The sequence below is a fragment of the Pedobacter sp. MC2016-24 genome (assembly GCF_015223055.1).
Taxonomy (GTDB): Bacteria; Bacteroidota; Bacteroidia; order Sphingobacteriales; family Sphingobacteriaceae; genus Pedobacter.
In genome coordinates this window covers 1-57,671 of sequence record NZ_JADFBX010000017.1, presented here as the reverse complement: position 1 = coordinate 57,671, position 57,671 = coordinate 1, and the positions used below count along the sequence as shown (strand labels likewise).

Below are 57,671 nucleotides of genomic sequence, written 5' to 3'. Positions count from 1 at the left end.
CAATGGCGTCTCTCCTTTTTCATAAACCAAAGGAATGATGTCTTCTATTTTTTGGAAAGTGATGGCAGAAATAACTGCAATTACACCCTGATGATTTTTTTGGGTCATCCGGTTCAATTTCTCTACCGGAACATGATGAACCGGGGCATCCACATCTTTCAGTAAAGCTTTCAATTCCAGTATAATCTCACCGGTTAAGCCACGTTGAATGTAAATACTTTCAATATCCTTACCAGCTTTAATCGCCTCGATAACAGCACGTATACCAAATATAAACTCATTATTTTCTTTAGGTCTGGCAGACCTTCTGTGGTTTTCCATTTCAATAAATATATAAAACGCAAAAATAGCGCAAATAAAGCGATTAACCGCATCCTTTTTAGCAGCAAATTCAAAGTCTGCATCGGGCATTGTACCGGGTTTAGCGCCCTGGTTTTCAACATCCTCTTGTTAGCAATACGCGATGTGTTGCCAAAATGGCCGTGCTACGGTCACATTTTGAATTGGTAAATGTGTATAAAGAATTACACTAAGCACTTATTTTTTGTATATTTTTGTACTTATGAATAACGATCAGACGCAAGGACAAGATAAATCAAATTTCACGGCAAGGAAAAACAGACTCAGTAATTCAATGACTGCCCTGGGAAAAATACCTCCACAGGCTGTGGATCTTGAAGAAGCTGTTTTAGGCGCATTGATGCTTGAAAAAGACGCACTGTCTACTGTAATCGATATTTTAAAGCCTGATGTTTTTTATCATGAGGCCCATAAAAAGATTTTTGAGGCCATACAGGGCTTATTTGAAAAATCTAAACCTGTCGACATTTTAACTGTAACCTCAGAACTGCGTACATTAGGTCTGTTGGAAATGGTTGGTGGTGCTTATTACATTACCAACCTGACTAACCGTGTGGCTTCTGCCGCTAACATTGAATTTCATGCCAGGATTATCTCTCAAAAATACATCCAGCGTGAGTTGATCCGCATCTCTTCGGAGATCATACAAAACGCTTATGAAGATACCACAGATATCTTCGATTTGCTGGATCAAGCAGAAAAAGGCTTGTTTGACATTGCGCAAAACAACTTGAGAAGAGATACCCAGAAAATGGATGAGATTGTGAAGCAATCTCTTGCAACCCTGGAAGAACTGCGTAGTAAAAGTGATGGTTTAACTGGTGTACCTTCTGGATTTACGGATCTGGACCGGATTACCGGTGGATGGCAACCTTCAGATCTGGTGATTATTGCGGCACGTCCGGCGATGGGTAAAACAGCCTTTGTGTTAACCTGCGCGCGTAATGCATCTGTACAATTTAAACGACCAGTGGTGGTTTTCTCCCTGGAGATGTCCTCTGTTCAATTGGTAAATCGTCTCATCTCTGGTGAAACCGAAATCGAACAGGAGAAAATCCGTAAAGGAAACCTGGCCGAGTGGGAATGGCAACAGTTACATTCTAAAATCGGAACCCTGACCGAAGCCCCTTTGTTGATTGACGACACTCCTGCTTTGAATATATTTGAATTCCGTGCAAAATGCAGGAGGTTAAAGTCACAATACGACATTCAATTGATCATCATCGATTATTTGCAGTTGATGCATGGTAAAGGTGAGGGACAAAGTGGTGGCGGTAACCGTGAACAGGAAATCGGTAGTATTTCAAGGGCACTAAAATCGGTAGCTAAAGAACTGAATGTACCTGTTCTGGCGCTATCGCAGCTGAGTCGTGCGGTAGAGAGCAGACCGGGTGTAAACGGAAAAAGACCAATGCTCTCGGATTTGAGGGAATCGGGATCTATTGAGCAGGATGCGGATATGGTACTCTTTTTATACCGACCAGAATACTATGGGATCACAGAAGATGAGCAAGGGCGCTCACAAGCGGGAGTTGGTGAGGTTATCATTGCGAAACACAGGAATGGTGAAACCGGTATCGTACCACTTCGCTTTATCGGTAAATACGTGAAATTTGCGGATCTTGAAGAAAGCTTCTCTGCACCGACCTCATTCTCGATGGATAGTCCGAGTGCCGGTATGCAGCCTTCACAGGATTTTGACAGACCTGCAGGAAATGTGATCATTAAGCCATCGCGCATGGACGACATGCACGATGACGATGCTCCTTTTTAAGCTATAAAAAATAACCGATGAGGATGCCTGCAAGTACAATCAGGGGCGTACTGATTCTGGTATAATTTAAGACCAGAAAAGTAACGACCATGATGCACATGGAAAGTATATTTAAACCAACGGGAATCACCAGGAGTATAAATGCAGCAATGATAAAGCCAACACTAACAGCATTTATACCTGTTAAAGAATATTTAATGCGGGTGATTTTCTTGAGGTCTTCCCAAAAAGGAACGATGAACAAGACCAGGATTAAGCCAGGCAAATTGATGCCGATTACACCAACTACACCACCAAGGATCTGACCGGTAAGTCCATACCCAAAATTACGCATACTTAGTGCCCCAAGATAACTGGTAAACGAAAACGTTGGTCCGGGTAAGGCCTGTTGTAATGCGAAACCAGAAAGAAAGCCCGAGGAGCTCAGGTAATGTTTCATTTCAACAAACTCGGTAAACATGAGCGGAACCAATACCTGCCCCCCACCAAAAATGACAATCCCGTTCCTGTAGAAATTTTCAAACAACCTGATGGGCAAACTAAATGGCGATGTTCTATTGATAATTGCGCCGAGTAAAGCCAGGAAAAGCAAAACGCCAAAAAAATAAATCAGCTTTTTGGGATTGATGTTCGAGAACAACTTAACCCGGATGTCACTTTCTTCTTTAGGTGTACCAATAGCTGAAGAAATTATCCCGCCCAGCAAAATGGCCATCGGAAACACGTAAGCATTTCGAAGCACCAGGGTTACAATTACAGCAGCAACGGCCAAAAAAACGGTCAATTGCGTAACCAATACACGCCTGGCCAAATTGAAGGCGCCAAACGCCACGATCCCCAAAGCGATTGGCTGAACATATTTAAGGATCTCTACAAATTTTTCCTTCTGATCAACTTTGGCAAAGGTGACCGCTGCGAAGGTCATCAATGCTGCTGAAGGTAAAATCCAAATTAGAAAAGTGACGATGGCCAGCTTTAAGCCCCCTACCTTATAACCGATACCAACAAGGGTTTGGGTAGAAGCAGGCCCTGGGAGCACCTGTGCAAGCGCATTGAGCTCCAGTAATTCTTCTTCAGTGACAAATTTATTCTGCTTGACAAAATATTTAAGCAGCAGTGCCAAATGTGCCTGAGCGCCACCAAAAGCAGTGAATGTAAACAGGAACACATCCCTGATAAATAACAAATTCCTTTTGCTCACGCGACCTTCAGTTAATCGTCCTCATAATCTAATCCTGCTGCAGTATTATAAGCGCCCTGCAGCTCAGAAAACGCGTGCATATCCCGTTTGTTTCTTGCCACAGTCATACCTTTCTGGTAAATTTCCAATGCGGCTTCTTTCTGATCCGTCTTTTCGTACAATTTACCCAGATGGTAATAGGTACCCACATAATCCGGATGTTCATCAACAAGCTTCAAATAATAACCAAATGCCATTTTTGGGTCATTTGCATTGTTGTATTCTGTTGCCAATGCATACAATACGAACGGATCATTCGGATCGCTCTCTAAAAACTCTAATAACTTCGCTAATCGCGTACTTTGCATTTTAAATCCCTGCTTTTTTAATTAGATTTGCAAAAAGACTATTTGTAGCTAAACAGCTTCATCACCTTTAAAAACAAATTTATAAATATGAAAATATTAGTTTGTATCAGTAATGTGCCCGACACAACAACAAAAATAACCTTTACGAATGATAATACCCAATTCAATACATCAGGAGTTCAGTTTATTGTTAATCCTTATGATGAAATAGCCTTATCCAGAGCCATTGAACTTTGTGAAGGCGGTAAAGGAACAGTTACCGTAGTTAATGTTGGAGAGAGCAGCACAGAACCAACCATCAGAAAAGCGCTTGCTATAGGTGCTGATGATGCGGTCAGAATCAATGCTTTACCCAGAGATGCTTATTTTACAGCATATCAGATTGCAGAATATGCAAAAACTGCAGATTTTGACATCATCCTGTGTGGCCGTGAATCTATTGACTACAATGGGTCACAGGTTGCTGCGATGGTGGGCGAATTTTTAGATATCCCTTCTATCTCTATCATTAAGAAATTAGATTTTGATGGTACGACAGCAACGATCGATCGTGAAATTGAAGGAGGAAAAGAAATAATCACCGTAACCGGCAAATTTATAGCCAGTTGTGCTGAAGGAACTGCAGAGCCTAAAATCCCGAACATGCGTGGAATTATGTCTGCACGTACCAAGCCACTGCAGGTTGTTGAAGCCAAAGAAATAGCACAGTTAAGCAGTGTTCAGCAGTTTGAAACACCTGCACCCAGAGGCGCGGTTAAATTGATCCCGGCAGAAGATGCTGCCAAATTAATCGATCTGTTGCACCAGGAAGCGAAAGTGATCTAATCCTATTTCACAATTAAAATTCATTTAATAAAGATCTTATGTCAGTTTTAGTATATGTAGAGCAGGTAGATGGCAAGTTTAAGAAATCTGTTTTTGAAGCGGTTTCTTATGCAAAAGCCATTGCAGATAAACAAAATAGTAACCTAACTGCCATCTCCATTGGCAATGTTGATGAGCAATCCTTAAAAGAGCTTGGTCAGTACGGCGCTTCTAAAGTTTTAAATGTTGCTAACGAACAATTGAAAAACTTTGTAAACCAGGCTTATGCTGCAGTTATTGCAGCGGCAGCAGAAAAAGAAAGTGCTGATGTGATTGTATTATCTAACTCCTTCTCAGGAAAAGGTTTAGCGCCACGAATTGCAGTAAAACTTAAGGCTGGGCTAGTAGATGGTGCAGTAGAAATGCCACAGCTTGAGGGCGGAAAATTCCTGGTTAAGAAAACGGCTTTTTCAGGTAAAGCATTTGCCATTACGGAATTGACCTCGGCGATCAAGGTGATTGCTTTAAATCCAAATGCTTTTGGAGTAAAAGAAAATCCTGCTGAAGCTTCAGTTGAGACTTTTAGTCCGGAAATTAAACCCACAGATCTAACTGCTATTGTTAAGGAAATTGTAAGGGCAACCAATAAAATATCTTTACCTGACGCCGAATTGGTGGTTTCTGCAGGAAGAGGCTTGAAAGGGCCTGAAAACTGGGGAATGATTGAAGAGCTTGCTGGCCTTTTAGGTGCAGCTACAGCTTGTTCTAAACCCGTATCTGATGCCGATTGGAGACCACATTCTGAGCACGTTGGGCAGACTGGTATTGCAATCAGTCCGAATCTGTACATCGCTATCGGTATTTCTGGTGCGATCCAGCATTTGGCAGGTGTCAGTTCTTCGAAAGTAATCGTGGTGATTAACAAAGACCCGGAAGCTCCTTTCTTCAAAGTAGCTGATTACGGCATTGTTGGGGATGCATTTGAAGTTGTTCCAAAATTAATTGAAGCATTAAAAGCACATAAAGGTTAATTAAATAGCAGCCGGTATTTTAAAAGCATACCGGCTACTATTACTTCATATGAAAAAAGTAAAACTAGACATCGTTGGTTTATCATATAGCCAAACCCAATCTGGCGCTTACGCACTGGTACTTGGAGAAGTAAATGGTAGGAGACGTTTGCCAATCATCATTGGTGCGTTTGAAGCCCAGGCAATTGCCATCGAAATCGAGAAGATGACCCCAAGCAGGCCATTGACGCACGATTTATTTAAAACGTTTGCCCAAACGTATAACATTCAGATCCAGGAAATCCTGATCTACAATTTAGTAGAAGGTGTTTTCTTTGCTAAATTAATCTGCACCGACGGGGAGACCGTACAGGAGATTGATGCCAGAACATCTGATGCAATCGCACTTGCGGTCCGTTTCAACGCAAGCATTTACACTTACGAATTCATCTTGTCCTCTGCAGGCATTGTGATTGAAGGTAATGACTTTCTGTTCCTGGAAAATATTGACGGTATGCCGAAAGAGCAAGGAACGGAAGACCTTTCCATCTCTTCAGGTTACAAGTCGATGAGTACAGAAGAACTTAATCAAAAGCTGCAGGAAGCAATTGCCGAAGAAGCTTATGAAAAAGCTGCCAGAATACGCGACGAACTGAATAAAAGAAATTCATCATAACAGCACATCCACTATTGTTTTATAAAAATTCGATATTTTATACTTGTTAATGGTTGTTACAGACAAAATAGTTTTATATTCAATCATTAATTCAAAATCAAACTAAACTTATTATGAATGTTAAGTTTCGCTTAACCCTGATGAGCTTTATGCAGTTCTTTGTTTGGGGTGCCTGGCTTATTACAATAGCAAATTACTGGTTCGGTACAAAACAATGGGACGGAACGCAATTCGGGGCCATATTTGCTACAATGGGCTTTGCTTCACTGGTTATGCCAACCCTGAGCGGAATCATCGCGGACAAATGGGTGAATGCTGAAGTATTGTATGGTATCCTCCATATCCTGTATGCCATGGTACTATTTTATTTACCGCAGGTAGACAACCCACATTCCTTTTTCTGGGTAATGCTGGTGGCCATGTGCTTTTACATGCCGACCATTTCACTCAGCAATTCCATTTCATATACAACCCTCAAGCTTAATAAATTAGACATCATTAAGAGTTTTCCACCCATACGTGTATGGGGAACCATTGGTTTTATCGTCGCCATGTGGACAACCAACTTAACCGGCAATAAGGCTACCGCCTACCAGTTTTATATCGCTGGTATCGCTGCACTTGCCCTGGGACTTTATGCTTTCACACTTCCAAAATGTAAGCCTGAAAAACTGATCGGCGAGAAAAAGACTTTTGCACAGGCACTGGGACTGGAAGCCTTTAAATTGTTCGCCGACTACAAAATGGCTTTGTTTTTTATATTTTCGATGTTTCTGGGCGGAGCATTACAGCTTACCAATGCATATGGCGATGTATTTTTAGATGAATTTAAATTATTCCCAACCTATGCAGAATCATTTGTCATCAAGTATTCAACCATCATCATGTCCATTTCCCAGGTTTCTGAAACCCTGTTTATCCTGGCCATTCCATTTTTCCTGAAACAATTCGGTATTAAAAAGGTAATCGTAATTGCCATGTTTGCCTGGGTATTGCGTTTTGGCTTTTTTGCCTATGGCGATCCCGCCGGAAACCTATGGATGATTGTCATGTCTTGCATCGTGTACGGTATGGCATTTGATTTTTTCAATATTTCTGGCTCTCTGTTTGTAGAAACTGCTACAACTCCAAAAACGCGCTCTTCAGCGCAAGGGATGTTTATGATGGTAACGAATGGATTTGGGGCGGTATTTGGCAGTTTGGTTTCTGGCTGGATGATCGATAAATACTTTACCCAATCGTACAGCGATATCCAAAGTCTGGCGACTTACGCAAAAACAGATGTGCAGAATCAGCATTTACTTAGTTTTTTAAATAATAAAGGAATCAGTGTACTTGCAGACGGTCATTTGAGCCGTGCGCTGGATGTTAAAGACTGGCACCACATCTGGCTTTCTTTTACCATATACGCATTGGTGATCACTGTTGTATTTGCGGTGATGTTCAAGCATAAACATACCAAAACAGAGGAAGAGGCGATCAACGCGATTAACCATTAATTCCCTGGTCTTATACCCCATAAAAAAACCGTTCAGATAATCTGAACGGTTTTTTTATGTCTATGAATGATCCGCCTATTGGGATGAAACTTCGATTATCTTTTCTCTATTGGAACAAAGTCACGATTTGTCTCACCAACGTAAATCTGACGTGGGCGACCGATTGGTTCTTTGTTTTCATGCATTTCTTTCCATTGTGCAATCCATCCAGGTAAACGGCCCAAGGCAAACAGTACAGTAAACATATCTGTAGGGAAACCTAAAGCTCTGTAAATGATTCCAGAATAGAAGTCAACATTTGGATACAGCTTACGTTCAACAAAATATGGATCACTTAATGCAGCTTCTTCCAGTTTTTTAGCAATTTCCAGAACAGGATCATTGATACCTAACTTTTCCAGGATATCATCGCAGGCTTTCTTGATGATCTTAGCTCTTGGATCAAAGTTTTTGTAAACCCTGTGTCCAAAACCCATCATACGGAAAGGATCATTTTTATCTTTTGCCTTATTGATCCATTTTTCTGTATCGCCACCATCTTCTTTAATCAATTCCAGCATTTCAATTACAGCCTGGTTTGCACCACCATGTAGCGGGCCCCATAAAGCATCAATACCTGCAGAAACAGAAGCATATAGGTTACAATCCGAAGAACCTACCATTCTCACCGTAGAAGCCGAGCAGTTTTGCTCATGATCAGCATGAAGAATCAACAGCGTATTCATTGCACTAACCACAACCGGATCAATTTCAATTTCCTCAGTACGCTGACCGAAGATCATATTTAAGAAATTGCTTACGTAGTCGTATTTATTTTTAGGGTAGATCAGTGGATGCCCTAAAGATTTTTTATAAATGAAAGAAACGATTGTCGGGAATTTTGCCAGCAATTTAATCATCGTCAGATCCATCGTTTCAGGCGATGAATTCGCATTCAGTGACTCTGGATAGAAAGTAGACAAGGAGCATACCAATGATGACAACTGAGCCATTGGATGCGATTTAGATGGATAACCATCCAGGAACTTCTTCATGTCCTCATGAATCAGTGTATGGCGGCTAATTCCTGTCTGGAAATCATTCAACTCCTGTTGAGTTGGCAAATTACCATAGATCAGCAGATACGCTACTTCTAAAAAGGTTGATTTTTCAGCCAGTACCTCAATTGGATAACCACGGTATTTCAATATACCAAGTTCACCATCCAAAAAAGTTATTGCACTTTTTGTAGAACCTGTATTCTTATACCCAAAATCTAAAGTTATGTGGCCGGTTAAATCTCTAAGTTTAGAAATATCAATAGCCTTCTCCCCTTCGGTTCCTGTGATAACGGGGAATTCATACACTTTTCCATCAATCTCAATTTTTGCAATATCTGACATATATATTCTTGAATTTATAAAAACAAACTTAACTAATCCAAATCGATTAGCCTTTAGCTAACTATAACAAAGCTGTTAAATTATTATTAAATGTGGGTCAACACTAAGTAAGAATCTTACTTATTTTTAATTTCATCAACCACTGCACCACATTCCATCATCTCACTTCCGTAGTAAGGATTCTGAATGTTCTTTTCTGAAGCCAGCCAATCGCCGCCATCGCCTTTATTGGCCATAGGACAATGCTGTACATAAATAGATCCCTTTTCCATATCAGCATGTTTAAACATGGCAATCAGGTCCGCGCTCAGCGATGTAAAATCTTTACGCTGCGCTGCAATGTCTTTCGCTACCGCAATCTTTTCAGCAGTCAGCGCAGTACTTTCGCAACCTTTAAAAGTTGCCAGTGCTGATTTCAATTTTGCAGCTGCCTGCTGCGCATCTTCATATTTGGTTTGCACCAATGCATTTTTCAATGTGATGTAGCCATCATAGATTGCCTGAACGTTGCTGTCCTTCAATGCTACTGCCTGGCCTTTTACATCAACCTTCGAAGTGCTGTCTTTCTCCAAATTTCCTGCTGCCTTTTGATCGGTATTGTTGCAAGAAATTAGGCCTGCAACCAACACGACTGCCAAGTAATTCCTCATGCTCTCTTATTTTTGGTTAAAATAGCATTTTAATTTTAAATAACTAAAAAAGCCCTTGAAAAAATCAAGGGCTTTAACGAAATTATCTGATTTACAAGCCTACAATTTAAAGGCATAAGCCAGGCGCAAGGCAAACTGACCATTATAAGGGACATAAGTACTTGAAGCACTATCCTGACTATAGGCTTCATATCTTGTACTGATGTCTAAGCCTTTGATCCATTCGTAGCCAATTCCGCCAGACCACAACAATGAGGTTTTAGAATCTTTTTTTATCCCGAAGCCTGCACCAATCTCGCCCAATGCGTAAAAACCCGTTGCAGTTAAAGGATATACCTTGATACCGCCTTTAGCTGGAATAAAATCATAATCATCGCCACCGTTTTCGCGGGTCAGTCGTGTGTAACCACCTGTAGCCGTAATGGCTACATTTTTCATCAACTGGAAATCCAGTCTTAAGTCGGCACCATATCCATTTTTAAATGGTGAATTTTTCTCAGTAATCCCACCGTTGAGGCCGATACCCAGTCTAACCCCTCTACTTACATCGGTCATTTGTGCATTTGCGGCAACGAAAGTACCCATAAGTAACGCAGTGAAAGTGAATAATTTAGTAACTCTTTTCATAATATTTGTTTTAAGTTGATGTTGTTTGTTCTCTATATACGTAATTAATTTGCATTGCGGTTTTCTGAAAAATCATTTAAATAAAAAAGCCTTTTAACAGATCAGTGTTAAAAGGCTTTTAAGTGTATTTTACAGCACTACAATTTAAACCCGTATGCCAGGCGCAAAGCAACCTGTCCGGTGTTTATGCTATTTTTGGATAGTCCCTCGTATTTTACGCCCAAATCTAATCCATTACTCCAGGAATAACCTAAAGCAGGAGAATACAAAAAGGAAGTTCCGGCTCCACTTGATACGCCAAACGCAGCACCAATTTCACCTAAACCATATAAACCAGATCCAGTTTGGTCAAAAAATACTTTGACACCAGTTTTCAAAGGGATGTAACCATAATCAGGTACATTGTCTTTACCAATAAAGTGGGTATATCCAGTAGTTACCGGGATGGAAACTTGTTTAGAGACATCAAATTGTACCCTTGCGTCTCCCCCAACTGCAAAACTATATCCGTCACTTGTTGGCACGCCAAGGTTTAATCCGATACCCAGTTTTGTCTGTGCACTAGCACTTGTGGTCATAAATAAAGCTGCTACAGCTACTGCAGAAGCCAGGATTTTCGTTGCTCTTTTCATGGTATGTTTCATTTTATATAGGTGAATAAACAAACCTCATGCCACTCCTTTTAAACCTGTGCTACAAATTAAATTGCTGACGGTACAAGTTAAGCACAGACAACAATAACTCATCGGAATTCTCGTCTGTATTAAACCAATGGATGCGCACACCATCCTTTTCCATTTTCCTGAAAAAGGTCATTTGTCTTTTAGCAAATTGTCGAATCTCTATCTCTAAGCGCTCTTTAAGCATTCCATAATCTATTTCACCAAAAAGGTAAGCGCCGATCAGTTTATATTCCAGTCCGTAAAAGTTAAGCATATCTTTACTCAATCCCCGAGCCAGCAGCGATTGCACTTCTTCAATCATCCCCCCTTTTAAGCGCAGTTCCAACCGATCTACAATTCTTTTACGCCTAAGCACTACGTCTGAGGTTAAACCAACAACAAATGGCCGCATTAAAGGTCTTTCTGGTACGATCAGTTCATGATGCTGCAAGTATTCTGCAATTTCAATAGCGCGAATTACCCGTTTCCGGGACGAAAAATCAGCCTGACTCCGCAGTTCCAAACGATAAGCCATCAGCCTGCGATGAAGCAAATCAGTCTCCAGAAGTTCTAGTTCGGGTCTGAGTATTTCGTTGGCTGGAATTGCGGTATAACTATGATCCTGCAGGAGTGCATGAATATACATCCCCGTACCACCGCAGAGCAAGGCTAATTTATTCCTTTGTGTAATTCCATCAAAAGCCAGGTAAAAATCATCTTTAAATTCGTTTACATTGTATTTTTCCCCGGCATCTTTAATGTCAATCAAATGATAAGGAATTTGTTTACCCTGGATCTGGTATTCAGCAAGGTCTTTTCCAGTACCGATGTCCATGCCCCTGAATACCTGCCTGCTGTCTGCGCTGAGAATTTCCGCATCCAAAATTTCGGCAAGCGCTACAGCCAGTTTTGTTTTACCAGAAGCAGTGGGCCCCAATAGCACGAATAAGGGATAATGTTGCATTTACAAGTATAAGATGTATTTTAGATTTCCTGTATTAAATATTTTTAGGTAAGTCGTGTCTGTTTCAGTTGCTACAGGCCGGCGATGCACAAAATACCTGGTTAAATGTGTTGTTGAAATCCAGATTTCGGCAGGCGGACTGGTGTCAACCAGCTTAAAACCACCAAGGTCATAAGCCTGGCCCAGCGACCAGTCCCTGTCTGCATAGCTCATCACGTCATCCGGCCCGGCAAGCCTGATCAGATGTTTTAGCAATTTACTAAATCCACCGGTAACCGTAATGCCGATTAAAGTTGCAAAGCGGATCAATTCGATAGACTTGTAATCTGGCGCAATATGTTTCATCGGTCTGAGACCGCTAAAACACGCCACAGCAACCAGTTCTTCATCAATGAATAAACCAAATTTATATTTTGATTTTGCAGAAGCCTGAATGTGGTTCATGGTTAGAAAATCATCTGCCTGTTTTTGATTAAGTTTAAGCACTACACCTTTGCGGCCATGCATTCGACGGTTTAAACCTAAAATAGCATTCATCCTTCCCAATACCTGTGTTTTCCTAACCTGCCACACATCTTCCCACAGTTGAAGCAGGTAAACGCCCTGATTTTGGTAAAGCGTTTGGATTTCAAGCAAATGTTCAGGACTATAATCATTGATTAAAGGTACCAGGTTTAAAATCAATTGTCGATTGCAAAATAACAGATCAAAACGGTCGTGCGCCAGGCGTTCCAGCTCAAACCCTTGCTCAGTCAGTTCATAAACAACCTGTTCCTGCCAATTTTTTGCTATACCCAACCCCGCTCCTTATACAGTTTAAAGCCATTGGCCAATGCTTCTTCTATTTGAGAAAGCAATGTATCATCCAGCTTTTTAATGTGAAAACATGATTTACCTTTCAATAACTTCAATAACGCCGGGTCAAATATCTTTTTCATTTCAGGTTCAGCATACACGGGCATAAAATAAAAACCAACATGACCTTTATGAATCATGACTGCAGCAAAATAAACCTCATTCCTTTTTTTCCCTTCTATTTCCACGTTCTTATTACTCCAAAGGTCATAAGTATCTTCACTGTTTATCCTATTGTCGAATCCTAAAGTTGCGTAAGGCTGTAAAGCAGCCCTTATGGTTTGAAATATTTCTACAAAGTCTGTTTTCATAATCGTTTATTTGATTTTACTAACAACACCATTTCGTATGCATTTGTTTATCTAATCGAACCACCAGGTTTTTGAAGGATAGCTGGTGTCAACAATCACAGATTCGCCCATGATGGGCGTTGTGACAGCGACCTGATCCAGCTTTGCCTGCCGGGTTGCCCTAATGATCGGTTCGTTCCAATCGTGCATTGCCAGTTTAAACTTACCCCAATGTACCGGAAACAATACTTTCGCTTTTAAATCCTTTGCAGCCTGAACAGTCTGTTCCGGAAACATATGGATCAATGGCCAATAGGCATTGTACTGCCCGCATTCCAATATGGCCAGATCAAACGGTCCATACTGATCGCCGGCTTTCTTAAAATGCGTATCATAACCCGAGTCGCCGCCAAGATATAGCTTATTTTCCTTACCCTCCAATACAAAAGCAGACCATAACGTTTGGTTTCTTTTAAAAGCCCGGCCTGTAAAATGTCTGGCCGGCAAGGCCGTAAATTTCAAACCCAATAGCTGAATTGCCTCGTTCCAGGCCAATTCCTTAATTTGACGGTCCGGAATGCCCCACTTATTCAAATGAGCACCTACACCAAGCGAAGTCACAAACTTTCCGGTTTTTTGTTGTAGCTTTAATATGGTCTGGTAATCCAAATGGTCGTAATGATCATGGGTGATCAGCACGATATCAAGATCAGGAAAGTCCTCTGCTTTTACAAAATCAGTTCCTGGAAACTGCCTGGTTCCCAAAAAAGAAAACGGAGAAGGCCGCTGACTAAAAACCGGGTCTACCAATATTTTGATACCATCTATTTGTAAATAGTAAGAAGAGTGGCCAAACCAAATGACTTTAACAGTATTGGTATCAGAAAAATCTGGCTGTACGTGTGGAAGTGGTTTGACAGGCGCGCCATTGGGATTTCCCTTTAACATTCCCGCAATCATATCCCAATAGCTTACATCATCCGGTTTCATCGGGGTTGGCGATAAATTTTGCAAACTACCATCCTTGTAATTCGGTAGCTTCTGAATCCTGCTCAACCGTGCTCCGCTGGCTAAACCACCAAATACGTCAAAGCTCAATACCCAAAAAGTAAGTAATGGAATAACGACAAACAGAACGCCAAGAAAATACATCAATACCCTCATAAAAATTTTAATATTTATTACTCTACCTTTTGCACTGCAGGTGCAACAAATTTTTCAGCTAAACCACTTCCTGCCTGTAACAGTTCATTTGTTATGGCCCGTGTATAATCTGTAATTTCCGCCTTAAATTCTGCGACTGAAGCTCCGGAACGAATCTCTTCCAATCTTTTTTCCCATTGTCCGGTCAATTCTGCCTGGGCGATTTTATGGTCTTTCACCACGTCATACACCGCAAGCCCTTTTTGTGTAGGTACCAGGTTTCGCTTTTCCCTGGCAATATATTCCCTGCTGATGAGGGTTTCAATAATCGCCGCCCGGGTTGCCGGAGTACCCAAACCACTGTCTTTCATCGCATAACGCAATTCTTCATCTTCAATATCCTTTCCAGAGGTTTCGAGTGCTTTTAGTAAAGAAGCCTCGTTGTACATCGCTTTTGGTTTGGTTTGTTTTTCCAGTAAAGCTTTGTTCGGAATGGGCAATTCTTCACCTTTCTTAACTTTCGGCAAAGCCGGATTCTCTTCATCTTTTTTCTCGTCATCGGTCTCATTGAAAACCGACCGCCATCCTGCAGAACGGATTACCGTACCATTGGCAACAAATAAAGAGCCTGCTTCTACCGATATTTTGGTAATTTCCTTAATACACTCCTGATGAAAAGCCTCAAGCATTCGTCCAACTACCATATCGTAAACAGCTTGCTGGTCGCTACTTAACTGGTAAGGAGTTTCGCCAGTAGGCAATACAGCATGGTGATCAGTAACCTTTTTGGCATTCACACTTCTTTTGTTTAAAGCAATTGTTGTCAAAAACTCAGCCTGCTTCCCAAAATCCGGATGTACCTTCAATTGCGCGATCAGATTTGGAACTCCTGCAAACACATCATCACCAATATAACGGCTTCCAGTACGTGGATAAGTAACCAATTTGCGCTCGTAGAGATTTTGTAGTAAGTTCAAAGTCTGGTCGGCTGTAAAGCCTTTGCGTTTATTTGCTTCCTGCTGCAGACTACTTAAATCATGTAATAAGGGCGGTGGTTCCTTTCTTGGTTTAGCCTCAACGCCTACAATTTTCCCGCCATTTGGTGTGCCTGATGCCACATCCATGATCTTCGCAAAAACTTCCTCCGCTTCTTCCTTCTTATCAAAATTGTTGACAGAAATCGCTTTAAAAAGCTGTCCGTCTTTATCCAGCTGGATGGCCAGCTGATAGTACAACTGCGGTACGAAATTCTTGATTTCCAGGTAACGGGAACAGATCATGGCGAGCGTAGGTGTTTGCACGCGACCAAGCGACAGCACAGAACGGTTCCCCGCAGAAATACTCAAAGCTTGCGTGGCATTCATGCCAACCAGCCAGTCTGACTCCGAACGGCAATGTGCCGAATTGAACAGCGTATCGTAATCTGTACCTGGCTTTAAATTTCTAAAGCCTTCTTTGATGGCTTCATCAGTCTGCGAAGAAATCCAAAGCCGCTTAAATGGCTTTTTACATTTTAGAAAATAATAAATGTAACGAAAAATAAGCTCACCCTCGCGCCCGGCATCCGTTGCCACAATGATTTCAGTAGCCTCATCAAATAATTTCTTAATGATGTCCAATTGCTTCCGCACACCCGGATCTTCAACCAGGCCGTCTTTAGTTTTAATCTTACGGATAGCCAGTTTAAACTTTTTCGGCAACATAGGTAAATGCTGCCTCCGCCAACCGATAAAACCATATTCCTGAGGAGGCGCCAATTGTAACAAATGCCCGAAAGCCCAGGTAAAAGAATAACCTTTACCCTCAATATATCCATCTTTCTTAGTTGTAGCACCGAATACCTTGGCCAACTCACGTCCCACTGAAGGTTTCTCTGCAATAACAATTTTCATAATTAACTAAAAATATCTAAACCAATCTTAAATGTATTGCAATGCGCATCTACAATATCTCGTATTTCCGGAGAATACCCACCCCCCATACTAACTTGTACAGGTAAATTATTGTCTTTGCAAAATTGCAATACCATGTTGTCCCTTTCTTTACATCCGGCTTTACTTAAAGCCAATTTCCCCAATTTATCAGTTTCCAGTACGTCAACACCGGAAAGATAAAATACAAAATCGGGTTGCTGCGCCAACAGTAAGGGTAAAGTTGCGCTCAGCTGATTTAAAAAACCAATGTCATCTGTTCCGTCTGGCAAGGCAATATCCAGACTGCTCTGCTCTTTCCTAAACGGGAAATTCTTATCGCCATGCATGGAAAAAGTAAATACCCGATCGTTGTTTTCAAAGATCTCTGCTGTGCCATTACCCTGGTGTACATCTAAATCTATAATTAAGATCTTGCTAGCCAACCCTTTATTTAATAAATAATTAGCAGCAATGGCCTGATCATTTAACAAACAAAAACCTTCACCCCAATTGCTTCCCGCATGATGTGTACCACCAGCCACATTGAAGGCAATTCCATACCTTTGCGCATATAGTGCGCCATCTATCGTTCCTTTTGCAATCCGGACTTCACGCTCCAGTAGCCTCGCATTTAATGGAAAGCCAATTCTCCGCTGTGCGCTGGCGGGAAGCGTTAAATCCCTCAACTGAGTCCAGTAAGCTTCCTGATGCGACAACAAAATGATTTCTTCATCCAGCAAGCCAGGCGCAAACAGGTGATCCGCCGTAATCACACCTTCGTGCATCAACTGCTCGGGAATCAACTCATACTTTAACATTGGGAAACGATGTCCCTCTGGTAAAGGATGTGCAAATATGGGATGCCAGGCTATTTTAACCATTTATTTTAAAATCTCCCCTACGTGCTTTTCAATGTTATTGCAAATTTCATCCACCGGTAAATCATTTGCATCTTCGCCAAAGGGATTTTCAATTTCTTCTGCAATCAACTCCAGACTGGCCAAAACATACAAGATGAAAGGAACAATTGGTACTACAAAATAACCCAGACTAAACACCCAGCCAAAAGGAAGGGTGATCACATAAATAAAAATAAACTTTTTGATGAAAGCACTGTATGAATAAGGAATAGGTGTTTTCTTAATGCGCTCGCAGCCGCCACAAATTTCCGTCAACTGCTGTACATCACCATTCAAAATAATCAGTTGCTCGCTACTGATCTCTCCATTGGCCTGCAAATCAAACACCCTGGAAGAAATACTGGTAGCTACCTGATTGGGAATGTGTTTACCTCCATCTACTTCAATTAAAAGGCTGTTTTTCCCAAAATATTGCTTTTCCCGCAAATGTTCCTTTAAGGCAAATGCATATTTAGGAATGGCATAGTCAAAAAACTCTTCATGTGTCTTGCTCAGCTTAAGCGATTTGATTTTAATGGCAAAATTACGGCTAACATTAGTCAGGGCGCCTAAAAGTCTGCGTCCTTCCCACCAACGGTCATAGGAAGTATTTGTCCTGAACACCAACAGCATCGAAATTACGAAACCCAGCAAATTGTGCATCATCCCGATATTCTTTACATATACCGTCTCCGCAAGTTTCAGGTAATTCAGTTCTAAAAATGCAATGAGACCGGAAAATATCGCTACACTAACCATCAAGGGCCATAAAGTCCGAATGGTATCCGCTTTATGGACATGAAAGATGAAGGTTACCCAATCTTTAGGATTATAATTGATCATATTACAAAATTTCCTTACTGATACTCAATAACAATTCTCCGGTTTTGAAAACATCTTCATATGAATTGTACAAAGGTACCGGACTCAAACGAATCACATTGGGTTCGCGCCAGTCGCCCAGCACATTATTTTCTACTAATTTCTCAAAAATATGCTTTCCCTGTTTTGCCGCAATAATGGAAACCTGTGCACCACGGTCATTGGTTGTCCGGGGTGTGATGATTTTGTATTGCTCAATTCCCAGAGACTTATTTACCTCATCTATAATGTAAAACAAATAAGCAGTTAAAGTCTCACTTTTAACACGAAGTGGATTGATGAAGCCTGCCTTTTCAAAGCTTTGCAAGGAAGCATAATACAAAGCCATTGGCATAACCTGGGTGCAGCTCACCTGCCAGCCGTCTGCACCCGCTTCGGGTACAAAACCTTTTTCCATTTTAAAACGCTGTTGTTCCTGATAACCCCACCAGCCGGCAAAACGATTCAATGTAGTATCTTTAAAATGCTTTTCATGTACAAAAATACCACTGATACCGCCGGGACCTGAATTCTGGTATTTATAAGAGCACCAGCAAGCAAAATCGATATCCCAATCGTGCAGCTTTACCGGAACATTTCCAGCGGCATGCGCCAGATCAAATCCTACAACTGCACCAACCTCATGTCCGGCTTTAGTGATTGCAGGCATATCGAACCATTGCCCGGTAAAATAATTAACCCCACCAAAAAGCACCAAAGCAATTTCATCTCCATGTTCCTTAATTTGAGCAATGATCTCTGTTGTTTTCAGTGTATATTCACCAGGCTGAGGGGCAACTTCAATAATTGCCGTAGCTGGATCATAGCCGTGAAATCTGACCTGACTTTCAATGGCATACTGATCAGATGGAAAAGCTCCTGCCTCCATAATAATTTTGAACCGACCGGCATTTGGCTTATAAAAACTAACCATCAGCAAATGCAGGTTTACGGTCAATGTATTCATTGGACATACTTCCAAGGCACTGGCACCTACAAGCTGTGACATTTGTTTTTTCAGTTCCTTATGATAAAACATCCAGGGGGTATCGCCTTCAAACCAACCCTCTACCGCCAGATTCTGCCAGTTGGTTAACTGCTGATCCAAAACTTCACGTGCTGCTTTAGGTTGCAGACCTAAAGAATTACCACACAGATATATAAAAGGCTTTCCATTTTGCTGTGGAAACAAGAAATCGTTTCTCAATTCACGAAGTGGATCAACCTGATCCAAACTTTGTGCGAATGCTAAAGAGTTTTCAAAATTCATCGAATCAAATATCAATAAAAAAGGCTGATAATTAAATTAACGACAACGATTGTTATCCACAACTAAGTATTTGGCTTGCTGACAAAGCGATTGCCTTTAACGTAGTAGCGCCAGGGCAACAAGGCATGATCACCAGCATAATCAACCCCAACCCGAGGCGAGGCTACAATTTCCTCCCGGGTGTACGATAAACCTGCGTCTGCTATCCAGATTTCTTCACCCATCAGATCTTTGGCATTCAAGGCCCGGTCAATTCCTAAAGCTTTCGCAAGCGCGCCAGGCCCCGCAGTAAGATTAGGCTTTAGTGCAGGCATATTGCGCCTTCTCAACATTATGTCGAGCCCTTCTATGGGTTCAAGGCCCCTAATCAACACCGCCTGAGGTGTACCTTCTACTCCAGTAACCACATTAAATAAATGATGAATCCCGTAGCAAAGGTAAACGTAAGACAATCCACCGCTTTCATACATCACTTTAGTCCGGTCAGTAAAACGACCGCCATAAGCGTGAGAAGCTTTATCTGTTATGCCATTGTAAGCTTCAGTTTCTACGATAATGCCACCCGTAAGTTCACCCTCAATCAATGTATAAAGATGCTTCCCCAATAATTGCCTCGCAAGCTGGTTAACATCCTCCTGATGATAAAAAGACAAAGGCAATTTACGCATTCAGCAAACTTATTATTTCCTTTAAGTAGTTAGCATCAACCTCATCAAAATGAGCAAGATATTCACTGTCAACATCTAAAACACCAACAATCACTCCAGCCCGATAAAGTGGCAGTACAATTTCTGACCTGGAAGCCGATGCACAGGCAATATGTCCGGGAAACTGATCCACATCAGGCACAATCAACACTTCGTTTTGAGCCCAGGAAGTCCCACAAACGCCTTTTCCCTTTTTTATACGGGTGCAAGCTACCGGCCCTTGAAAAGGACCAAGCACCAGCTCATCATTTTTAACCAAATAAAATCCTACCCAAAACCAATTAAATTGCTCCTTTAAAGCGGCAGCTATATTGGCAAGATTAGCAATCTGGTCTTCTTCACCTGAAATCAAAGCGGCTATTTGCGGGATAAGCGACTGGTATTGGGCTTCTTTAGATATATTCGTATGGATAATTAAATCTTCTGCCATTACAATTGTTGTGTTTGACACAATATTACAAAAGTTAAATGAATAATTGTGCCATTTGAATTTAGAAAAGCGTGTATAGTGATCTGAATTTGTTCATAGTGAGTCCACGGTGAGTCCACAGTGAGTCCACGGTGAGTCCACGTTTTCTCAGAAAAAAGGTGGACTCACCATGGTTTCAACCTAGTCTTACCGTAGACTCATACCAAACGAGAACCATCACTTGTCCCTACCGGTTTAAAATCCGGCATTCTAACACAAACTTTAATATCCGGCAACAATAGTAATCAATCAAATACCCAATTAAATTATGTTGAGGAGAATAATTGGTTAAATTTGGCTTTTTGTACCATAATTATTAACCATAATAGGGGTAAAAAAGAGAACTGACTGTTAACATTAATACCATCACAAATGAATAAAAAAACCTTAATTACTTCTTTATTGACATGCTCGCTGCTAACGGTAGGCATCCTGCAATCCGGATACAAACCCTGGGAAGAAGGCATGTTCCCATTAAGCGAAATCCATAAGCTGGATTTGAAAAAAGCCGGACTTAAAATCAACCAGAACGAAATATACAATCCCAATGGCATCAGCCTGGTTGACGCCCTGGTAAATGTTGGTGGCTGTACTGGCTCATTCATTTCCAATGAAGGCCTGATCATTACCAATCATCACTGCGCTTTTAGTGCGGTGCAACAAGCAAGTACACCGGAACACGATTACTTAACCAACGGTTTTGTAGCCAAACAACGTGAACAAGAAATTGAGGCAAAAGGATTAACCTGTCGAATTACTGATAGTTATGAAGATGTGTCGGATCGAATTCTTGGCGCAGTTGCACAAATCACAGATCCATCCTCCCGCTTAAAACTCATCAATGATGCGATGAAAAACATTGCAAAGGAAGCAGAACAAAAAGATCCAAGCATACAGGCTGAAGTATCAGAAATGTTTATTGGCAAAACCTATGTACTATTCAGATATAAAACCATACAAGATGTTAGGCTAGTATACGTTCCTAACAGACAAATCGGAGAATATGGAGGCGAAACAGACAACTGGGTTTGGCCACGTCATACGGGCGACTTCTCATTCATGCGTGCTTACGTGGCACCAGATGGCAGTCCGGCCAAATATTCTAAAAAGAACGTGCCCTACACCCCGAAAAAGTTCCTGAAAGTAAATCCTAATGGCACCAATGAAGAAGACTTCGTCTTTATCCTCGGTTATCCTGGCAGAACTTTCCGTCACAGGCCGGCACAGTTCATTGAATACCAACAGCAATTCGTACTTCCATATGTATCTGATCTATATGACTTTCAGAACACGACAATGGAAAACGCAGGCAAAAAAGATAAGGCCACAGAAATTAAGTTAGCTACACGCATTAAGAGAAATGCGAACGTGATGAAAAACTACCGCGGCAAACTACAAGGCTTACAGGGGATTGACCTGATTTCAAAAAAGAAAGCAGAAGATGCTGATCTGGCAAGTTTCATCAATGGAAATGTAGATATAAAAGCTAAATATGGCAATTTGATGAGCGATATTGACAATTTATATAAGCTCATAAACGGAGATGCCAAAAGAGATTTGTGGTTGACTCAGATTTACAACTCAACCAGTCTGCTGAGTGTTTCCAGAAACATTAACGTTTTTAAAGCCGCGCTTAATGCCCAGCCTGAAGCGCAGAAAGAGGCGTTTTTCAGTCAGAATTTACCAAAATTAAAACAATTTCTTTCTGGAGCATATGAGTCATACGATATTGATGCCGATCGGAAGATTTTCAAAAGAATGCTGACGGACGCATCATCATTCCCATCCAACCAACAGGTAAACGCGGTAAATAAGATCAGCAGTAAAGCAGCCAGCAGCGAATCGGTAATTGAAGCCTATATAGACAATACATTTGGGCTGACTAAGCTGAAAGACAGCAGTTATGTATTCGGCACATTGCTGAAATCTCCTAAAGCTTTAAACGCCTACAACGACGGCCTGTTGAAATTTGAGACGGAGATCGCGCAACAAATTAACGAACTTAAACCCGAAAAAGACCGTAGAGAAGGTATTTTGAACAAACTCATGGGCGATTATGTAAACGTAAAGGAGAAATTCCTTAAAAAGGATTTTATCCCGGATGCCAACAGCACGCTAAGGTTAACCTATGGTTATGTTAGAGGTTATTGGCCGGCCGATGCCAATTACATGCGACCTTATACTACTATCAAAGGCATTCTGGAAAAAGGCAGCCTAGGCAATCCGGAATTTGACTATCCTGCACAGATCAAAGCACTTTGGCAGGCAAAAGACTTCGGCTCATTTGAAAAGAAAGACCTGAAAGATGTGCCGGTTGCATTTTTATACAACATGGATACCACCGGAGGCAATTCTGGATCGCCGATCATGAACGCTTACGGAGAATTAATCGGCGTAAATTTTGACCGTGCTTATGGCGCAACCATTAATGATTATGCATGGAACGAAAGCTATAGCAGATCCATCGGAGTTGACATCAGGTATGTGCTTTGGGTAGCTTCCAAAATTGACAAGGCCGATTTTCTGCTAAAAGAAATGGGCGTAAAAATATAATTTATCAATCACTATATAAGCCGCCTTTAATTTCTGAAGGCGGCTTTTTAATACAAATCATTATGAGAGTAATAGCAGAACTACCACATCCCGATTGCAAGATCACTTTATTCAATATGAACCAGAAATACATCATCAAATTTGAACAGGGGACATTAGAGCAGAGCTACAAATTATCAGAGCTTGACCTAACTGGCGGAGGCGTAAATGAGATCTTTCAAATCATCGACGAAGCTTTTATAGCTACAGTTGTGGATAGGTTTAAAGGCATGAGAGCTGATTTTTCTGAGGCTTATAAAAGGCAACAATACTAGCTATACAAGAACACTATAAAAGACTAGTATACAATTACTTAAAACTGAACACAGAATTTTATTCTGTGTTTTTAATGTAAAAAGGCACCAACTAAATGAACTATATTAAGTTAATGTCTACCTATATGCACATAAAACAACTAATAATAAGCGTGATATATATCAAGACAAAACAAAATTCGGCTGGGATATATTGCCAAACAAATGAGAAGTTAGCAGTAAAAACCCGGAATACCTCTTGAGTAGCATAGGGAGACAACATTGGTAATGCGGATATAATTTTGAATATTTGTAAAACACAACAGGCAATATTATTCCTATGAAATTCAAAGTATCTACACCCCTGATCCTTGTTACACTTGCCCTACTTGTTTTATGTTCTTGCAGCAAGTTTTCAGAGTCGATACAGAGAGACGTAATCATTAATCCTGGTTTACTTGCCTTTCCTATTCCGTCCATATCAACAACGAGAGAAGGCGTTAAATTCACAGAACTATTGGCAACTATAAATGTGGATTCAATTATAAATTATGATGCACAAGGATTCAATAGTGCCGACCTCAAAAAAATCAAGATTGCCTCGCTCACACTTTTAATCCCTGATACATCAGATAAGGTTAGTGACTTCTCATTTATTGAAAAAATATCACTTAAGATTAGCAGCAGTACAGACACCACACAAGCCGCTGTACTAGGCTCGATTATCGACAACCCTGAAAGCAAAGTTAAAGTACTCAATTTTAAAATTGATACAGACGGAGACCTGAGTAAATTGCTTGTACAGAAGAACCTGAGATACACCTTAACCGGAAAGGTGAGAAACATCCCAACAAAAACAATTCCCATCGCAGGTTTAATTTTTGTTTACAGAGCTACGCTCAGTAAGGATTAAACTGTTCAGGAGAATAATACACAAACCAAGCATCCGCTTAGCCAGCTTTCAAAGTGGCCAATCAATACTCCTGAAAAAACAATGTTTATTCGTTTAAATTTAGTATATTTGCACAAAACGGGATATCATTTTACTATTTCTCTATAATTTACTTGCCAATCAAGTCCTTTGATTGGGTTTCAATTTCTCCTGGTTGCTGCCCCGTTGCCGCCCGAGAATTAAATTATTTTAAGCCCCTGCCACTGTAAATCAAGCAGCTGAGGCAACAGGTATACTGGAGAAGAGTTATTTTTTAACTAAAACACTGAATTTATGGCTAAATCTCAAGCTACCTTCATGAAGAAGCAATTGGAAAAAAACAGACAAAAGAAAAAAGAAGATAAAGAACAACGTAAAGCAGAGCGTCAGCAGAATTCATCTGGCGGTGACCTGGAAAGCATGATGGCTTGGGTTAATGAATTTGGCGAAATTGTTTCTACTCCACCGGAAAAGAAATAATCCTCAACCCATCAGTCAGCAAACTTCAGCTCCATAAGCTGGGGTTTGCCCAACTACTTCCGTTTAGACTTCTCCCAGGCGGCGCTTTGGTTCTTCCGAGCATAGCGAATCATTCCCGCAACCACAGCATAATTCATCAGGCAAAAATAGTAAGGTATAAAAAAGGGTTTGATGCGGATATTTCGCTGTTCAAAAACCAAACCGGCTAAACTTAAGCCATAGAATAAGATCTGGGCAGCCAACATCAGCTGGTAAAATAAAATATCATATTTTGCCACAATCAGGATGTTAAGTACAAATACGACTACCATCAAAAAAGGCGTTACTGTCCACCTCAATACCCTATGGCTCAGGTATTGAAAAGTAAGCAAAGGATAATTGAACGGATTGGCCGCTTTTTTCAACCTCAAAATAGATTGGATTCCACCTGCAGCAATCCGAATTTTACGTTTCAGCTCTTCAGCCGTATTCGCTGATGCCGTTTCCATTGCATAAGCCATAGGTTCATAAGCGATGATATAACCTTGCTCGGCGATGCGCATGGCGATCATATGGTCATCGATAATGGTATCTGACTCAACAGGCTGGTACAGTGCAGTGCGAATGCTGAACAATTCTCCTGCAGCGCCTACATTTGAGTACAATTCGTAATCCCACTTTTTCAACAAAGACTCGTATTTCCAGTAAAAGCCTTCTCCAGCCGAACTCGCATCTGCTTTTTCAGGTATAAAAACTCTTTTCTCTCCCGCAACAGCCCCAACTTGTCCATTCTGGTAATGTTTAACCAGTTCTTTGATCGCTACCTCATTTAAAAACGTGTTTGCGTCAGAAAAAATCATAATCTCCCCTTTCACAAATGGTATAGCCCGCTTGATAGCGGCCATTTTTCCTGAACGGATATTTTCATTCAGGAGCGTAATTTGAGCATATTGCCCTATAATTTTAGCGGTATCGTCAGTAGAACCGTCAGTCACAAAAATATACTGGATCTTATCTTTGGGATAATCCAACGATAAACTGTTTTCAATTTTAGCCGCAATTAGATCCGCTTCGTTATAAGCTGCAATAATTAATGAAACAGTAGGCAAATCAGTGGCGGACTGGAATACTTTAGGTTGTTTGAACAGGCGTTTTATCCTGATCAATACAAAAAGAACAAAGCCATACCCAACAAAGGTATACACCACCACAAAAAGGCAAATCCATAAAGCAATAATCATGATCTATTTTGTATTTTAAAACCCAGGTTTTTACTGTTTTTGGAATGAGTCAAATTCCACCATACTCCTTTTAATACCCATTTGGCTAAATCAATTCTACCTTTAACCACATAGGTCAATACTTGCTTGGTGCTTGCTATGAAAATAAAATAGATACTAAAAGCAAGGGTGTTGACCAGATTTGAGTTGCGTCGAATGAAAAGCATCCTGTTCCTGGTCATGAAATATGTTTTGATCGGACTTTCTTTGCCGACTGAAATTGATTCTTTATGATAAACCCTGGTTTTTCCGGTAAACCAGATTTTTTTTCCTGCACGCTTAAAATGCTCACACCAGTCGAGCTCTTCATAATATAAAAAAAAGGCATCAGACATCCGGCCAATTTCTTCCAGATCTGCGCTACGACACATCATTGCTGCACCATGACAATAGCCCGTCTCCATACTCACCTCATTGTACTGCCCATGATCCTGTTGCAAGCGACCAAGGTCTTTGTTGCGTCCGGTTAAATAATTCATGGGACTAAAACCTGCGTACTGAACAAGGTCAGGCTGATCAAAATAAAGTAACATGGGCGAAATGATACCAATTTGCGGATCATCATCCAGGGCTGAAGTCAAGACTTCGCACAGGTTAGCAGTAACTTCAGTATCATTATTCAAAAAAAGTAAATAATCGCCTTTTGCTGCTTCAAGTGCCAGATTGTTTCCTCCGGCAAAGCCCAGATTTTTTTCCGATCTGATATAAATTAATTCCGGATAGACCGATTTAAATTCAGCTTCGTGAAATACCTCACTCCCATTGTCAACCAACACAACCTCTACTCCGGGCGACAAGAGATTGGACTTTACCGACTTAAGAAAATCAATAGTTACTTCAGGTTGATTAAAATTTACGGTAATTATGGAAACAGTTTTCATTATTTACGTAAAAGTAATTATTCTATCCATTTTATATTCAATTTTCATCAGCATATATAATTATTCATGTTTTGTCTAATATTTTCATTTATATTTAAAGATACAGACACCTGATTGAAAAATATCTTAGTTTTGTCCAATCAGCCCCAAATATAAAAGCTTTATTTCTTTGCATGGCCCACATTATTAATCTCAAAACCTTTAAAGATACTAGGGGTATTTTAACCGTACTTGACCGCGTAGTTGATTTCGAAATCAAACGCTTGTTTTACATTTATGCAGTTGACGATTCTGACCGCGGTGGACACAGACACCACAACACGCACCAGGCCGCAATATGTATACATGGTTCTTGCCAAATCACCAATAACGATGGCGAAAAGATTGAACTGTTTACATTAGACAGTCCGGAAAAATGTCTGATCCTGAATCCTGAAGACTGGCACGTCATGCATAATTTTTCTCCAGATGCCATTTTATTGGTATTGGCATCAACAGCATTTGACCCTAAAGATTACATCTATGAGCCTTATGGAAATCCAATATGAAAATCTAAAGACGCTCAACAAACCTTTTGAAGCACTTTTAAAACAAAAATTCAGCGACTTTTTAGATAAGGGCTGGTATATCCTTGGCGATGAAGTGGCACAATTTGAACAGGAATTTGGTCTTTATCATCATGAAAAATATGTAGTTGGCGTTGCCAATGGACTGGACGCGCTCATTTTATCATTGAGATGCTGTGCATTGGAAAAAGGTGACGAAGTTATTGTTCCATCCAATACCTATATTGCAACGATACTGGCTATCTTGCATTGTGATTTGGTCCCTGTGTTTGTGGAGCCGGATATACATACTTATAACATAGATCCTAAAAAAATTGAGCTGGCCATAACCCCGCGTACAAAAGCAATTATGGTTGTTCATTTATACGGGCAGTGTTGCGACATGGCCCCCATCCTGGATCTCGCAGCACGCTACAAACTGAAACTAATTGAAGATTGTGCCCAAGCGCATGGTGCCAGTTACAAAGGCAAACTGGCTGGTACTTTTGGTGATTTCTCGGCATTTAGTTTTTATCCCACTAAAAACCTTGGCGCCATGGGCGACGCCGGCGCTGTAATTTGCAAAAAGGAAGAAGACTATATTTTATTAAAGCAACTTAGAAATTATGGTTCTGAGAAAAAATACCACAATAGTGTTGTTGGCTATAATTCGAGGTTAGATGAATTACAGGCCGCTTTTCTGAGGATCAAACTTCCTTTTTTAAATCAGATCAACGCCCATAAGCAGGCATTGGCGAGTATTTATCAGCAGACTTTGAGTGATCAATTTATTAAACCTGTAGTTGTAAATAATTTCGAACACGTCTACCACATTTATAACATCAGGCACCCTGAGCGCGATCGTTTAAAAGCTTACCTCCAGAAACACCAGATCGGTACAGAAATTCACTATCCCGTGCCGCCTCATCATCAGAAAGCCTTGAAACAAATGAACCAAATGAGTTTTCCGATCTCATCTCTGATTCATGAAACTACTTTGAGCTTACCTTGCTCCTTTGCGCACAGTACTGATCAAATTAAACAGGTAGCCGAAATACTGAACAAATTTGATTGATAAATGCTAAGTTAATTTAATATATTGTTTGATATATAACGCAAAATATTAAACAATATATTAAATTAGCAGTGTATTAATCAACAATCCTATTTTGAGCGATAAAAATAAAGTTATTCAGGATTTAAAAAGTTTTGAAGCACTTGGTGCCAAGGATGAGGAATTGATTCTTAAACTCAATGAATTTCTGGCACTACTGGACCATAGCGACCTGAATACAGAGAACATCAAAGGTATAAAGACGAAGATCAATACTGCTATAGACCAGAAATTAAGCAGTAAGGACCTTGTGAAGGAATTGAAGGAAGTTTCGCTGTCTGAACTGAATAAATTAGAGCAGCTGGACAAACTTGAAATGCTGCTGAACACCAATTATATTGATTCCAAACAAACACGTAAATTACGTTTTGATCGCTTATTTTCTAACATTGTTAAAATAATTATAGGTTTTCTGTTTGTGACACTGGGTTTTGCCATGATCATTATGCCGGCACCACCCTATTTTGAAATGTTTACAATTTTCAATTTCAATCCAGACGATGGTGTCACCTTAATGGACTTAATTTCACTGATCATCATTGCGACCGGAATTTATATCATCATCAAACCAATAGCTAGCTTAAAGTCAAATGAATAGGAAAATTCTACTGGTAGATGATGACATTGTACAGTTAAAGCTTTTTGAAAGGCTATTGACAAGTAACGGCTACAGCTGCAAAATTGCTTTGTCTGTAGATGAAGCTGAACAATTTCTAATGACTGAAGTCCCTGATCTGATTATTTCCGACTATCAAATGCCCATTAAAAATGGATTTGATTTCAGGAAAAGGTTGTTGGAGCATGATCACTTTAAAAACATTCCATTTTTATTTTTAACCGCGGTTAACGACGAAAGTTATATCCAGCAAGGACTGGATTTGAAGGCAATCGACTACATCAGTAAAGGAACGCCATCGGCACACATCCTCTCTAAGATTGATAATCTGATGCAATCTGTCAGGGAGCACTATGAACGCTCCCTAAGTGAAATTAAAGGCATTGCAGAGAAGCTGAATTTGAGGAATACGCCTAAACGGGCACCCTTGCTGAAAAACTTCTCTATTCATTATTTTAATCAAAGTTATCAAAATCAACCTGGCGGTGATTTTATCGACTTTATCCAGATTAACGATCGACATACCTTTGTAATTCTCGGCGATGTCATGGGTAAAAAGTGGGGTGCCTGGTTTTTCTCGTTCAGTTTTTTAAGCTACATCAGGTCTGCCATCCGGCTCTGTGTTTATGATGGCAATTTCTCGCTCTCCGAAATTTTAAGTAAATTGAATAGAGTTATTCATTCCGATGAGATTTTGGGTGACATATTCTCTACTTTAAGTATCCTTTTAATTGACGATACGGAAATTAAAGTTTATTACGCCGGCGCGGGTGATTTACCCTTGTTAAAATACGAACAAGGTGGAACTGAATTAATCAGCTACCAATCGGATGGAATCCTGCTTGGATTCTCTGAGGAAAGCAGTTTTAATGAAATAGAAATTGAATTAAATGAAAACGAAGAGTTATATTTGATTTCAGATGGAATGATTGACTTTGAAGTAAATGGAGCTAAAAAATCAGATCTGAATATCCTAAAAGAAAAACTTTACAAATTAAAGAAAAGTGGAAAAACCACTTTAGACATAAAAAACAACTTATTTAACAAACATACCTCGCAGGTTGATGATTGCAGCATTATCATCTTAAACAGAGTTAAACGATGAACATAAATAAACAGAAAATTAAGGAAATACTTTTAATTACCATTGAGGATGCGGAAGCAAACTTATCTAAATCAGAACAATTCAAAGAACTGGTTTTACAGGAAATCAGTGCGGGCGAACGAAAATTAATTATTTCTTTTGCAAATGTAGAATATGTTGATAGCTCTTTTTTAGGCGCCCTTGTCGCCATATTAAAAAGTCTGCTTCCACTGAATGGTAAATTGGTGTTGGTTGAAATGAATAACGATATTGAAAATCTTTTTCAATTGACCAGGCTAGACAAAATATTTGTAGTAAAAGATACCCTAGAAACAGCTTTGACGGAATTTTAAATGAACAAATCATTTCCAATTATATTAGAACTAGAAACTCCTCAGCATCCTGATGATATTTTCAGCTTTATCAAAATGGTATTGGCGAAAATATTGGATCACAAGATGCTGGATATTGCCCACCAGCAAAAAATCAAAATGATTTTGGTGGAGTTAATTACCAATTCCATTAAACATTCAGCTGATCAGGGCTCGCAGATAAAACTGGTAATAGATCAACCTTCTTTGAGTATTCAGAAATTTGAAAAAGGTTTGCAGATCGAATTCAGCGCAAGTAGTCAGCAAATTCCTTTTGAAGAAGTAGATAAAATTTTAAAGATCAGCTTTTCTGAGGAAAACAACCACCATATCCAACCCCTCGACAGGTATAAATTCAAGTTTTTAAATCCGCACAAGGAAGGCTTTGACATTGAGCATATGCCAGAACATTTTGGATTTTATATCATAACGATCGCTTCAGACAGCTTTATTTATCAATATGATCCTGAGGCAAAGGAGAACAGATATATTGTCAATCTTAATATATAGAGAAAATTATCCCCAAAAATCCTCAATTTGGGAAACCTAATCCCCATTTTATTTTATTATTTTTCATCGTTGGAGTTACCTTATTATCAGGTTAACTTTAACGATTATTCAAAGGCTTGATTATTAACAAAAAAGAAACAAGTATAGAACAAAACAGCCATTAAGGAATAAATTTTGCTTTTAACAAAAGAAAAAAGTAGAATCAATGAGAATAAAATTACTTCCTATAGTTTTGGCTATTGCTATTATCTCTTGTAAAAAAGACAATGCAAACGATGGTAAACAAGTCACTAATATTAATGATCTAACGGTTCCAGGTAGTTTTAAATGGAATACCTCAAATGAGGTTAAATTTACTATTGGAATATCAGATTCAAAATTTCAAAACCTTATCCAGGTTATATCAATTTATTTAGGAAATCCGGATCAAGGTGGAGAAATTTTATCAAAAGGCTCTGCTACACCATTAAATGCATTTAATACGAAAATTACCATTCCAACATCTGCATCTAGCATTTACGTAGTGAAATCAGCTCCAGATGGAACTAAGATTTCCGAGAGAGTAATGCTTACATCAAATCATATTGACCTAAACTTTGGAAGTAGCGGTTTGACAAAAAGTGCTTCTGCTCATTCTTCTGATAAAAGCAAATCCGTAACTGCCGAGTTAGCAGCGACGCCGGCAGCAGAACCTGATTGCCAAGCTTCGATAACAGGTTCAGATATAAATTTTAATTCCAAACAAGTTATTTGCTATACCTCGGCAAATGACGCAACAATTAATGTCAATGCTAACCCTGGAGGTACGTTAAAAATTAATGCTCCCGGAAAAAAAATTAACATACAGACTTACAACCACACGGGATTAAATATTATTATTGGATCAAACACAACGGTGATTTTTTCAAATTTAGAACTTAAATCTAATGAGGAAATTATCAATAATGGCACATTAAACATAACTGGTAAGATAGATGTAAACGGAACTTTAACCAATAATGGAACAAGTAACATCAACTTTCTTCAGATCAACGGTTCGGGTACTGTAAACAACTACTGTAAACTGTTATTGACAGATGCACAATTAGACAAAGTTTTGAATAACTATAGCTATGTACAAGTTTCGAATAATGTAGTCTTGAATAGCTCTGGTAGAATCAATATGATAGGTAATGGTCTAAGTGGTGCTATGTTCCAAACAAATGATATGAATGCCGCACGTGGCGGAATAAACGGTTCTGGAGCAACATCTTTATTTAAAGTAACGGGTAAAATTGATCAAAATGCGATATTGGATGCAAAGCAATCTTCTAACCGTCAAGTATTCTCTGGTAACATTGAGTTATGTACAGATCAGGATATTCCGGCTGGATTCTTTATCGCCCCGGCAAAAAAAGGCTGTGAAGCTTACATTGCTGCTGATGGTTGTATTTCTACAGGAAATGGAACACCTCCGGTGGTGATTAAAGATACAGATGGAGATGGTGTAAATGACACTGAAGACGACTACCCTACTGATCCAGCTCTTGCTTTCAAAAACTATTCAGTGAACTATATCAAAGGTGGTTCCACCGCTGCTTTTGAAGACAACTGGCCATCTAAAGGCGACTATGATTTAAATGATATTGTTATCGGATATCGTTACCTGGTTTCCACCAACGCAAAAAATATCGTTGCACAAGTTGATGCAGAATATAGTTTGATTGCATCTGGTGCCGATTTCAAAAACGGAGCTGCAGTTCAATTCCCTCTTGCTGCAGCTAAAGCGAAAATAATAACCGCCAGTGCGGGCATGTCTTTTGAATCTCAACAAGACAGTGCAGTTCTGATCCTATTCAATAATAGTAAAGATTTACAATTGACAGGAAATACCGATCCAGCAAAAGCGACGTCACCTGTAGTTAAATTAAGCGTGAGTTTTTCAGTAGTTGATGGTCCAAACATCAACGATTTCGGCGTAGGAACATACAATCCGTTTATTTGGAATGAATCCAATGGTTACGGTCGCGGATATGAAACACATCTGTACGGAAAAACACCAACAAATCTTGTAAACGCCAGCTTATTTGGAACAGTTGATGACCGTTCTAAACCTTCGTCTGGACTTTACTATCGTACTGAAAGTCTCTTACCATGGGCTTTAGAACTCCCGATAGCAAATTTCGCATACCCTATTGAGGGGGCATCGATTTTAAATGCATATACAAGCTTTGATAAGTGGGCCCAATCAGGTGGTGCTGTTAATAAAAGCTGGTATAATGATTCAACAAATACAAATTCTTCATTGGTTTACGCAATAAAGTAGATTTTTTTCACTCTTTAAAAATGCTCCCAAAAGTTAGTCACTTTCTGGGGGCATTTTTATTATCGAGCCCTTTAATTCTTTTTAGCGTATTGTTTTCTCGATCAATTAACGAAGTTTGAATGATAAAGAAATATTAAAGAATCTGGTGCAGAATAATATTTGCTGATATAAGAAACAATTGATTACGTAACAACAATAAACCAACAATGTAATCTATTTCAATAAAGGAATTAAATCGTTGGTAAACTCTTCAGCGCCTTGTTTATTTAGATGAAAAACATCAGCAAACTTTTCATACCTATAATTGTAGCGAGGGTCATTGGAGAAATTAATAAATTTCACATTCTTAAATCTACCGGCGATTTCAATCAGTTTTTCAACTCGATAGTTTAAATTTTCATTCAAAATCTTAGGTGAGATAATCACGTATGTTTTAATGCCGGAGCTAGCCGTTTTAGCTAAAAATTGCTCATAATATGCCAAAGATTTTTCATCTATATCTCTGCTGTTGTCATTTTTAGCCTCTTCACCCGATGCCATACGACGCTTATGATCTTCCAACATGGCATCAGTCATTTCACCAATTAAAGGTGCATAACCATGGTCGTCTGCCGGGATTCGATTTGCAAACAGGTAATTGTAACCCAAGATAAACAAGCTCGAATTATATGGATATGTTCTTGAAAGCATCTTAATTTTCTCCCATTTGCTACTTTGATTAATGTACTTCACTAATTCAGGATGCTCCCTGCAATATGGAAGCAAAATAGATAGTTTCTCATATTTACTCTCTCCAGGGGCTAACTCCCAGGAGTTGACGTCCAGTAAAATCATTTTTGGCTTGTACCTGTTAAAAATAACATCCTGAATTGCCGTATAATAAGGGATCATTTGCGCATCTCTTCCTACGTTATAGCATGACATATTAAAAGCTTTGCTAAGTATCGCTGGAGAATAATGTCTGACCGCCCTTGAACTCCCAAAGACCAAAATATCTTCGTGGGTACGATCAACCGAATAAGTAGTTTGTGCAAATTGTCCTTTTTCTTGGTTGAAGTAAATGTGCTCAAGTAAAAAACCCAAAGCCTGGTCTGCAGCAATGAATAATAGCATGAACAGTACTATACGCTTTAAAAATATGATGATATCTGGTTTCATCTGATTAAAATTGGAAATAAATAAACTGCCCACCACTAAACACGCCAAACAGCATGATGATAAATAAAGCTATAATTACTGCGCTCCACCTTACCCATGCTAGTTTATGACTGAAGAAATTAAACTTATCTGTTATATATTCCATTTTATATTCCACGATAAACAACAAAACTATAGCTAAGATACTATGAGCCATGTTACTAATTCCATCACCTACAAAAGGTTTCTCGCCAAACGATTTTAAGTTACGTATGAGCGACCAGGCATCGCCAAGGGTTGCCGCTCTAAAGAATATCCAGGCGAAAGTGACAAGTAATATTGTTAAAACTATATTTAGCACGTTTAATATGTGCGAATTAATTTTTATCTTTTCTACCAGTTTCTCCCGATATGGTTTAAGAATCATTCCCGAAAGAGAATAAAATCCGTGGAGAAGCCCCCAAATGATAAAAGTATAGTTCGCACCATGCCATATCCCACTAACAATAAAAACAATCATTAAATTGAGGTACACCCGCTGACGGGCAACACGGTTACCACCTAGGGGTATATAAAGGTAATCCCTAAACCATGTTGAAAGCGATATATGCCATCTACCCCAGAATTCACTAATAGACTTAGAAAAGTATGGTCTTCTAAAATTGATCATCAGATCATAGCCCATAACTCTTGCACAACCAATCGCTATATCCGAATACCCGGAAAAATCACAATAAATCTGAATAGCAAAAAACAAAGAAGCAATCACCACTGTAGAGCCATTATGTAGATCAGGATGGCCATAAACAGCATTTACGTAAATAGATAAACGATCTGCAACGACCAACTTCTTAAAGAATCCCCAAAGCATGAGCTGTAAGCCAGAAACTACGCGGGCGTATTCAAATTCATGTTTTTCATGCATCTGATGTAATATATTTTGAGGCCGCTCAATTGGCCCGGCAACCAACTGCGGATAAAACATAACGTAAAGGCTATAAATTCCAAAATGCTTTTCGGCCTTCTGATTTCCGCGATAAACCTCTATCGTATAACTCATTGCCTGAAAGGTATGGAACGACAACCCAATAGGTAGTAAAATACTGAGATAAGGAATCGGATTTTTATAGCCGAAGTCACCGATTATATAACTTAAACTCTCATTAAGAAAATTATAGTATTTAAAAACGACAAGAACGCCAACGTTGGCAACCAAACTGCAAATTAATAAAAGTTTTCGCCGTCGCCCCTCCGACTTCTCAATATAAATCCCAGCAAAATAATCGATGACGATTGTAAAGCCTAAAATCAAGATATATATGGGCACAAATGCCATGTAAAAATAGCAACTAGCCCCTAAGAGTAATATCCATCTGTATCTATGCGGAAAAAGGAAATAAGCTATAGTCACCACTATAAAGAAAAAAGCGAAATCCAGGGAGTTAAACAGCATACTTTGAATATTTGAGCCAAATATAAAACATAATGATTATCAATTAAGAAATTCTTAACACATGAAATATTAAATTCTTCCATTAGCAATGATATTTTTAAATGGATTTGAGAATATCCACACTTTTGAATACCTTTAACCGACGTCATGGCATTAACTAATTTTTCAGAAATATCGTTACTGATCACAGTTTATAACAGAAGTTCTTCGTTAGAAAGGCTCCTTAAATCTTTCGCTGATCTGGGTATAAAATTTGGTGAAATTGTTGTTTCGGATGATGGAAGTTCGGCATTCCATCTAAGCAAAATGGATAGCTTTATTAGTTCGTATGGGATAATGTTAATCAAAACGGAGCACAATCGAGGACTTGGGAATAACCTGAATAAAGGTCAGGCCGCAGTGACCAAACCCTTTACACTATATGTTCAGGAAGATTTTATCCCAAAAAAAGCAGCTTCCATCAACATAGATAAAGCACTTAAAATATTAAAGTCAGATCAATCCATAGATACGATTAGATTCTACTCCTATTTTCCTTATCCTTATACCAATCAATACAACTCGGATTTTAAACAAATGATATTCAAATCTTCTATAAGTTATTGGAATCATTTAAAATTCTATATGTATAGTGATCACCCCCACTTAAGACGAAGTAACTTCAATGAGAAATTCGGCAAATATCCAGAGGGGATTCCACCTGATAAAACTGAATTTGAGATGTGTTTGTCGTATATCAAAAAGAAAGGGAAAGGTTTGATCATTAACGACTACAATGAAACATTTGACCAGAAAAACAATTCCGACGAACCAAGTACAATAGGCCGTAAATCCTGGAAGGAGAAAGACAATGTGCTCATCAAATTTATGAGAAGTGGATTTCTGGTTTACAGATTCTTAAAAAATTCGGTACAACTGCGACTTAAAGACTAAAACGAGTAAAATGTTTTAAAAATCTTAAGTTAAAATAATATATTTAAACCCGTGAACGAATACATATTTTTTCAATTATATAAAAATGCCTGACTCTACCTATTTCAAAGATGTTACTCTTCTCATTACACACTATAATAGAAGCCTGTCATTAAAGAGATTGTTAGATTCATTTAAAGCGTTAAATTGTAATTTTGAACATATTATCGTCTCTGACGATTGTAGCAAACCTGAACATCTGGAAAAGTTAAGGGATTGGCAAAGCGAGTATCATTTTGAATTAATTAGTACAAAAAAAAATAAAGGACTAGCCAATAATTTGAATAAAGGCCAGGATGCAGTAAAAACCTCATATACATTGTATGTTCAGGAAGATTTTGTTCCTAAAATACTGTTTCCTGAAAAACTATCCCAAGCTGTATGCTTTATGAATGAAAAATCCGAATTGGATATTGTTCGTTTTTATGCGTATTTCAAATATCCCTACCTAAAGCCATTTAGAGACGGTTTTTCTGAAATGATATTTAGTATTTTTAAAACAGGATATAAAAAATTTTATTTCTATAGCGATCATCCGCATTTACGACGAAGTACTTTTCTTCAAAAATTTGGACGCTACACAGAAGGAATCAACAGTGATCAGGCAGAATATAAAATGATGATGACCTTTTTAAAAAGAAAGGGAACAGGATTATTTTACGTTCGCTTTACTGAATTATTTGATCAGCTAAATTCCGATGAAGAGCCAAGTACGGTTCACCGGAACAATTTAAGAGAAAGCAATAATTTCTTTATAAAAACGGCAAGACACCTTTACAGACACTTAAAATTTAACTTTGACTTTATCCGTTAGGGTACAGTTAGCAAAATAAGATTAAAGATTTTTTCTATGCCAATTCTCAGCTTACCCAAATGGATATGCCTCCATCTATATGAAAATAAGAATTTCAGCGATCTTTCTGATTATGAAATTAATGATTTAAAAAATCGTTTAAGTAAATTTAAATCTGAGGATCCAGAAGTGTCCATTATGATTCCTGCCTGGAATGAAGGTAATAATATTTACAGAACCTTATCTTCATTAGCAAATAGCAAAACAAAATTGAAGACTGAATTGGTTGTAATTAATAACAATTCCACTGATCATACTCAAAAGGTATTAGATACGCTTGGTGTTAAGAATTACCTTCAGCCAATGCAGGGTACACCCTATGCCAGAGCTTTAGGTCTTGAGATGGCCAGGGGAAAATATCATTTGTGTGCCGATTCAGACACATTTTACCCACCTGACTGGATCGATTTGATGATTGCCCCTATGAAAAAAAGTAAGGAAATTGTGGGTGTTTATGGCCGCTATTCATTTATCCCTCCTGAAGGCGAAAGTTTGCTTTTCTTAAAGTTTTATGAAAAAATTACCGGAATTTTAATCCGTCTTCGAAAATATAAACGTGAGTATATTAATGTACTCGGTTTTAACATGGGCTTCATCACTGAAATCGGTCGTGCCACGGGTGGTTTTGAAGTTAAAGAAGTAAGGAAATTTGACAATGCTATTGGCTCTGAATATTTTGTGGAAGAGGCGGAAGACGGTCGCATGGCTTTGAATTTAAAGAAAAAAGGCAAACTGAAACTGGTAACTGCTCCTCTAGCCAGGGTTTATACCTCTTCCAGAAGACTAACCGCTGAAGGAGGTATTTTAAAGTCCTTCACGTATCGCTTAAAATTGCATTCCAAACGAATAATGGAATACGTTGCAGGAGAAAATTCAGATAAATTTTAACAGGAATATCACCACAATATATCAAGAGAATGTTTAAACGTTTGATGAATAAAATATTTAGCTTATATGTCTATTTGAAATATGGGAAGCTTCCAGTAGACGTGCGCTACTACTACAGAGATACCTATTATTGCAAACTGGTACAGCTAAAATATTTTATAAAAGATTACATTACCAAACCTATATATAAAAGGACATCTTTTAGTGGAGAGTTTGCGCCTGAACTACAATTTGCTTTGCCATTTGCTTATTGGCACTATAAAAATGGCACTTTGCTAAGTACAGAAGCTTCCACTTACACCAACGAACTTTACTTTTTTTCTCCTAAACATTCAGAGACCTTTAAAACACGAAGTAATGAGGGAAATTATAATTTCGAAATGCCAAGAATTTTATATAGCCAGGACTATGATATGCGAAAGTGGCTGCCCGTACCATTAAAGGAACACTATCGGAATGAGATTTATGTTTATGGAAAACCAATCCTAATCATTGCCAACCGTTATAACATGGAGTGGGATGGCCCTCCTATCAGCTTTTACAGTATTGAAATTTTAGAGGCTATAATTAGTAAATTAAAAACCACCTATACAATCATTTATAACCGTCCGCGCCCTCAAAACATCACTATGGATAACAGTGACATCTATGACATGGATGAATATCAATGGCTAGAAAAAAATCATCCCGAGGTTATTTTGATGGAGGATTTATATAAGGAAAATAAAGCGGGTGCAAATAATTTTAATCACTTGCAGCTTATGGTTTATGCGAATGCTGATAAATTTATATCTATCCATGGTGGTACTGCAACATTAGCAAGCTATTTTGGTGGGGTTAACCTGATTTTATCCAGAAAAGGTCCAGAACACCACTTCGGTTGTTATCATAAGCTTTATCCGAAATTTTCGGGTGCGAAAATTTTACATGCAAAAACAGATGGAATGGTTATGGAGTTTATAAACACACATTTTTAACAGCGAAATTATGATAGGAGTAGAATATAAAGGACGACTAGGAAATCAGTTATTTCAGTTTGTATTTTATCAATATTTAAAATCAAAAAAAAGGTCAACCTTATTCTTTTTACAGAATCCACATCATGCATCCGTCACCAAGTATTTTGATCTGGAACCAGATGGATCTAATACTGGTACGCGATTTTATGAGATTTTCACCCGTTTATTGGTAAAATTTGTAAAATTTAAACATATATATATGCAAAATTTTGTGGGGCCCAGAGAAATCTTACCACAAGATAATACCATTTATCATGGATATTTTCAAACAGACTGGTACCTAAACCAGCTTAAAGGTAGGATAAGTTTAAAGGTTAAGGAGAAATACTTTAAAGATTTTTGCAGTAAATTTGATCCTATTTTTAAAAACCATAAAACTATAGTCATACACATCAGAAGAACAGATTATTTAAGCTACGGAAAAAGGGATATCTCTTTACCTGTTTCTCATTTTCAGGCCCAGCTTAAAACAATTGCGGACATAGAGACCTATAAGGTAATATTTGTCAGTGATGACATGGAATTTGTTAAAAAAGAATTTCCAAAACAACCCAATTATATATTTTCTTCAAATGATGAGATTACAGACTTCCAGCTAATACAACACGCTGATATTGCTATTATCTCTAACAGTACTTTTGCCTGGTGGGCGGCATACCTTAGTCCGAAAAACAATTACGTAATCGCACCAAAAAACTGGATGGGCTTTAGGCTAGGCAGATCACATCCTAAAGGAATTATGACAGAGAAGTTTTATTGGGCAGAGGTCACAGATTAGGACTCAGCTCAAATTTCACATACTCTTCCTCAGTGCTTTAATTTCTGAAATTGACAGTTTATATTTTAAAGTAAGTGCGCCAAAAATTGCACCTCCTATAATAATCTCCATTGAGGTATGAAATACGCCTACATGACCTACAAATGTCTTATATAGATACACACCAAACATCATAATTACACTAAATAGTACTGGTTTAAAGAGATTTTTGAAAAAGCCGCCAAGAAAATTACCTATTAGCGACTGTACCATTGCAAAATTTATAATTAAATTAATTAAGGTAGCTAATACCAATGCCCAGGCAACCCCAGTTGCCAATGCGTATTTTCCTAAGAAATAAATAAGTGGGATCTTTACGGCAAGTGTAGCAATGTTTAAATAAAACAGCAGGTTTGGCTTCCCTTTTGAAAAAGCGAGTGTAAATAATGGGTGTGCAAGGCACATAAAAACACTAGCGATAACCATAATTTTTATCAGGCCAATTGTAGGATCCCAGCCAGGCCCATAAAACAAGGGGACAACACTGTCCGCAGTAATATATAAGCCAGCCAGCAATGGAATATTACAGTAACTTAGAAAATCAAGTATTTTAATGTAAGCCCTCTTCATTTCCGACGCATCCTCTTTCATCTTCGCTACAATCGGGTAAGCAACTTGCAAAACAATTGGATTTAACCTGCTAATTGGAAACACAGCTAGTTGGGTAGCTAATGTATAATAGCCAAGCAGCTTAATGCCTAACATACTTCCGATGAGCATATTGTCAGAATTGCTTTGTATAAAACCGACAATACCATCACCAAGATTATAAATTCCAAAACGAATATGTTCTTTGACCTCCTGGTATTTAAAATGCCATTTTACTTTAAATAAGTCCCTGCCAAAAAAAATCTGAGCAAGTGTCTTATACAGCTGCATAATCAGCTGTCCGTAAATGAGTGAATATTCTTTGAATCCATTATAGGCAAACAATATAGTAACAACTGTTGCGATGACGATGGCTGAAATATCGATTATTGCCAAGGTTTTAAAACGAAGTTCCTTTTGCATCAAAATCGAATAAATCTGGCCAAAATATACGATTAGGAAAAAAAGTGAAGCAACTTTGATAATTTGATCTAATCTAGGTTCATGATAAAAGTCAACGATTAAAGGAGAGCTTAAGTAAATAACGACGAAAATAAAAAAACCAAGAAAGAGGTTAAGAAAATATAGTGACGACAGGATATTCTTGTCTTCCTCTTGTTTATAAATAATAGAATTGTTAAAACCAAGATTAGTAAACATACTAAAAAAGCCAATGATCATCGTACTAATACTAACAATACCAAATGCAGCTGGTTCCAATAATCTTGCTATGATTGCAATCTGTAGAAACTGACATACTGTTGAAATAACTGTAGAAATTGTAATCCATTTACCTCCGTTTAATGCCTTCTGCTTATTGCTCATACTTATTATTCTTTTTAAAATTTTATATCAATTTACAACAATGATTTTTGATAACCATAAATTGTTTGCTCAACAAAATTATCCCAGCTAAATTTTTCAGCTTGTTTAATTGATTTAATTGAAAGTTCAGCCCTTAAAGATTCGTTCTGATATAAGTTCAGCATCTGTTGAGATAAAGCTGTTCCATCTCTTGGATCAATTAAAATCCCAGCTTCCCCTACTACTTCTGGCAAAGAAGATGTATTTGAGGTGACTACTGGTAAACCACACTGCATAGCTTCTAATGGCGGCAAACCAAAGCCTTCATAAAAAGAAGCATAAATAAACCCAAATGCGCCACTATACAGGTAGGCCAGATCGGCATCATCAACAAAACCAGTCACTATAATTCTGGATTTGAAACGATTCGCATTCTTGATAGCCGAAAATATAGGGTCGAAATCCCAGCCCTTACTACCAATTAAAACGAGGTTGAGATCATGAATTGCTTCTTGCTCCACTAAATGAATAAAGCTACGGATGATCTGATCGACATTTTTCCTGGGTTCTAAAGTACAAAGACTTAAGAAATAAGGCTGTTCTGCGATCCCATATTTAGCTTTTATAGTTTCAATTTTTAATTGATCATCGATTTTATGGAACCGAGATCTTGAGGCAGCAAGATGGGTAACAAATACCCTATTTGGATCAATAGGATAATGTGTACACAAGTCATTTTTAGTTGAATTTGAAACACAAAAAAACCACCCTTCATTTATGGCGCTTTCAATAGCTACTGCCACCAAAGGTCTTCCGTTATCTTCAAAATATTCGGGATGTAAAATCGGAATTAAATCGTGAACAGTTAAAAAAGATTTCGTTTTATGTTGGTTAATCACAGCTTCTGGAATAGGCATATAAGGTGAGTGATAAACATCGCTAATTTTTAAAAGCTTTTCTAAATTAGTTTCTAATCGATTTATTGGCCACAAATTCAGTTGATGAGTCCTGTTCCTTACTTTCTCTACTAGTCTGTCCTTATTAGTGGGATAAACGATATGCTGGTCGTAATCTTTTTGTTCTTTTAAAAAAGAATTCGCATCTCTACTAAAGTTGGTTGCAACCAAAGACAGGTCGCAGTTCTTGCGTCCATCGATTCCTTTGACCAACTGATCAACAACTCTAAAAACACCTGTTCTACCTGTTGGGTTTGCATAAGCAGCTCCTAAAGCCATCGCGTCTATAATGATTTTCATTAAGCCAGTGTTTTATACAAATTTAGCGTATGCTGAATACAATCAGCTAACGGAAACAATTTAATTCGTTCCGCTCCCTTGGATATTAATTCTTTCCTAATATTAGAGTGCATTAAAACAGAAGTAATCTGATGAATCAGATCTTCTTTACTGTGTTTACTGAAAAACACTGCAGCATCTCCCGCCACCTCTTTGAAACAGTCAATGTCACTTAGCAACACGGGGCATCGTGCTTTAAATGCTTCCAGAATTGGCAAACCAAAGCCTTCGTATAACGATGGATAAACAAAAAGCACTGCATTTTGATAAAGAAAATTAAGCTCCTCATCGGTAACCTGCACATGCGAAACGCTATTTGTCAGTTTATTTCTAATCAACAGTTCCTGATCGGCTATTCCTAACGTCCCTCCTCCACTTAATACCAATTTAATTTCAGGGAATCTAAAGTTGATCTCTTTAAATGCCTCAATAAATAAATAAAAATTTTTGTAACCACTTCTATCACCTACAAATAATATGTATTGATCAGGTAAACTTTTTATATTTTGAAATACCAACGGTGTGTCAATATCAATTCCATGGTAAATAACACTAATTTTATCTTCAGAAACATTACTTAATTCAAGGAGGTCATTTTTGGTGGTTTCAGAAATTGCTATTATACGATCAGCCTTTTCAATGTTAATTCGCTTCTGATAAGTCAGGGGATCGTTTGCCCAAAAATATTCAGGCAGTCGTTCATATGTCATATCATGAATAGTAGTAACCATAGGCTTTTTAAGATCTTTTATAAAATAAGGATCATAATAAGTAGGATGAAAAATATCAAAGTCGTTTTTACGAAGCAGACGAGTACAATAAGCTTCATTTAAATTATAAATCCGTTTTCCCAGAATAGTTTTAGATAGTTTTCGGCCAACTGCATTATTAAAGGCTTGATATTCATCTTTAATGTAATGATTATCAGAATATAATAAACCTAATTGATAATCAAAATCAGGTTCATTTTTAATTTCCTGAATAATACTGGCAAAATAACGGCTTATACCACCATACTTTTGGGTAGTAAATTTTTGATGGTCAAAAAAAACTTTTATCATATCGTTTTATTAGAAGAGGCATATTGATAAAATTCTGCGATAAGTGTACTAAATTCTGTAAGTCTTTTTTCCCAGGTATTTTCCGAAGCAACTAAAAGTCTCGCTTTTTTTGCCTGATCATTGTTCTGACTTATAGAATCAGCTATGGCACCCGTAAATTCTTGAGCGCTACTACAATAGTAAACTGTATCTCTAGTAAATACTTTAAGGTCAGGATTGAAGTCTGTTGCGATTACCGGCTTGCCTGCGCCCAGGTATTCAAAAAGTTTCAAAGGAAAAATAGTCGCGCTAACTTCATCTTTTTTGAATGGAATAATTGCGACATCAAATCCTTTTATTACAGAAGGCATTAAATCATACGGGATTCTACCTATAAAATGAACGTTATCCATTTGACGAAATCCATCTGGTATGTATTGTTCTGAAACTGGACCCGCAAAAACGAAGTTCACAGCAGGATTGAGTAAAGCCAGCTTAGCTAAAAGATCAAAATCCATTCTCCTTTCTATATTACCGAAATATCCAACCCTCGGTCCTGCAATTTCTCCCACAAGTGGGTGGACCTCAAGTGAAGGATCCATGGCTTTTACACTATGTTCAAGATCTGCTGCATTAGGTATAAAAAAGGTGTTGATATTTTCTGCCTTTTTCTCGCGATAGAGCTGTAGACTAGTACATACAATCAAATCTGCATTTTTCACAATCATGTGTTCTGAAACAATCCCGTGCCTTCTATCGTGATCGATGACTAATGGATCTACGCAATGATACACAGAAAGTATTGGCTTTAGCGCTATAGAGACATCCGGATAATGAAAGTTAAAAGAATTTATAAAGACAAGCTCATTTATTTTCATTCGAGTCATAATCTGCTTTAACCTCCTGATGATTAAATTTTCGCTTCTCCTTAATAACCAACGATAAATCCAGTTCTCTGGTAAAAAATTGATTGACAATACTGGTGGAAGAATTAAAATCTTCAGGTTTTCAATATCGGTATCCAATAAACATAAGGAAGAATTGAAAAATGCCTTTCTACGTTTATTAAATTCAGAAGTATGTCGATTAAGAAAATAATCTTTAACCGTGTAAGGATAATCAATATAATAAACTTTATTATAGCGGGCTAAAAATTTAGCTGTAGTGAAACTGGTAGATTCAAATTGTCCGTCAAATTTTGCAATTCCGAATATAAAAATCACTTTCTTCTCTAAGATCATACCTCTGGGCTTGAAACTTGTTTCTCCTGATCCAAACGATAGGTTACATTGATCAGGGCAATAAATAAATAAAAAAACACATTGAGTGGGAACTGCACAATAGCCTCTTGCGGAAAATTACCAATATTGATAGCGAAAATCATCAACACCATTGCCAGACAGTATGTTTTAAGTTCAGGATCTTTAATCTTAAAATAATTGTTAATTCCTGTTTTAAGCACAATAAACATCAGACAACAGATTAGAAATAAGCCAACCCAACCAAGTTCCACAGCAACCCTTACATAACCACTATCCGGTGGAAATTGGGCAAGGAAAGAGTATGGAGCAAAACGAACTCCCCATACGCCGGTGGATCCTAAGCCCCCACCTATAGGATGAGACCTGATAAATGGTTGAATCTTCTTTTGGTTTTCAACCCTAACATTATAAGAGGCATCATTATTTGGCCTAAATGCAGTTTGAAATCTTGCCAGATTGGAATTAGATGTTGGTACATTAATCAGTCCAATCATAAAAACTGCAAAAATCCCTGTAAAAATTAGAACACGCAGGTTGAATTTTAATATAAATAGCAATCCCATTGCTGCAGGTAAAAGTACATAAGCCGCACGCGTACCCGAAAAGAGCATTACAAAAAAGAATAATAATGCCATTAAACTAAACAGAATTTTGAGATTCCTGCTTGAAGGCCCAAAAAGCATACAAATACAAAAAATTCCACTGGCCACCATATTATATGAAAAAGCAACGGGGTCTGAGAAAATAGACGACTTTCGCCAGTGTCCATCTATATACAATAATGCCTGAAGCATGGGATCATTATTTAATGCTCGTTCTTCATAGGCAAAAAAACCAAAATATTCTTGTTTGATGGCATAAAGTGCGGCAAATACTGAAAGAGTAAGCCAGAATTTGATAATCAACCGAATGAATGCCACGGTTTTGATCTGATAGTTAAAAATAAAATATGAAAGCATAACTCCCGCAACTGACCGTATGGTGTATACCCAGGCCAAGCGAGATTCCGCTGCCGGATTAATTACCATGAGGACGTTATAAAAGATCCATATCAATATGATGGTTGTAGTGGCATTTTTAAAAATCTCCCAATTGGGTTCAAATTTTTGCTTAAGCAGAAAGCCTATTAAAAGCAAAACCAAAGTGGCGTCCATTAGCGTACCAAGAGGAAAATCTATTCCAAAACCCAATACATACATTAGCAAATAAGCCATAATCAGGTAAAGAATGACACCGAATTTAGGATACCTGACGATAAAATAAATTAAAACAGGTCCACCTGTAACAGCCAAAAAGAATATTGCGCCTTTTACACCCATCAATGTGGTTAAAAAAGCTAAAACTGATGCCATCAATGTCAAAAATATAACAAAAAAGACAACCATGATTTTGGGGTTGACACTACTTAACCGCTCTGACAGTTTATTCATTAAAAAAACAGAATTTTAAAAAAGAAAAACGTTAAACTCAATAATACCAAAGCTATTGCTACTTTACGTTTAAGGTTAACGATTATCCTTTCTTGTTTTTGAACGCGGTCTTCAAATTCTATTCTCATAACCTTCATGTTTTGTTGATATTGAAATCTTATTTGCCTTCCAGGCTTTCGTCAGTGAAATAAGTTGAAAGAAGATAAATTTAGGTACGCTTTTTAGTGAAGCATAAATCCTTTGATCTGTATTTGAACTCCACAATGCAACAAAAAAGAAAAGCACGAAGAACAGTATACTAAATGTCCACAAACTTGCCGCCATTATACTTCCTGTCAAAAGGTTAATAAGCAAACAACCTAAAGCAAGTATGAGAAAAATGAACAACGGTGGTCTTAATAAAACAAATCCAAATATGAACTGGTTTCTATCAAATCGATAAATTCCCTTAAACAAAATATGAAAACCATATTTAAAATATTTAAACCATGTATTTATCCATCTGCTTCTCTGATTAACCAATTGTTCAGTCTTAGCCGTTTTTTCGTCAAAAACAACAGCATGTTCATTGAAGGCTATACGTTTATTGTTCAGCAAAATCCAGGCCTGCAAAACCTTGTCAAAACCAGCACCTGTAACCTTATGTGTATTCAAAAACGAAATGTATAAACTAGTTCTGAAAGCCATACCGGAACCAGATAAAGTTGCAGACGACCCGGATTGATACAATAATTTCCCATCGTAAAAATGATAATAAATATCTCTTGCAGCATCAAGACAGGCAATCTTTCCATCCAGATTTTTTGCTGCTCTTAAACCCTGTACAGCATCAAATCCTTGCGAAAAGTTAATGTTCAGCTGATTTAGATATTCAGGATCAACCAGATTATCACTATCTACAATGGTAATACAGTCATGGGCTCTTTTAAAATTTTGAATAGCGTAAGCATGGGAGGCAGTATTGCTGGCTAACACATCTTCGGGACGCAACAGTATCACCCTGGGATCTTCAAAATGTAATTCACTAATATCACAGTTGTCTGCTACAATATAAATCAGATAGTTAGAATAGTTAAGTTTTAAAATTGAACCAATAACGCTCACTAAAGTATTTGTATACTGAAAGGCAGTAACTATAATGCCATAATCAATAATATCAGGTTCTTTGGTTATGGTTTTCCTTACTGGAGAAAAAAAAAGGCAAAAAAGATATAATAATCCTGGAAACAAAAGATTGTAACCTAAAATAAACTGTATTGCAAGCCAGAAAGCTTTTAAAATCTCCATTACTCTAAATCAGATGGTGTCATATTCAATATCCAACCTTTAAACAAGCCGGTAGCCCTCAGGTAGTCAATATTTATTTTCTTTTGAGAATTAATCGCCAGACCAGATTTGAAGACACCGATAATACCGTCACAAAAGGTAAACCATTCTTTTGATTGATTAATACCATCTAAAGGAGCCGTTTCAATGATAATAATATCAAATTTTGTCCTAGCCCAATCTAATCTATCTTTAATTATATCCTGCCCTGCTAATTCCATTATAGAAGTATCTCCACCTTTGTTTGGGAGAAAAGATGCAAATCCTATACTTGTTTGAGCATCTGTGTTCATGACGGATCCATCTCGAAGAAAATCTTCCAAGTACGGTGAAGTTTTGCTTAAAGGTGTCAAATGAGGAGAATTGAAGTTTCCATCAATAACCAATACTTTATGATTCGTCATTTTCCAAGCAAAAGCAAGACTTATAGAAAATAAGCTTTTACCCTCTTTAGCACCCAAACTGGTAACAGCGATAACTTTGCCTTTGACGTCATTTTCAATCTCATACCGAATTGACCTAAGCGCATTTTTAAATTCCCGCTCCGCTTTAGAGGTATTATCATCTTTCCAAATCCTGTACAGGTCGACCTTACCCGTTGAGATATAATTCAGTGATCCCAGTACCGGTGACTGACTTGTGTTAGCCAAATCTTTAGCTGTAATAATATTATTATTTAAGTAATATAGTACAAAGATGACAAGGACACAAAAAACTAAACTGATAATTCCACTCAAAATTACTAAAAGCATTTTCTTTGAGGGTTGTGCTACTCCAGGCATTGCTGCCTGAACAACATTTAACTTAACTTCAAAATCAGATTCCAGACTACTTTGATTATATTTATTTAATACATCCAAATACTCCTTCGTCGCAATATCCAATTTCATCTCAAAAGATTGAACTTCAGCTTCTCTTGGAACAAGCTGATCAAATTGCCCATTCAATTTCTTTAGCTCACGCTCAAGTGAATTAATGCTGTATCTGGAGATATCAAGCTTAACTTCTAGTCCAAGTTTTTCCTCTACAAGCGCTTGCTTGGTAGAGAGGGGACTAACTATATACTGATCGGCTGATTTGTTAATTTGCTCTCCCAATTTTTGCTGTAGCGAATCAATAGATTGCTTATATCGCTCATCAAGATCATTTTTATAATAAAGATCGTATAAGGCACTCAATTCATCTTTTGTGTTAACAATTTTCTGATTAACCTTGGATAAGGTAGCTTCGATATATTTTCTGTCAACAGGGCTGAATTTATTATCAATCTCATTTAACGCACCGGCATAAGAAGATGTGTTCTGCGTTGCTTCCTGTTTTTTCTCCTCATAATCCATAATCCGGGTATAGAGTTGTTTGGATTGTTCATCGAGATTCAAGACTCTATTTCTAATCTTGTAGTTCCTTAGTTCCTCCATTCTTTTGCTTAAAGTATCACTTTTTTTATTGAGCAGATTACTTAAGAAATTAGTCGTCTTAACCTGATTTGCGCGCACTTGAGTGGAATAATATTTAACAAATTCAGCGGCTAGCGTATTCGAAACAAATGCAGATAACTCAGGATTTTCGGATTCAAATTGAACAACGATAAAATCTGAATCACCCGATCGATAAACCATTAGCTTATTAGTAATATTATCGCTATCATATTGCATCGAGCGGATCTGGTCGTAAAGAATCTTTTCTTTTGAATTATATAAATTTAAACTTAGCTGCTTATTATACATTGTCAGATAAGCAGCTACATCATGTTTTTTTTGCTCAGTACTTAGTGTTGTAATTTGAGAACTCAACTTTCGGAACGGCTTTGATGAAGTGAGATCATGAATAACCAGTTGATATGAAATCTGATCCAATATTCTTTTCATCCGGATCATAGACATTAGGTTACTAAACTCCTGGGCAACCTGCTGTGCCTGTGGACTGCTCTGGGCAAGTAAATTTTGTTTTGTATCGTCAACAATTCCTGTGGAAATCTGCGCCTGGGACATATAAGAATCAGGAAGATTACGGACCAGAAAATAAGTAATAATCAAAGTGATAACCGGTATAATAATTAAGATTATACGATACTTTTTTAGAAGGCTTAAAAATTTAATGATCTCTTCCATTACTTAATTTCTTCCAGTTTTTTTACAGTTAATTCTTCTAACGCAGCTTTGGCTGTAACAAAATTAATTTCTGCCTGTATCTTGGCTTGATAAGCTTGATTGTAACTCGTTGAAGCATTGTTATACTGTTCCAGCGTGGTTTCAGCTTTTTGATATTTAATTTTAAATATATTGTAATTGTTTTCTGCCTCTAAAAAAGCATTATTAACAGGGGTTATTATTTTTTGGCACTGCAGATACATAAAATATCGTTTCTTAACTTCGGCTTCCAACTGAAGATTGTATTCATCAAGGTTATACTGCGCGAGTTTAACCTGTTCTTTAGCTTTTTTTACCTGGCTTGGCTTAGCGAGTAACGAGCCTGGATTAATGGAAACACCAAATTGATATCCGTTCAAGATGTCAGAGGTTTTAATATCAACAGCATTGGTATTTGCATCATTAGACCTAAATACATATTGGAAAGAAAAAGGGTCCAACCAAGATGCCCTTGCTCCTGCAAGATCACTTTTGGCCGCATTGACCTGGGTACCAAAAGCTTTCAGCCTCGGGTAATTATCTTTGGCTGTCGCAATTAGCTTCTCAACATATAAAGTAGAAATATCAGCAAGGACATCTTTGTCCTGCGCTTTTAAATTCTGGAAAAGGAATAAAGGTAAAATTAAAATAAAATTTAACTTAATGATCATTGTTTTACTCATAAGTAGTGCTGTAAAGATAAATACAAATTTATGAAGCGGTTGGTATTAATATTATACCATCTTACAATTATAATGGCAAATTTGTTTCTACATAATTTGATCTGATAAAAATACTAAAAAAAACAAGATACACTTCTCCCTGCTCAAATATAATGGACTTCAATATGAATTAAGAAAAGGAACAAATGTAGGAGTTTGTTAAAAAGAACAATTAAACGATTACCTCAATCGAGGATATTTGGGGATATTTGGGGATATTTTTTATCACAATTGTGATTTTTTTTCACGCTTTTTAACGAAAAAAACAATTATACAAATCCTATGAAACCAAAATTAACTATAAATCGTACTTTTGGGTACTTAAATAACCGATTAATTTAATCTAATGTTTTTTGAGTGAAGTGGCTCCATTTTTGGTAAATAAATTATTGTTACTATTTCAATTTTATGATGAAAATTTTACGCCTGTTCTTACTATTCCTCTTAATTGGGCTTGGTATTGTTCAAACTGCTTCGGCTCAGTTCCCCTATGTTGAAAGCTTTAGAAATGCTACAGCTCCGGGCATTAGCTTTGGCGGTGCCCCATCTGCATTTTTAACTGCTGGCGGTAGTGGATTTGACGGAACAAATCACTTTGGAACACCAATTGATCCCAATGGGAACGGCTATTTGAGGCTAACAAATAATACAAATGACCAAAAAGGATATGCCATAAGTACAGCTAACTTCCCATCTTCGAATGGATTAAGTGTATTGTTTGAATACTATATTTACGGAGGAAATGGAGCTGATGGAATAAGTTTTTTCCTATTTGATGCGAATGCGTCCCCATTTAATATCGGTGGGTTCGGCGGTTCGTTGGGCTACGCACAGTATACCAATACAACTCCAATATCCCCAGGAGTTAGTAAAGGTTATTTATCGATCGGATTGGATGAATATGGTAACTTCTCTAATCCTGTCGAGGGAAGACAGGGCGGTGTTCCTGGGTTAAAACCAGGTTCGATTACTTTAAGAGGTAAAGGAGATGGCACCGCATTAACTCCAGACAACTATAAGTTTCTAACTACGGCCAAAATGGATGATTTTGGCTTTCCATTGGTGGGGGATGCTGCAGCTAGAAGACCTGATTCTACAAATGCAGGTTACAGACGGGTATATATGGATTTAGATCCGAATCCCGCTGGCGGATACAATATTACGGTAAGAGTTACTAAAGGGGGCATACCTACTACAACAAAAACAGTAATCAGCAATTATTATTATAGCGAGGCTGCTCCTCAAAACCTTCGTTATGGTTTTGCATCTTCTACCGGTGATCAGACCAATTTTCACGAAATTCGAAATGTAGCTATAGATGCATATAATATTGCTGGCTTAACCAATCCTCTTGCAGCAAATGATGTGCTTACTCTATGCCAGGGTAAACAAGCTATTATAGACGTAGCGGCAAATGACAAAACTACGAACCCTGGTGCCACTATCGTCAAAGCTTCCATAGACCTAGACCCCAATGTGCCTGGCATCCAAAATACATATTCAATACCTGGAAAAGGAACTTTTTCTTTAAATTCTCAAGGTTCTGTACAATTTATTCCTGAATCTCCGTTTACCGGCAACGTGTCCTGCTCTTACAATATTAAGGATTCCTATGGAAAAATATCCAACACCGCATCGATTACTTTAACTTACGCTGCCGCCCCTGCCCAACCTGATGCAGGAGTTGACAGATTCCTAAATATAACCACACCAACTACTTTCTATCAACTCGAAGGTAGTAGTATAGGTACAAATACAGGGAAATGGACACAGGTTTCAGGACCTAATATCGCAGTATTTACCAATTCTGAACTTTATAATGCTACTGTAAGTAATCTTACAGGCGGCGTTTACATATTCAGATGGACTGTTACTTCTAGTGGGGGCTGTGAACTTTCTGACGATGTTCAAATTACTGTCAACCATCGTCCTGTTGCTAACGATGATAAGATTACGACCAACCTCAATACAAATATTCCTATTCCAGTTTTAGATAATGATACCGATGCAGACGGCAACTCCACCATTGATAGGGGAAGCATTCTGATTAAAAGCCAGCCTCAGCACGGCACTTTGGTGATTGATCCAGTTACTGGTATTGTTACTTACCGTCCATATTCAGGCTACAGTGGCTATGATTCATTTGTATACACCGTTAAGGACAATTATGGAGCTGAATCAAACACCGCTATTGTTACTATTGCCGTTAATATCAAACCAGAAGGAGCCCCAGATCTAGTCAGCACGCCCGCAGGTACTTCAGTCGTCATTCATGTCCTGGATAACGATCCTTCAAAAGTAGGAGCAACAGTAATCAAAAATACGGATCCATCAAATGGGACAATCGTTGTTAACCCAGATGGCACAGTAACTTATACTCCAAATACTGGATTTAGTGGAAAAGACACTTTTACATATATTATAAAAAATAAAGATGGATTGGAATCAGATCCGATTATTGTAACTGTAAATGTCAAGCCAGCAGGAAGCTCCGATCAGGCCTCTACTCCTGTTGGAACTCCCGTTATCATTTCTGTAAAAGACAATGACATTTCAAAAACAGGAACAACTGTTATTCCAGTAACAGCCCCTACTAATGGCGCGGTAATCGTAAATACAAATGGCACCACAACCTATACACCCAATGCTGGTTTCTCTGGAATAGATACCTACACTTACAAACTTAGAACATCTGATGGATTAGAATCTGATCCGATTACAGTAACCGTTACTGTTAAGCCTGTAGGATCACCAGATAACAGTGTAACCCGCGAAGGCACACCGATAAGCATCCCCGTGAAAAATAATGATTTGAGTAAAACAGGAACTTCCGTGAACATTAAAACTACTCCTGCGCATGGAACTGTTACAGTTAGCCCTACTGGTGAAATTCTTTATACGCCTGTCGCCGGCTATATCGGAACAGATATATTCACTTACACCTTAAAAACAGCAGACGGTACAGAATCTGATCCGATTACAGTAACCGTTACCATCAATCCAAAAATAACAATTAATGCCCCGGACATTACAGTACCTGGTGTATCTGGAAAGCCTCAGATTATTCCGATCACTAAAACACCTGGCACAACCATAGTCATAACAGATCCTCCAAAACATGGTACAGTTACTGTAGATCCCGTTACAGGAGAAGTCATTTATACGCCAGATGCAGATTATACAGGCCCTGATGATTTCACTTATGTAATTAAAGATGGCAATGGAAATCAGTCTAATCCAGGAAAAGTAACAATCAATGTAAAAACACCTGATCTGTTTATTCCCGGAGGCTTCTCCCCTAACAACGATGGAATCAATGATTTCTTTGTCATTGAAAATCCGCAGGGAAAACAAATCTCACTTGAAGTTTACAACAGATGGGGAAATAGAATTCACAAGGTTACTAAATACGAAAACAACTGGGCCGGAAAAACAACGGAAGGAGTTCACATCGGAGATGATGTACCAGCCGGAACTTATTATTACATCATTACCATTGACAATAAAGACAAACGTGTTGGATACATTACCATTAACAGATAAGATGAAAAGGCTAACAGGATTTATATTATTCTCCTACTTTATACTACTTCAAGGTACTGTAAAGGCTCAGCAAGACGCCATGTATACCCAATACATGTTCAATACCCTTGCAATCAATCCGGCCTATGCGGGCAGCCGGAACGTACTTTCAGCAACCGCATTGTTCAGAAACCAGTGGACGGGTATTGATGGTGCGCCGAAGACCGGAACATTCTCCATGGATGCGCCGATTTTGGATAATAAGATCGGTTTAGGTTTGCAGTTGTTTACCGACAAACTTGGCATCACACAAACAAATGGAGCTGTAGTTAGTGCAGCCTACAGGATCCGACTGGAAACGGGAACCTTAAGTTTCGGTATCCAGGGTAATTTCAGTCAATTTCGTGCAAACTTTACCGAAGTCTCATTAGGCAGCACACAGGGTTACGATCCTGCATTCGCAGATAATGTGAAGAAATTTCTTTTCAATGTTGGAACGGGTGTTTATTACAACTCCGACGATTTCTATGTCGGCCTTTCTGCTATGGATCTAATGCCAAACAACTTGACAAAATACACTACAAATGATGTTGTTGCCGGAAGTAAACAGGCGCTCCATGTATTTTTCTCTTCTGGAGTCGTACTACCGCTTGATGATGACTTTAAGATAAAACCCTCAGTACTTGTAAAAGGTGTAAAAGGTGCGCCGCTTGAAGCAGATCTAAATGCTGCACTTTGGATAAAAGATGTGTTTAGCATCGGGGCCCAATATAGGACCAGTGCAGACATTGGAGCCATGATCGAAATTCAGGCTACACCACAAATCCGGTTAGGCTATGCTTACGACCGAAGTACCACAGCATTAAAAAGCTTCAATTCAGGCAGTCATGAGATCATGTTGAGGTATGAATTTGGTACCAAAAGAGGAAAAACACTTTCACCTAGATATTTCTGATCCGTCAATTATGAAACTATACATATACCGTATCTCTATAGCGATTTGCATTTTATTGAGCTGTGCTGCAAAAACGAATGCACAAAGTACAGATCGTGATTTAAGCGCTGCAAAAGAGCAGTATTCATCTTTAAACTATATTTCTGCAATACCAGAATTGAAAAAGGTATTGAAAACAGATTCAAATAATATAGCTGCACTGGAAATGATTGCTTATAGCTATAAGATGATCAAAAATTACGATGAGGCTTTATTCTGGTATGAAAAATTGACCAAACAAAAACCACTTCAGGCAAAATGGGTATTGTACTATGCAGAAGCGCTTGCAAATAAGCAGCAATATGAACGCTCTGAAGGTTGGTACAGAAAATACCTGGCTATGGTGCCAGGCGATAACAGGGCCGTCTCATTTTCCAAAACTAAAACAAGTAACCTGAACAAAAACACGGGGAACTGGAAATTACAGTTTACCAATTTGAACAGTCAGGGTTCGGATTATGCGCCCACATATTATAAAAATGGCCTAATATTTAGCAGTAATAAAAAAACACCGAGACTGACAGGCCTGGTATATGGATGGGACAATGCACCATTCACCGACCTCTATTTTGTACCAAACCTCAATGACATCAAGACACTTGATCCTGACAGCCTGATCAATACCGCCAGAGGTAAAAAAAATATTGTTTACCGCTTTAACGACGATGATACAGCGCCAACGAGTAACGACAGCAAAACGCTGGGCCTGTACAACCCTACTTTACAAAGAGACACTTTAGCCTTCTTGTTATCTCAAACATTAGACATTAAGCCGGTTCCAGGAAATATCAACACCAAATATCATGAGGGCACATCCGCTGTATTTCCTGATGGATCCATCATCTTTACCCGCAACAATTATGAACATGGAACTGTACAAACCAGTAAAGACGGCATCAATAAACTTAAATTATTTATTGCCAGTGGCAACAATCTAAATACCATCACTCCTTTTCCATGGAATAGTAACGAATATGCCGTTGGCCATCCAACATTAAGCAAAGACGGAACGATATTGGTTTTCGCATCGGACATGCCTGGAGGATACGGTGGAACAGACCTGTATTATTGTGTACGATCTGGAAACAGTGCACAATGGACCCGTCCGGTCAACCTGGGCAAAAAAATCAATACTGAAGGTAACGAGATGTTCCCATTTTTAGACAAAGATGGAAACCTGTACTTCTCTTCAACCGGACATCCGGGATTAGGTGGGCTGGACATCTTCGAAGTTGATCTGAAAGAAATGAAAGCCATCAGTACGCCCAGAAACCTGGGTGTACCCATCAACTCCGCTACAGATGATTTTGGATTCATTAAAAGTGATGATGGAAAAACTGGCTTCCTCAGTTCGAACAGAAGAGGAAATGATGACATCTATAAATTCGAAAGGGCGACATATCGGATTTTATTGGAAGGAACAGTAACAGATGCGCGCACGCGGCTACCGTTACCAGGCAGTCGAATCCTGATGAGGCACTTAGATGGAACCGATACCATCCGAACCAATGCCAGAGGAGAATTTAAGCGGGAATTGCCAAAAGAAACCGACTACGAAACCACAACACAAAAAATTGGTTATGTTAGTCAGCTTGGATTTGTAACTTCCTTAGGCATTACCCAGGATTCAACAATCAGGATGGATATTCGTTTAAATAAAACAGAAACCGCACAACAATATGTACTGAACAATTGTGATTCTCTAAAAAAGGTCTTTGCAGTAAAGAACATTTATTATGATCTGGACAGATATGAGATCAGACCTGATGCAAGACCAGCACTGGATGAGTTGGCAGCCTTAATGAGAAAGTATCCTGAAATTACCATCATCACTTCGAGCCACTGCGATAGCCGTGCATCGGAAGAATACAACAGACGCTTGTCACTAAACCGTGGTGCCAACGCAAAAGCTTACCTGGTATCCAAAGGAATCAGGGCAGAAAGAATTAAAATAGAATACTACGGTAAAACCAGATTGGTTAACAGGTGCTACGATGGTGTAGAATGTTCAGAAGCAGATCAGCAATTGAATCGACGCACCGAATTCGATGTGATACTGAATGGTGTAAACATCACCCGTCAAAACTGCAACGACAGGTAGGAATTCACCATTCC

53 protein-coding genes (1 of these 53 running past the window's edge) are annotated in these 57,671 nt (G+C 38.4%); 24 read left to right on the top strand and 29 right to left on the bottom strand.

Translation table 11 applies throughout. The features are described 5' to 3' along the window. Positions 1-321: the start of a 23S rRNA (guanosine(2251)-2'-O)-methyltransferase RlmB gene (gene rlmB / locus IM797_RS24650; protein ID WP_194129943.1), read on the bottom strand. It extends 444 nt beyond the left edge of the window; the window shows 321 of its 765 coding nt (coding positions 1-321); its start codon is at positions 319-321; the stop codon falls past the left edge of the window. Between the two features lie 241 nt (positions 322-562). Here rlmB and dnaB point away from each other — a divergent pair, with 241 nt between their 5' ends. Next, positions 563-2,134 carry a replicative DNA helicase gene (dnaB, locus tag IM797_RS24645; protein ID WP_194129886.1) on the top strand — a complete coding sequence of 524 codons (1,572 nt, stop codon included), beginning with the start codon at positions 563-565 and terminating at the stop codon, positions 2,132-2,134. Position 2,135: 1 nt separating this feature from the next. Here dnaB and chrA read toward each other — a convergent pair whose 3' ends face one another. Continuing rightward, complete coding sequence (gene chrA / locus IM797_RS24640; protein ID WP_370583120.1) at positions 2,136-3,335, bottom strand: chromate efflux transporter; 1,200 nt, start codon at positions 3,333-3,335, stop codon at positions 2,136-2,138. 11 nt (positions 3,336-3,346) lie between these two features. Continuing rightward, complete coding sequence (locus IM797_RS24635) at positions 3,347-3,682, bottom strand: tetratricopeptide repeat protein (RefSeq protein WP_194129885.1); 336 nt, start codon at positions 3,680-3,682, stop codon at positions 3,347-3,349. An 87-nt stretch (positions 3,683-3,769) separates the two neighbouring features. Here IM797_RS24635 and IM797_RS24630 point away from each other — a divergent pair, with 87 nt between their 5' ends. The 4 genes from IM797_RS24630 (at position 3,770) to IM797_RS24615 (ending at position 7,671) form a co-directional block, all read left to right on the top strand. Beyond that, on the top strand, positions 3,770-4,507 hold the full coding sequence (locus IM797_RS24630; protein ID WP_194129884.1) for an electron transfer flavoprotein subunit beta/FixA family protein: 738 nt from the start codon (positions 3,770-3,772) through the stop codon (positions 4,505-4,507). A gap of 38 nt (positions 4,508-4,545) precedes the next feature. Further along, positions 4,546-5,517, top strand: a complete 972-nt coding sequence (locus IM797_RS24625) for an electron transfer flavoprotein subunit alpha/FixB family protein (protein ID WP_194129883.1) — start codon at positions 4,546-4,548, stop codon at positions 5,515-5,517. Positions 5,518-5,566: 49 nt separating this feature from the next. Then, a complete protein-coding gene (locus tag IM797_RS24620; RefSeq protein WP_194129881.1) occupies positions 5,567-6,172 on the top strand; it encodes a bifunctional nuclease family protein in 606 nt (201 codons plus the stop codon). A gap of 113 nt (positions 6,173-6,285) precedes the next feature. Then, positions 6,286-7,671, top strand: coding sequence for a nucleoside permease (locus IM797_RS24615; protein WP_194129880.1), 1,386 nt, complete (start codon positions 6,286-6,288; stop codon positions 7,669-7,671). A 95-nt stretch (positions 7,672-7,766) separates the two neighbouring features. On the opposite strand, the gene IM797_RS24610 is transcribed toward IM797_RS24615, so the two are convergent. The 14 genes from IM797_RS24610 to IM797_RS24545 all read right to left on the bottom strand — a co-directional run bounded on the left by IM797_RS24610 (position 7,767) and on the right by IM797_RS24545 (position 20,324). Next, complete coding sequence (locus tag IM797_RS24610; protein ID WP_194129879.1) at positions 7,767-9,053, bottom strand: citrate synthase; 1,287 nt, start codon at positions 9,051-9,053, stop codon at positions 7,767-7,769. A 116-nt stretch (positions 9,054-9,169) separates the two neighbouring features. After that, positions 9,170-9,703, bottom strand: coding sequence for a DUF3347 domain-containing protein (locus IM797_RS24605; RefSeq protein ID WP_194129875.1), 534 nt, complete (start codon positions 9,701-9,703; stop codon positions 9,170-9,172). Positions 9,704-9,802: 99 nt separating this feature from the next. Beyond that, entirely contained in the window at positions 9,803-10,330 is a 528-nt protein-coding gene (locus tag IM797_RS24600) for a hypothetical protein (RefSeq protein ID WP_194129874.1), read from the bottom strand. 137 nt (positions 10,331-10,467) lie between these two features. Beyond that, positions 10,468-10,962 (bottom strand): hypothetical protein, encoded by a 495-nt coding sequence (locus tag IM797_RS24595; protein WP_194129872.1) that lies wholly within the window; start codon positions 10,960-10,962, stop codon positions 10,468-10,470. 61 nt (positions 10,963-11,023) lie between these two features. Next, a complete protein-coding gene (gene miaA, locus IM797_RS24590; protein WP_194129871.1) occupies positions 11,024-11,956 on the bottom strand; it encodes a tRNA (adenosine(37)-N6)-dimethylallyltransferase MiaA in 933 nt (310 codons plus the stop codon). Beyond that, positions 11,957-12,754, bottom strand: a complete 798-nt coding sequence (locus IM797_RS24585) for a hypothetical protein (RefSeq protein ID WP_194129870.1) — start codon at positions 12,752-12,754, stop codon at positions 11,957-11,959. Then, positions 12,745-13,122, bottom strand: a complete 378-nt coding sequence (locus IM797_RS24580; RefSeq protein WP_194129868.1) for a DUF1801 domain-containing protein — start codon at positions 13,120-13,122, stop codon at positions 12,745-12,747. Before IM797_RS24580 ends, IM797_RS24585 begins: the two co-directional genes overlap by 10 nt. Before the next feature lie 51 nt (positions 13,123-13,173). After that, on the bottom strand, positions 13,174-14,265 hold the full coding sequence (locus tag IM797_RS24575; RefSeq protein WP_194129867.1) for an MBL fold metallo-hydrolase: 1,092 nt from the start codon (positions 14,263-14,265) through the stop codon (positions 13,174-13,176). Between the two features lie 17 nt (positions 14,266-14,282). Further along, entirely contained in the window at positions 14,283-16,136 is a 1,854-nt protein-coding gene (locus IM797_RS24570; protein WP_194129866.1) for a DNA topoisomerase 3, read from the bottom strand. A 2-nt stretch (positions 16,137-16,138) separates the two neighbouring features. Beyond that, positions 16,139-17,038, bottom strand: a complete 900-nt coding sequence (locus tag IM797_RS24565; protein WP_194129865.1) for a histone deacetylase — start codon at positions 17,036-17,038, stop codon at positions 16,139-16,141. Then, positions 17,039-17,899 carry a bestrophin family protein gene (locus IM797_RS24560; RefSeq protein WP_194129864.1) on the bottom strand — a complete coding sequence of 287 codons (861 nt, stop codon included), beginning with the start codon at positions 17,897-17,899 and terminating at the stop codon, positions 17,039-17,041. A gap of 1 nt (position 17,900) precedes the next feature. Next, positions 17,901-19,187, bottom strand: coding sequence for a kynureninase (gene kynU / locus IM797_RS24555; protein ID WP_194129863.1), 1,287 nt, complete (start codon positions 19,185-19,187; stop codon positions 17,901-17,903). Between the two features lie 62 nt (positions 19,188-19,249). Further along, the gene (locus IM797_RS24550; protein WP_194129862.1) at positions 19,250-19,855 is read right to left on the bottom strand and encodes a DNA-3-methyladenine glycosylase; all 606 of its coding nucleotides are present in this window, start codon (positions 19,853-19,855) and stop codon (positions 19,250-19,252) included. Continuing rightward, on the bottom strand, positions 19,848-20,324 hold the full coding sequence (locus IM797_RS24545) for a GAF domain-containing protein (RefSeq protein ID WP_194129861.1): 477 nt from the start codon (positions 20,322-20,324) through the stop codon (positions 19,848-19,850). The genes IM797_RS24550 and IM797_RS24545 overlap by 8 nt, the downstream gene beginning before the upstream one ends. Positions 20,325-20,735: 411 nt before the next feature. Here IM797_RS24545 and IM797_RS24540 point away from each other — a divergent pair, with 411 nt between their 5' ends. The 4 genes from IM797_RS24540 (at position 20,736) to IM797_RS24525 (ending at position 24,620) form a co-directional block, all read left to right on the top strand. After that, positions 20,736-22,916: a S46 family peptidase gene (locus IM797_RS24540; RefSeq protein ID WP_194129860.1), complete on the top strand. Its 2,181-nt coding sequence runs from the start codon at positions 20,736-20,738 to the stop codon at positions 22,914-22,916. Positions 22,917-22,978: 62 nt separating this feature from the next. Further along, on the top strand, positions 22,979-23,230 hold the full coding sequence (locus IM797_RS24535; protein ID WP_194129859.1) for a hypothetical protein: 252 nt from the start codon (positions 22,979-22,981) through the stop codon (positions 23,228-23,230). 319 nt (positions 23,231-23,549) lie between these two features. Beyond that, complete coding sequence (locus IM797_RS24530) at positions 23,550-24,122, top strand: hypothetical protein (protein WP_194129858.1); 573 nt, start codon at positions 23,550-23,552, stop codon at positions 24,120-24,122. Positions 24,123-24,434: 312 nt separating this feature from the next. Continuing rightward, positions 24,435-24,620, top strand: a complete 186-nt coding sequence (locus tag IM797_RS24525; RefSeq protein WP_194129857.1) for a hypothetical protein — start codon at positions 24,435-24,437, stop codon at positions 24,618-24,620. A 53-nt stretch (positions 24,621-24,673) separates the two neighbouring features. Here the strand turns inward: IM797_RS24525 and IM797_RS24520 are convergent, their stop codons facing one another. Both IM797_RS24520 and IM797_RS24515 read right to left on the bottom strand, forming a co-directional pair. Beyond that, on the bottom strand, positions 24,674-25,840 hold the full coding sequence (locus tag IM797_RS24520) for a glycosyltransferase family 2 protein (protein ID WP_194129856.1): 1,167 nt from the start codon (positions 25,838-25,840) through the stop codon (positions 24,674-24,676). After that, positions 25,837-26,760, bottom strand: a complete 924-nt coding sequence (locus IM797_RS24515) for a glycosyltransferase family 2 protein (protein WP_194129855.1) — start codon at positions 26,758-26,760, stop codon at positions 25,837-25,839. The genes IM797_RS24520 and IM797_RS24515 overlap by 4 nt, the downstream gene beginning before the upstream one ends. A 173-nt stretch (positions 26,761-26,933) precedes the next feature. Between IM797_RS24515 and IM797_RS24510 the strand changes: the two genes are divergently transcribed. The 7 genes from IM797_RS24510 (at position 26,934) to IM797_RS24480 (ending at position 33,305) form a co-directional block, all read left to right on the top strand. Beyond that, positions 26,934-27,308, top strand: coding sequence for an FdtA/QdtA family cupin domain-containing protein (locus IM797_RS24510; protein WP_194129854.1), 375 nt, complete (start codon positions 26,934-26,936; stop codon positions 27,306-27,308). Continuing rightward, complete coding sequence (locus IM797_RS24505; protein WP_228099104.1) at positions 27,292-28,380, top strand: DegT/DnrJ/EryC1/StrS aminotransferase family protein; 1,089 nt, start codon at positions 27,292-27,294, stop codon at positions 28,378-28,380. The genes IM797_RS24510 and IM797_RS24505 overlap by 17 nt, the downstream gene beginning before the upstream one ends. Positions 28,381-28,474: 94 nt before the next feature. Continuing rightward, positions 28,475-29,017, top strand: a complete 543-nt coding sequence (locus IM797_RS24500) for a hypothetical protein (RefSeq protein ID WP_194129852.1) — start codon at positions 28,475-28,477, stop codon at positions 29,015-29,017. Next, the gene (locus tag IM797_RS24495) at positions 29,010-30,140 is read left to right on the top strand and encodes a response regulator (RefSeq protein WP_194129851.1); all 1,131 of its coding nucleotides are present in this window, start codon (positions 29,010-29,012) and stop codon (positions 30,138-30,140) included. The genes IM797_RS24500 and IM797_RS24495 overlap by 8 nt, the downstream gene beginning before the upstream one ends. Beyond that, positions 30,137-30,472, top strand: coding sequence for an STAS domain-containing protein (locus IM797_RS24490; RefSeq protein WP_194129850.1), 336 nt, complete (start codon positions 30,137-30,139; stop codon positions 30,470-30,472). The genes IM797_RS24495 and IM797_RS24490 overlap by 4 nt, the downstream gene beginning before the upstream one ends. Next, positions 30,473-31,000 (top strand): hypothetical protein, encoded by a 528-nt coding sequence (locus IM797_RS24485; protein ID WP_194129849.1) that lies wholly within the window; start codon positions 30,473-30,475, stop codon positions 30,998-31,000. 205 nt (positions 31,001-31,205) lie between these two features. Beyond that, complete coding sequence (locus IM797_RS24480) at positions 31,206-33,305, top strand: LruC domain-containing protein (protein WP_194129848.1); 2,100 nt, start codon at positions 31,206-31,208, stop codon at positions 33,303-33,305. 213 nt (positions 33,306-33,518) lie between these two features. Here IM797_RS24480 and IM797_RS24475 read toward each other — a convergent pair whose 3' ends face one another. Both IM797_RS24475 and IM797_RS24470 read right to left on the bottom strand, forming a co-directional pair. Continuing rightward, positions 33,519-34,463: a hypothetical protein gene (locus IM797_RS24475; protein WP_194129847.1), complete on the bottom strand. Its 945-nt coding sequence runs from the start codon at positions 34,461-34,463 to the stop codon at positions 33,519-33,521. 4 nt (positions 34,464-34,467) lie between these two features. Continuing rightward, positions 34,468-35,895, bottom strand: a complete 1,428-nt coding sequence (locus IM797_RS24470) for an MBOAT family protein (RefSeq protein ID WP_194129846.1) — start codon at positions 35,893-35,895, stop codon at positions 34,468-34,470. A 147-nt stretch (positions 35,896-36,042) separates the two neighbouring features. Between IM797_RS24470 and IM797_RS24465 the strand changes: the two genes are divergently transcribed. From IM797_RS24465 to IM797_RS24445, 5 genes are all read left to right on the top strand, one after another. Next, positions 36,043-36,828, top strand: a complete 786-nt coding sequence (locus IM797_RS24465; protein ID WP_194129845.1) for a glycosyltransferase — start codon at positions 36,043-36,045, stop codon at positions 36,826-36,828. An 85-nt stretch (positions 36,829-36,913) separates the two neighbouring features. Further along, entirely contained in the window at positions 36,914-37,681 is a 768-nt protein-coding gene (locus IM797_RS24460; protein WP_194129844.1) for a glycosyltransferase, read from the top strand. A gap of 36 nt (positions 37,682-37,717) precedes the next feature. Continuing rightward, positions 37,718-38,608 carry a glycosyltransferase family A protein gene (locus IM797_RS24455; protein ID WP_194129843.1) on the top strand — a complete coding sequence of 297 codons (891 nt, stop codon included), beginning with the start codon at positions 37,718-37,720 and terminating at the stop codon, positions 38,606-38,608. Between the two features lie 44 nt (positions 38,609-38,652). Further along, positions 38,653-39,585: a hypothetical protein gene (locus IM797_RS24450; protein ID WP_228099103.1), complete on the top strand. Its 933-nt coding sequence runs from the start codon at positions 38,653-38,655 to the stop codon at positions 39,583-39,585. Positions 39,586-39,826: 241 nt separating this feature from the next. Further along, positions 39,827-40,405 (top strand): alpha-1,2-fucosyltransferase, encoded by a 579-nt coding sequence (locus IM797_RS24445; RefSeq protein WP_228099100.1) that lies wholly within the window; start codon positions 39,827-39,829, stop codon positions 40,403-40,405. A gap of 15 nt (positions 40,406-40,420) precedes the next feature. Here IM797_RS24445 and IM797_RS24440 read toward each other — a convergent pair whose 3' ends face one another. The 8 genes from IM797_RS24440 to IM797_RS24405 form a co-directional block, all read right to left on the bottom strand. Continuing rightward, on the bottom strand, positions 40,421-41,857 hold the full coding sequence (locus IM797_RS24440) for an MOP flippase family protein (RefSeq protein ID WP_194129841.1): 1,437 nt from the start codon (positions 41,855-41,857) through the stop codon (positions 40,421-40,423). A 32-nt stretch (positions 41,858-41,889) separates the two neighbouring features. Beyond that, positions 41,890-43,092, bottom strand: coding sequence for a glycosyltransferase family 1 protein (locus IM797_RS24435; protein ID WP_194129840.1), 1,203 nt, complete (start codon positions 43,090-43,092; stop codon positions 41,890-41,892). Further along, complete coding sequence (locus IM797_RS24430) at positions 43,092-44,192, bottom strand: glycosyltransferase family 1 protein (protein WP_194129839.1); 1,101 nt, start codon at positions 44,190-44,192, stop codon at positions 43,092-43,094. Before IM797_RS24430 ends, IM797_RS24435 begins: the two co-directional genes overlap by 1 nt. Continuing rightward, complete coding sequence (locus IM797_RS24425) at positions 44,189-45,412, bottom strand: glycosyltransferase (RefSeq protein WP_194129838.1); 1,224 nt, start codon at positions 45,410-45,412, stop codon at positions 44,189-44,191. Before IM797_RS24425 ends, IM797_RS24430 begins: the two co-directional genes overlap by 4 nt. Next, a complete protein-coding gene (locus tag IM797_RS24420) occupies positions 45,409-46,461 on the bottom strand; it encodes an O-antigen ligase (RefSeq protein ID WP_228099098.1) in 1,053 nt (350 codons plus the stop codon). Before IM797_RS24420 ends, IM797_RS24425 begins: the two co-directional genes overlap by 4 nt. 513 nt (positions 46,462-46,974) lie before the next feature. Then, positions 46,975-48,150 carry a glycosyltransferase gene (locus IM797_RS24415; RefSeq protein ID WP_194129836.1) on the bottom strand — a complete coding sequence of 392 codons (1,176 nt, stop codon included), beginning with the start codon at positions 48,148-48,150 and terminating at the stop codon, positions 46,975-46,977. Further along, the gene (locus IM797_RS24410) at positions 48,150-50,300 is read right to left on the bottom strand and encodes a lipopolysaccharide biosynthesis protein (protein ID WP_194129835.1); all 2,151 of its coding nucleotides are present in this window, start codon (positions 50,298-50,300) and stop codon (positions 48,150-48,152) included. The genes IM797_RS24415 and IM797_RS24410 overlap by 1 nt, the downstream gene beginning before the upstream one ends. Beyond that, entirely contained in the window at positions 50,300-51,001 is a 702-nt protein-coding gene (locus IM797_RS24405) for a TolC family protein (RefSeq protein ID WP_194129834.1), read from the bottom strand. Before IM797_RS24405 ends, IM797_RS24410 begins: the two co-directional genes overlap by 1 nt. A 447-nt stretch (positions 51,002-51,448) precedes the next feature. On the opposite strand from IM797_RS24405, the gene IM797_RS24400 reads away from it, so the two are divergent. The 3 genes from IM797_RS24400 to IM797_RS24390 are packed head-to-tail and all read left to right on the top strand — an operon-like array spanning position 51,449 to position 57,657. Continuing rightward, positions 51,449-54,583 carry an Ig-like domain-containing protein gene (locus IM797_RS24400; RefSeq protein ID WP_194129833.1) on the top strand — a complete coding sequence of 1,045 codons (3,135 nt, stop codon included), beginning with the start codon at positions 51,449-51,451 and terminating at the stop codon, positions 54,581-54,583. A gap of 1 nt (position 54,584) precedes the next feature. Beyond that, positions 54,585-55,517 carry a type IX secretion system membrane protein PorP/SprF gene (locus tag IM797_RS24395; protein ID WP_194129832.1) on the top strand — a complete coding sequence of 311 codons (933 nt, stop codon included), beginning with the start codon at positions 54,585-54,587 and terminating at the stop codon, positions 55,515-55,517. Between the two features lie 10 nt (positions 55,518-55,527). Continuing rightward, positions 55,528-57,657 (top strand): OmpA family protein, encoded by a 2,130-nt coding sequence (locus tag IM797_RS24390; protein WP_194129831.1) that lies wholly within the window; start codon positions 55,528-55,530, stop codon positions 57,655-57,657. The last annotated feature ends 14 nt before the right edge of the window (positions 57,658-57,671 follow it).

Coding starts and splice junctions, on each gene's coding strand:
- IM797_RS24435 (WP_194129840.1), bottom strand. CDS start 43,092: ATGAAAATCATTATAGACGCGATGGCTTTAGGAGCTGCTTATGCAAAC.
- IM797_RS24565 (WP_194129865.1), bottom strand. CDS start 17,038: ATGGTTAAAATAGCCTGGCATCCCATATTTGCACATCCTTTACCAGAG.
- miaA (WP_194129871.1), bottom strand. CDS start 11,956: ATGCAACATTATCCCTTATTCGTGCTATTGGGGCCCACTGCTTCTGGT.
- IM797_RS24525 (WP_194129857.1), top strand. CDS start 24,435: ATGGCTAAATCTCAAGCTACCTTCATGAAGAAGCAATTGGAAAAAAAC.
- IM797_RS24615 (WP_194129880.1), top strand. CDS start 6,286: ATGAATGTTAAGTTTCGCTTAACCCTGATGAGCTTTATGCAGTTCTTT.
- IM797_RS24570 (WP_194129866.1), bottom strand. CDS start 16,136: ATGAAAATTGTTATTGCAGAGAAACCTTCAGTGGGACGTGAGTTGGCC.
- IM797_RS24600 (WP_194129874.1), bottom strand. CDS start 10,330: ATGAAAAGAGTTACTAAATTATTCACTTTCACTGCGTTACTTATGGGT.
- IM797_RS24485 (WP_194129849.1), top strand. CDS start 30,473: ATGAACAAATCATTTCCAATTATATTAGAACTAGAAACTCCTCAGCAT.
- IM797_RS24595 (WP_194129872.1), bottom strand. CDS start 10,962: ATGAAAAGAGCAACGAAAATCCTGGCTTCTGCAGTAGCTGTAGCAGCT.
- IM797_RS24540 (WP_194129860.1), top strand. CDS start 20,736: ATGAATAAAAAAACCTTAATTACTTCTTTATTGACATGCTCGCTGCTA.
- IM797_RS24480 (WP_194129848.1), top strand. CDS start 31,206: ATGAGAATAAAATTACTTCCTATAGTTTTGGCTATTGCTATTATCTCT.
- IM797_RS24580 (WP_194129868.1), bottom strand. CDS start 13,122: ATGAAAACAGACTTTGTAGAAATATTTCAAACCATAAGGGCTGCTTTA.
- dnaB (WP_194129886.1), top strand. CDS start 563: ATGAATAACGATCAGACGCAAGGACAAGATAAATCAAATTTCACGGCA.
- IM797_RS24405 (WP_194129834.1), bottom strand. CDS start 51,001: ATGAGTAAAACAATGATCATTAAGTTAAATTTTATTTTAATTTTACCT.
- IM797_RS24610 (WP_194129879.1), bottom strand. CDS start 9,053: ATGTCAGATATTGCAAAAATTGAGATTGATGGAAAAGTGTATGAATTC.
- IM797_RS24450 (WP_228099103.1), top strand. CDS start 38,653: ATGAATAAAATATTTAGCTTATATGTCTATTTGAAATATGGGAAGCTT.
- IM797_RS24495 (WP_194129851.1), top strand. CDS start 29,010: ATGAATAGGAAAATTCTACTGGTAGATGATGACATTGTACAGTTAAAG.
- IM797_RS24445 (WP_228099100.1), top strand. CDS start 39,827: ATGCAAAATTTTGTGGGGCCCAGAGAAATCTTACCACAAGATAATACC.
- IM797_RS24620 (WP_194129881.1), top strand. CDS start 5,567: ATGAAAAAAGTAAAACTAGACATCGTTGGTTTATCATATAGCCAAACC.
- IM797_RS24455 (WP_194129843.1), top strand. CDS start 37,718: ATGCCAATTCTCAGCTTACCCAAATGGATATGCCTCCATCTATATGAA.
- IM797_RS24415 (WP_194129836.1), bottom strand. CDS start 48,150: ATGGAGATTTTAAAAGCTTTCTGGCTTGCAATACAGTTTATTTTAGGT.
- kynU (WP_194129863.1), bottom strand. CDS start 19,187: ATGAATTTTGAAAACTCTTTAGCATTCGCACAAAGTTTGGATCAGGTT.
- IM797_RS24530 (WP_194129858.1), top strand. CDS start 23,550: ATGAAATTCAAAGTATCTACACCCCTGATCCTTGTTACACTTGCCCTA.
- IM797_RS24465 (WP_194129845.1), top strand. CDS start 36,043: ATGGCATTAACTAATTTTTCAGAAATATCGTTACTGATCACAGTTTAT.
- IM797_RS24515 (WP_194129855.1), bottom strand. CDS start 26,760: ATGAAAACTGTTTCCATAATTACCGTAAATTTTAATCAACCTGAAGTA.
- IM797_RS24630 (WP_194129884.1), top strand. CDS start 3,770: ATGAAAATATTAGTTTGTATCAGTAATGTGCCCGACACAACAACAAAA.
- IM797_RS24410 (WP_194129835.1), bottom strand. CDS start 50,300: ATGGAAGAGATCATTAAATTTTTAAGCCTTCTAAAAAAGTATCGTATA.
- IM797_RS24635 (WP_194129885.1), bottom strand. CDS start 3,682: ATGCAAAGTACGCGATTAGCGAAGTTATTAGAGTTTTTAGAGAGCGAT.
- IM797_RS24490 (WP_194129850.1), top strand. CDS start 30,137: ATGAACATAAATAAACAGAAAATTAAGGAAATACTTTTAATTACCATT.
- IM797_RS24440 (WP_194129841.1), bottom strand. CDS start 41,857: ATGAGCAATAAGCAGAAGGCATTAAACGGAGGTAAATGGATTACAATT.
- IM797_RS24545 (WP_194129861.1), bottom strand. CDS start 20,324: ATGGCAGAAGATTTAATTATCCATACGAATATATCTAAAGAAGCCCAA.
- IM797_RS24400 (WP_194129833.1), top strand. CDS start 51,449: ATGATGAAAATTTTACGCCTGTTCTTACTATTCCTCTTAATTGGGCTT.
- IM797_RS24605 (WP_194129875.1), bottom strand. CDS start 9,703: ATGAGGAATTACTTGGCAGTCGTGTTGGTTGCAGGCCTAATTTCTTGC.
- IM797_RS24575 (WP_194129867.1), bottom strand. CDS start 14,265: ATGAGGGTATTGATGTATTTTCTTGGCGTTCTGTTTGTCGTTATTCCA.
- IM797_RS24550 (WP_194129862.1), bottom strand. CDS start 19,855: ATGCGTAAATTGCCTTTGTCTTTTTATCATCAGGAGGATGTTAACCAG.
- IM797_RS24420 (WP_228099098.1), bottom strand. CDS start 46,461: ATGGTAATTAATCCGGCAGCGGAATCTCGCTTGGCCTGGGTATACACC.
- IM797_RS24520 (WP_194129856.1), bottom strand. CDS start 25,840: ATGATTATTGCTTTATGGATTTGCCTTTTTGTGGTGGTGTATACCTTT.
- IM797_RS24560 (WP_194129864.1), bottom strand. CDS start 17,899: ATGATCAATTATAATCCTAAAGATTGGGTAACCTTCATCTTTCATGTC.
- IM797_RS24390 (WP_194129831.1), top strand. CDS start 55,528: ATGAAACTATACATATACCGTATCTCTATAGCGATTTGCATTTTATTG.
- IM797_RS24425 (WP_194129838.1), bottom strand. CDS start 45,412: ATGATCTTAGAGAAGAAAGTGATTTTTATATTCGGAATTGCAAAATTT.
- IM797_RS24395 (WP_194129832.1), top strand. CDS start 54,585: ATGAAAAGGCTAACAGGATTTATATTATTCTCCTACTTTATACTACTT.
- IM797_RS24505 (WP_228099104.1), top strand. CDS start 27,292: ATGGAAATCCAATATGAAAATCTAAAGACGCTCAACAAACCTTTTGAA.
- IM797_RS24460 (WP_194129844.1), top strand. CDS start 36,914: ATGCCTGACTCTACCTATTTCAAAGATGTTACTCTTCTCATTACACAC.
- IM797_RS24625 (WP_194129883.1), top strand. CDS start 4,546: ATGTCAGTTTTAGTATATGTAGAGCAGGTAGATGGCAAGTTTAAGAAA.
- IM797_RS24475 (WP_194129847.1), bottom strand. CDS start 34,463: ATGAAACCAGATATCATCATATTTTTAAAGCGTATAGTACTGTTCATG.
- IM797_RS24470 (WP_194129846.1), bottom strand. CDS start 35,895: ATGCTGTTTAACTCCCTGGATTTCGCTTTTTTCTTTATAGTGGTGACT.
- IM797_RS24510 (WP_194129854.1), top strand. CDS start 26,934: ATGGCCCACATTATTAATCTCAAAACCTTTAAAGATACTAGGGGTATT.
- IM797_RS24535 (WP_194129859.1), top strand. CDS start 22,979: ATGAGAGTAATAGCAGAACTACCACATCCCGATTGCAAGATCACTTTA.
- IM797_RS24430 (WP_194129839.1), bottom strand. CDS start 44,192: ATGATAAAAGTTTTTTTTGACCATCAAAAATTTACTACCCAAAAGTAT.